This is a genomic window from Dietzia alimentaria 72 (assembly GCF_000226215.1).
In the GTDB taxonomy this organism is placed as follows: Bacteria; Actinomycetota; Actinomycetes; order Mycobacteriales; family Mycobacteriaceae; genus Dietzia; species Dietzia alimentaria.
Genome location: NZ_AGFF01000002.1, coordinates 1 through 45,440, shown reverse-complemented (window position 1 = coordinate 45,440; position 45,440 = coordinate 1). Strand labels below are relative to the sequence as shown.

Sequence of the window (45,440 nt, the reverse complement as noted above, 5' to 3'; positions counted from 1 at the left end):
GGGGCTGCGGCGAGCGGCGGCCGGGGCTGCGGCGAGCGGCGGCCGGGGCTGCGGCGAGCGGGGGCGTGCAGCTGCTGTGGCGGGGGCTCCGCGCGGAAGTTCAGCGGCCGTCGCGCCACGCCACGAGCGACCTGACCAGGTCGAGCGGGTAGTCGGGGCCATTCACGCCCACGGTGAACAGGCTGACACCCTCCGCGTGGAGGGCATCAGCCTTGCGCCGGGCGTCGTCGGCGGACTCGGCGCCACCGAGTTCGGTCGAGCGCTCGATCTCGTTCGGGTCTCGGCCCACGTCCGCACAGTGCTGCGCGAGCACAGCCGACTTGTGGCGGTAGGTCTCCACATCCATGAACGAGTGCCAGATGTCGGCGTGACGGGCCACATGCCGCAGCGTCTTCTTCTCGCCACCGCCGCCGAGGAGCACGGGTATATCCCGCGTCGGGGCGGGCGTGAGCTTGGCGAATCGTTGCTCGATCCGCTCCAAGGAGTGGCCGAGGTCGTCGAGGCGGGAGCCTTTAGTGCCGAACGGATATCCGTACCCGACGTAGTCCCGCTCGAACCACCCGCCCCCCAGCCCGAGGATCAGCCGCCCGCCCGAGATGTGGTCGACGGTCCGGGCCATGTCGGCCAGCAGGTCGGCGTTTCGATAGGTGTTACAGGTGACGAGCGCGCCGATCTCGACACGCTCGGTCTGCTCGGCCCAGGCGGCCAGCATTGTCCAGCACTCGAAGTGGGCGCCGTCGGGGTCCCCGTAGAGCGGGAAGAAGTGATCCCAGTTGAAGACCACGTCGACGCCCGCGTCTTCTGACCTGCGCACGGCGTCGCGGATCAGCGCGTAGTCGGGGGCGTGCTGCGGTTGGAGCTGGACGGCAATGCGGGCCGGGCGTTCGGAGGTAGAGCTCATGCGCCCCATTGTGGGGCGTCGCGCCGTGGTGCGCATCCACTCGGGCGAGCCCGCCGGCTGACGGGCTCGCGGCCGACGGGTTCGAGGCCGCGGTTACAGCCCGAGCGTCTTGCCGATGATGTCGCGCTGGACCTCATTGGTGCCGCCGTAGATGGTGGAGACCACGGCCTGGCGGACGAGGCGTTCCATCCCGTACTCGGTGGCGTACCCGTACCCGCCCATGGATTGCATGCACTCGAGCGTCACTCGCTTGCTCAATTCCGACGCCTTGAGCTTGGCCATGGATGCCTCGCGCGGGAACAGGGCACCGGGGTCGGACTCGTCGACCTTCTTGGCGACCGCGTAGACGAGCAGGCGGGTGGCCTCGATCTCGGTGGCCAGGTCGGCCATCCGATGGCGGATGACCTGGAAGGTACCGACGGGGCGACCGAACTGTTCGCGTTCCTTGATGAACGCGAGGCAGTCGTCAAACGCGCGCTGGGCTATGCCGAGCTGCATGGCGGCGAGGATGAGTCGCTCGATGTTGAGGCCGGTCATCAGCTGCCCCCAGCCGCCACCGACCTCGCCCACCACGGCGTCGGCGGGGAGCCGGACGTCAGTGAAGTAGAGATCGTTGACCTCTTTGCCACCCATGGTCTCGATCCCGGTGATCTGCAGACCCTCGATGTCGGCGGGCACGTCGAACATGGTGATGCCCTCGTGCTTCTTGCCGGACGAGTCGGTACGCGCGACGAGCAGGATCCGGTCCGCGAAGTGCGCGTTGGAGCACCAGGTCTTCTGGCCGTTGATCACCCAGTTGTCGCCGTCGCGCTCGGCCTTGCACCGCAGGGCGGCGACATCGGAGCCCGCGCCCGGTTCAGACATCGAGATGGACAGGGTGCCTCCGCTGACGACCAGTTCAAGGGCGCGCTTGCGCTGCTCCTCCGTCCCGAACTTCTGGAACGCTGCGGCCGTGATGAGGGTGGGGCCGATGCCACCGATGGGGGCCAGGCCACGCAGCGAGTGCTCGAGCAGCAGGCACAGTTCCACGGCGCCGGCGTCGGAGCCCCCGTACTCCTCGGGGACGGTCAGCCCCAGCCACCCGAGTTCGGCCATCTTGGCGTAGATCTCCGGTGAGTGGGTCCCGCCCTCCGTGGTGAGATCCCGGCGCTTCTCGACGCTGCCGACCTCACGGGCACAGAAGTCATCGATGGATTTGGCGAAGTCACGCTGCTCTTCGGTGAGGATGTCGAACACTTCTGGCCTCGGTTTTCTGTGGGTGGTTGTGCGGGCATCGGCAACTCGGCGTCAGGGGAGTGCACACTGGTCTACTGTGATGCGTATCACGCCACGCTACATCAGATATATGTGATCGGAACCGAGAGGACTCCAGATGACGACCACAGAGCCCGGCAAGACCGGACCGACGTTCGCGAGCCTGGACCCCCGCGACGGCACGGTCCTCGCCGAGTACCCGATCGCCGGTCGCGAGGAGGTCGCGCTGGCCGTGGAGCGCGCCCGTGCTGCGGCCCGCTGGTGGGCAGGTCAGGGCCCGCGGGGGCGCCGCGAGTGGCTGCTGGAGTACAAGCGGGCGATCTCAGCGCGGGCCCCGGAGTTGGCCTCCCTGATATCGGCCGAGACCGGTAAGCCGGACGAGGACGCGACGCTCGAGATCATGCTCGCTGTGAGCCATCTGGAGTGGGCTGCCAAGAACGCAGACCGCGTTCTTCGTCGTCGTCCCGTCTCGGCCGGTCTCCTCATGGGCAACCAGGCGGCCTATGTCGAATACCAGCCCTACGGCGTGGTCGGCGCGATCGGACCGTGGAATTACCCGGTGTTCACCCCGATGGGCACGCTGTCCTACGCCATGGCAGCGGGCAACGCGGTCGTGTTCAAACCCAGCGAGCTCACGCCGGGTGTGGGCGTCTGGCTGGCGGAGGTGTGGGACTCCCTCGGCGCCTCCCAGCCGCTCATCCAGACCATCACCGGGGACGGTTCGACCGGGAACGCCCTGTGCAAGGCGGGCGTCGACAAGCTCGCGTTCACCGGCTCCGCGGCGACGGGCCGTAAGGTCATGGCGGCCTGTGCGGAGACGCTCACCCCCGTCGTCATCGAGGGCGGCGGCAAGGACGCCCTCCTCATCGATAGGGATGCAGATCTCGACGCGGCCGCCGAGCAGGCGGTGTTCGGTGCGATGGGCAACGCGGGTCAGACCTGTGCCGGCGTTGAGAGGATCTACGTCCACCGGGATGTCCACGAGGCGTTCGTCAACAAGTTCACGGCACGGGTTCGAGCCCTGACCCCGGGTAACAGCACCTCCTCCAGCTACGGGCCCATGACGCTGCCGGCGCAGGTCGACATCATCCGCCGACACGTCAAAGACGCGATCGCCCGTGGTGGGAAGGCGGTCCTCGGAGGGGAGGAGTCGGTGGGCGAGCGGGTCGTCGAGCCGGTGGTCCTGGTGGACGTCCCCGAGGATTCCACCGCGATCACCGAGGAGACGTTCGGGCCGACCGTTGTCATCAACCCGGTCGCTGACCTCGAGGAGGCCGTGGAGAGGGCTAATGCCGGCAGTTACGGACTCGGCGGGTCCATCTTCACGGGCAACAAAAAGCGGGGCCTGGCCCTGGCCGGAACCCTCGACGTGGGCATGGTGTCCGTCAACTCGTTCCTCGCTTTTGCGGGCATCCCCGCGTTGCCGTTCGGCGGCTCGGGCGACTCGGGCTTCGGCCGCATCCACGGAGCTGACGGGCTGCGCGAGTTCGCCCGCCCCAAGGCCATCACCGCGCAGAGGTTCCCGTCCCCGCTCAATCTCATGACCATGACCCGCAAGCCGCGCGACATCAAGATCGTCAAGTGGATGCTCGCCAACGTCCAGGGAAAGTTGTGATGTGACATGACCGCCACCGCGTCCAGCGCCACCGCGTTCGGTGACGACGCGCCGGATCCGAGCCGGGAGAGGACGACGACGACGAGGCCTGCGACCGCCGGGCGGCCGCCCGTGCCAGGGGTGTTCGGACTGATCCCGGCGAACATGATCACAGACCCGGCGGAGGAGCACCCTCTCACCGCGCGCGTACCGCTCAGGCCCGGTCGTTGGTACTGGCGCGATCTCATCGCGACTCTGGATCCGGTCCGGGACGCGGCGGAGATCCACCGCATCACCTTCGCGTACGAGTTCCCGTGGGACTACCAACGGGCCTTGGAGCTGGCCCTGTACCGGACCTACTGCATCCCGTCGGTGTCGGCGGTGCTGGAGGAGGCTGGCCAGTTCCGGGATCACCCGCAGAAGCGGTACGACGACACCGGGCTGCTGATGTCGGAGTTGATCGAGCACGGGTACGACTCGCCGCGGGGTAAGGAGGCGCTGCGGGTGATCAACCGCCAGCACGCGCGGTATGAGATCACGAACGACGACATGCTCTATGTTCTGTCGACCTTCATCTACGAGCCGCTCGAGTGGATCGACTCGATCGGCTGGCGTCGGCTGCACCCCAATGAACGACTCGCGGCGTTTCACTTCTACCGGGCGGTCGGCGAGCGTATGCGGATCAAGGACATCCCCGAGAACATCGGGGAGTTCCGGCGTTGGCGTGACGACTACGAGGCCCGCACGATGCGCTACGACCGGAACAACGAGCTGATCGGCACGTACACGCTCGACCTCATGTGTTCCTGGTATCCCGAGGCGGTCCGGCCGGCGGTCCGCAAGGTGGTGCTCTCGCTGGTCGACGACGACATGACGCGGGCATTCGGGTTCCCGTGGCAACCGCCCGCTAGACGGAAGGCTGCCTTCGGGGCGCTGCGGGCACGGTCGAAGCTGGTGCGCTGGCTGCCGGTCCGCCGCCGTGAACTCGGAGCCCGCGCGATAGAGAACCAGACTTATCCCGGTTACCCCACCGGCTACCGGCCCGCGGACCTGGGAGCGTGCCCCATCCAGCCGCGTGACCGGACAAATTCTTGCCCTATTCCGCACGAGGAGGCCCGATGACCGCGACCGGACGCGACGCCCTCAACGTCGAACGCGACGACCTCGGTGTGGTGACGATCAGCATTAATCGACCCGACCGGATGAATGCCCTCGACCACGCCACAGTCACCGCGTTGACCGCCGCCATCGGCGAGCAGAGCACGGATCCTGACACCCGGGTCATCATGCTCACTGGCGAGGGCGGGGCCTTCACCACCGGAGCCGACCTGCAGGCGGCCAGGGAAGGCGGCGACGACGCGCCCAGTCCCGCCGAGACGATGGAAGGCGCTGCGGCGCTGGTCCGCGCGGTGCTCACCACTCCGGTTCCGGTGATCGCGGCCGTGGCCGGGCCTGCGGCCGGGGTGGGGGTCTCGCTGGCGCTCGCCGCGGACCTGGTCCTGATGTCCGAGGACGCCTACCTGCTGTTCGCGTTCACCAACATCGGCCTCATGCCCGACGGCGGGGCCAGCGTGCTGCTACCGGCCGCCGTCGGACGGGCGATCGCCTCCCGCATGCTGTTGCGCGGTGACGCGGTGTCCGCCGCGGAGGCGCGCGACGTGGGCCTCACGATGGAGGTCTACCCGACCGCGGAACTCCAGGCCACTGCGGCCAAGCTCGCCCGACGTCTGGCGCGGGGGCCGCGACGCGCCCTGGAACTCACCAAGCGGGCCATCACCGGGTCGACGTTGGCCGAGCTGGACGCCGCACTGGCCCGGGAGCACGAGGGCCAGTGCGAGCTGCTCGTGTCCGCCGACTTCGCCGAGGGCGTGTCCTCGATTCTCGAGAAGCGCCGCCCGAACTTCTCCTGAAACCACCCTCGCTCGCACGACTGCTGACGTACCCCCCACGAAAGGCGGAGACCATGACCACTGCCACCGATCCCATCGCCCAGCTCCACGCGGCGCGCCGCAATACCTGGAACACGTGGGTCGCCACCCACGCCGAGATGAAGCCCGACTCAGAGGCGCTGCGCTTCCTGGGCCAGACCACCACATGGCGGCAACTGCACGATCGCAGCAACCGCTTCGCTGACGCCTTGGCGCGCCGAGGGGTCGGTAAGGGCGACCGGGTCATGCTCATCACGCTCAACAATCCCGAGTTCATCGAGGCCGTGCTGGGGATCAACGAGCTGGGCGCTATCGCGGTCCCGGTGAACTTCCGCCTCACCCCGGCCGAGCTCGCCTACCTCGTCAGCGACTGCACCCCGAAGGCCGTCGTCACGGACGCGATGCTCGCCCCACTGGTGGGGGCCATCCGAGCTCAGGGCGAGGAGCCGGGGGAGCACTTCGTCATCGGAGGCGAGTCCGGGACGGAAGGTCAGACCGCCTACTCCGATGCGATCGCTGAGGAGGGCGCGCCCCACGAGCCGATCGACGTTCCCGAGGACACCACCGCGCTCATCGTCTACACCTCCGGAACGACTGGCCGGCCCAAGGGTGCGATGCTCTCCTACGAGAACCTCACCGCTCAATCCCTCACCTGCATCCGGATATTCCGGATGTTCGACGAGGAGGGGCGCTCGCTGTTGGCCGCACCGATGTTCCACATCGCGGCACTCGGCTCGATCGCGCCGGGTCTCCAGCTCGGCGGGGCGACGGTGGTCCATCCCTTGCAGGCCTTTGACCCGGCCGCGGTACTGGACACCCTCCAGGAGGAGAAAATCACCAGCGTCTTCCTTGTGCCGGTGCAATGGCAGGCGGTCTGCGCTGAGCAGCAGGCGCGGCCCCGCGACCTGGTCCTGCGCAACATCTCGTGGGGCGCGGCCCCGTCCACGGATACGATTCTGCGCGCCATGTCGGAGACGTTCCCCGATGCGCTGAACTGCGCGGTGTTCGGACAGACGGAGATGAGCCCGATCACCTGCGCCCTCGACGGCGATGACGCGCTCCGCAAACTCGGCTCCGTAGGGAAGGTCATCCCGACGCTCCAGGCACGGGTGCTCGACGCCTTCGGCGAGCCCGTCGGCCCAGGTGAGGTCGGCGAGATCGTCTACCGGGGCCCCACCACCATGTCCGGGTACTGGAACAAGCCCAAGGAGACCGCCGAGGCATTCGAGGGCGGCTGGTTCCATTCGGGCGACCTGGTCCGTATGGACGAGGAGGGGTTCGTCTACGTCGTGGACCGTAAGAAGGACATGATCATCTCCGGAGGCGAGAACATCTATCGCGCTGAGGTGGAGAACGTCATCGCGGGCCATCCCGGTATCCGCGAGGTGGCCGTCATTGGCCGCAAGGACGACAAGTGGGGCGAAATTCCGGTCGCCGTGGTCGCGCAGAACGAGCAGCAGGGCGCCGACCTCACCCTCGAAGAGCTCAACGACTGGCTGCGGGACAAGCTCGCAGGCTTCAAGCAGCCCAAGCACCTGGTCCACGTGGACGAGCTGCCCCGCAACGCCAGCGGCAAGGTGGTCAAGGGTGCGTTGCGCTCCGAGCACGGCACGGTGGGGGTGTAGTCCGGGCGGGCTACCCGGGCACGCTAACCGGGCGGGCCCCGGAGATGTCCGGGAGCGGACGCGGAGTTGGTGTTCAGGCCTCCGCCGTGAGGTTCTGCTCTCGGTCGTCATCCCAGACACCGGCTCGCTCGAGGTGCTCGATGAGCAGTGTGGCCCCGTCCGCGAACTCGGCGTCCACCACCGTGTGGGCGGCCGCGAGGTCACCCTTTCGCAGCGCATCGAGCATCCGGCGGTGGTCCTCGAGGGCACCCGCCCGCCACTTGGGATCCTCGGCGTACAGCCGGTAGGGGACGTAGCGGGCGGCGTTGGACAGGAATCGCGAGATCTTGTCCGAGCGGGAAGTCCGGTTGATAAATCGATGGATGGCGTACTCGGCGCGCACCACCTCGTCGGTATCGCCGGCTGCGGAAGCGGACTCGAAGTCGTCGATGAGACGGGCGTGGGTCTCGAGCGAGTCAGCGTCGTATCGCGTGATGGCCCGGTTGACGATCCGCTTGGCCAACGTTGCCTGCAACCAGAAGATGTCCTCGATGTCCTGCCGACTCATCGGGGAGACCAGGTAGCCGCGTCGGGGGACCAGGTCGACCAGCCCCTCCCCGCGGAGGGTGAGCAACGCTTCGCGGACAGGGGTCACGCTCACCCCGAGGGCGAGGGCAGTCTCGTCGAGTCGGATGAAGTCTCCGGGCCGGATCTCGCCGCTCATGATCCGGATCCGTACGTGGTCTGCGACCTCTTCCGAGAGCTGGGGGCGCTGCGCGAGGCGCATGGGGGGCACGTCCGCCACCTCGTTCCAGGAGAAGGAGCGTCCACCGGGGCGTCGACGACGCTCAACCAAAATACGATATATCCGTAGCGGCTCACACTACCCCGGTCGGAATGTGCCTCGGTCGGAATGCGGTCGCTGCCCCACGGGATTCACGTGAAACATCTCGGCATCGCGCCAGCGTATCCGGCGCCGGGTGCGCTGCCGGATTGTCCGCTGGCCCCGGCCCCGGCCCCGGCCCCGCCCAGCCCAGCCCGCCCGGCCCGCAGCCCGCCTGCGTCCCGCATGCACTCCGACCGAGTCTTGGCCGGGCTGAATGAGCGCTGCGCCAGCGCATCGCCTGCTGGATACGCTGCGGGTGTGACCCGCGCTGGCTGTGTGGTCCAGACTCGCAGCGTAAGCCGCTGAAACGTGTGCACACCGGGCGCGTAAGCCGAAGCGCCAGCGTATCCGGCGCCGGGTGCGCTGCCGGAGTGCCCGCAGGCCCCCGGCACCGCCCAGCCCGCCCTCGGCAGCTGCCGGGTGTGCTGCCGGATTGCCCGCTCGGCCGCGCGTCTGCGGCCGAGCCTGCGTACAGGGCCGCGACCCGCCCAGCTCCCGGCCCCGGCGCCGCCCGCGAGCAGCCGTCAGCCCGCCACCCGACCGCGCCGACCCAATCACGCCGACCCGACCGCGCCGACCTAATCGTGCCGAGGCTCTGCGCGCAGACTCCCGGCAGGCGAGACTGGATACATGACCTCATCGGAAAACCGTCCCGCCGTCCACACCGAGCGCCGGGGCCACGTCCTGCTCGTGACAATCGACCGGCCCGAAGCCCGCAATGCCGTCAACGGCGAGGTCAGCACGCTGCTCGGCAACGCCCTGCACGAGGCGGACACCGATCCCGAGATCCGGGTCGTGGTGATCACCGGCGCAGGCGAGAAGTCGTTCTGCGCGGGGGCCGACCTCAAGGCAATCTCCAAGGGCGAGGACATCTTCCCGGCGGAGAACCGGCAGTGGGGATTCGCGGGGATGATGCAGCACTACGTGTCGGTGCCCGTGATCGCCGCGGTCAACGGCACGGCCCTGGGCGGGGGTTGCGAGATCGCCCTGGCCTGCGATCTCGTGGTGGCCGCCGACCACGCGATGATCGGGCTGCCGGAGGTCAAGCGCGGGCTCATCGCTGCCGCCGGTGGTGCATTCCGGCTGCCGGAGCAGTTGCCCCACCGGGTGGCCATGGAGATGATCCTCACCGGCGAGCCGATCTCGGCCGAGCGGGCGCTTGAACTCCACCTGATCAATCGGGTCGTCCCCGCTGATCGACTGCTCGACACCGCGCTCGAACTAGCCGACAGCATCGCGTCCAACGCGCCACTGTCTGTTCAGGGCAGCAAGCGCGTGGCACTCGGGATCACCGACGGCGAGCGTCCGTCGGAGGTCGACAAGTGGAAGCTGAGCGACACGGAGATGATTAACGTGATGACCTCAGAGGACGCTGCGGAGGGGCCGCGGGCCTTCGCTGAGAAGCGCGCCCCGGTGTGGAAGGCACGCTGAATCGGACCCCGATTAGAGCTGACCCCGGCCCCGCCTGACGGCTGACACGGGTCCCGCCTGGCAGCTGAGGCGGGCCCCGGCCGCGAGCGGCACCGCCCCCACCGGATGCGAACCGGCGTGCCGGGTCCTAGCGTGATCGCCCATGCGCGACACACAACGATGGATCAGGGTTGAAGAGGAACTCCACCTCGTCGATCTGCGGACCCGACGACCGGTTCGCCGCGCACCAGAGGTGCTCACGACACTGGACGCTACCGCCGACACTGCAGCGCCAGGGATCGACGCGGCGACGGCACACCATGGGGCGCTGGTGGTCTCCGGCGCGGGGTCGCACACCGGTCTCGAGGATCTCGCAGGCGCACTCCGGCGTAACCGTGCAGCTCTGGGTGGGGCTGCACAGGAGCACGGCGTCGGGATCGTGGCGGCGGGCTCCCTCGCCTCCCCGGGGGTGGAGTTCGATCTGGCCCCGGGAGAGGCCCACCCGGCGCCGGGCCACGAGTCCCAGACCCGGGCGGCCGCCCGCTTCTCCGTGGTGGTGGAGGTCGCCGACGCGGACGAGGCGCAGTACGTCGCTCGTCGTGCGGTGGCGGTGGCGCCGATCCTGCTGGCGATGAGCGCGAGCTCGCCCTACTGGGCCGACGGAACCGACTCCGGGTACGCCTCCACCCGAACCTTCGAAACCCGGTGGTCGCCGGCGCACGTCACGGCCTTCGCCTCGGACACCGTCGAGGGCATGCTCGCCGCGGCGGACGAACTCGTGGGCACCGGCGTGGTCGCGGGACGCGAGGCGATCGGGGTCGACATCCGGCCGTCCCGGGACGGAGACGGGGTGGAGTTCCGGGCATGCGATTCCTGCAGCACCGTGGACACCCTCGTCGTCGTCGCCGCTCTGTTCCGCGCGACCGTCGACGCCCTCCTGGACGATCGCGCCCGCGGGGCCCAGGCGTGGGAGGACCCGTCCCCGGCGGTTCTGGACGCGGCGTTCTGGCGCGCGGCGCGATCCGGGCTTGAGGGAGATCTCGTGGACGTGGTCACCGGACGACCGCGGCCGGCCACCGAGGTGCTGGTGGATCTCGTGACCGACCTCGAGGCGCGCATTGAGGCGACCGGCGAAGCCGACCTGGTCCGGGACCTCCTCGACGGCGTCCGCGCCACCGGTACCTCTGCCGCCAGGCAACGATCGGCGCACCGTCGTCGCGGCCGCCGGAAAGACGTGGTGGCGGTCCTGCTCGCGGAGACCTCCGGTCGGCTGCGACCGCGCGCGATTTCAGACGACAAGGGCATGCGGTCGATGCTCGCCGCGTATTCGCCGCTGGGCGAGGCCGTGACCGAGGACGTGCATGACGAGGCGATCACCGCGGATGGTGCTCCCCGGCCCGAGTACGTGGACGTGCTCAAAGCGGTCGCCGACCTCGGGCCCAAGGAGCTCTGCCAGCGGAAGGACGGCGTCGACGAGCGGCTGCGGGGCCTGGGGATCACCCTCAAGGTCTACGGCTACGACACGCCGCAGGTCTACCCGCTGGATCCCGTGCCGCGCATCGTGCCCGCGGACCAGTGGGAGCGGATCTCGGCGGGCCTTGAGCAGCGCGCCCGTGCGCTGGAGATGTTCCTCCAGGACATCTACGGGGCCGGGGAGATCACGCGCGCGGGCGTCGTGCCGATCGAGGCCCTGCAGCGTGCGCCCGGGTTCCGGCCCACCGGTCGCGCGGTACCGGAGGGGATGCTGCACGCGCCGGTGTGTGGCGCGGATCTGGTCTCGACGGGGCCGGGCGAGTGGATCGTCCTCGAGGACAACCTGCGGATGCCGGGCGGGCTGGCCATGTCGGTGGCGCTGCGGGACCGCACCGCTGAGGGCTACCCGGAATTCGGTACCCGGTCGAAGGTGCACGACCCTCGCGCCGGTCTGGAGATGCTGGGCACGACGTTGCGCGCGGCTGCGCCGGCCGGCGTCGACGACCCCGAGATCACGGTGGTGGTGGCCGAGGACGAGCTGGAGGCGTTCGACCTCATCGCCGCCGCTGAGGCGGTGGGCGCCGCGGTGGTCACCCCGGACGCGCTGGTCACCGAGGGCGGGCGACTGTTCCGCGACGACGACGACGAGGGCCGCCATCCGATCAACGTACTTTACGTCCGTATGGACGAGGAGATACTGCTGTCGTCGGAGGGCTCGGACGGTGCACGCCTGCGGCAGGGGCTGCTCGACGCTATGGCGGCGGGGGCGGTCTCGGTGGTGAACGCGCCCGGCAACGGAGCTGCAGACGACAAGGCCATCTACGCGCGGGTCCCGCAGATCATTGACTTCTATCTCGGTGAAAAGCCCCTGATCGGACAGGTCGACACGTACGTGTGCGCGGATCCGGACCAGCGCAGGCTGGTGCTGGACCGCCTCGGTGAACTGGTGGCCAAGCCGATCGACGGGTACGGGGGATCCGGCATCACGGTCGGCCCAGAATGCTCCCCGCGTGAACTCGACGTACGTAGAGACGAGATCAAGCGCAACGGCGAACGGTTTGTCGCACAGGAAGTGCAGTCACTGTCCACGCTGCCGACCTTCGACGGACGAGAGTTGCAGCGACGCCACGTGGACATGCGGGCGTTCATCATGCTCAACCGGGGCGAGACCGGGGAGATCATTGCCCAGGCCCCGCCGGTCGCCATGACACGCGTCGCCCCGGCGGGCACGATGGTGGTCAACGCCTCCAGCGGAGGGGGAGGAAAGGACACCTGGATCCACCGTGCCTGACACCACCGCACCTGACTTCACCGAGACCACAGAGGAAACCGAGTCCCGCGACGTCGCGGGGCCGCCGGATGACGCCGTCGGCCCCGGCCGCGTCCGCCACACGAGTTCGCCCTGCCTGTCCCCGGACGGTTCGATGCTGGCCTGCGTGGTCACCGAACGGGCCGGGTACCCGCGCGCGGTGCAGCGTCCGCTCGGCCCGGGTGGGCTCGACGGCGCGGGACCCGAGCGCGACGTCGTGCTGCCGATCGAGGGCCCTGTCCGAAGAGTTTCCTATTCGCCCAACGGCACATGGTTGGCCTGTGAGGTGGCGCCGGATGGTGGCGAACGTGATCGGATATTTTTGGTAACCACCGATCCCGAAGACCGCAGTGCCCGGGCGGTGGAGACCTGGGGCGACGCCACCGTGAGGATTGTCGGCTGGGACGGCGAGTTGCTCGCGGTCACGGCTTTCGATGCCGAAGGCGTGGCCGAGGGCAGGCTCGTCGACCCGGAGACGGGTGAGGCCACCGTGGTCGATCGCCGCATGGGAGGCGCGCTGGTCCATGTCAGTGACGGAGCCGCCCTGTTCCGGGTTGGCGCCCGCGGCAACCGTGAACTGCTGCGCATCGTTCCCGACGGTCGGTGGTGGCCACTCCTGCCCGTCGACACGGGGGCCACGACCGACGCCGGGGTGATCCTCGATGCCGGCGGGCCCGAGCGGCCGATGCGCATGGTGGTGCGCAGCGACCATTCCGCTGACCGGACCGGGCTGCTCGCGGTCGAGTCCGGAGAGGACGGCACCTACTCGTGGCCCCTGGCCTTCCGGCCGAACGCGGACCTGGACACGATCGAGGTCAGCCTCGATCGTTCAACCGCTGTCCTGCTGTGGAACGTGCGCGGAGGGCTCTCGGAGCTGGAGGTCCTGGACCTGCGGGCCGACCGCCCACGGGTGATCGCCAGACCCCCACTATCGGACGTGGTGGCCTCGGCACCCACAGTCACGGCCGACGGCAGTCTGCTGGCCGTGACGGTCGAGAGCCTCGACGAGCCTCCTCGGGTGGTCCTGTACGACGTGGTCTCCGGTCGCTGGTCAGGCCCCGGCCCCCACGAGCCGGACCCAGTGCCCGAGCTGGTCCGGTTTACTGCCCGCGATGGTCTGGAGATGAGCGGATGGTTGTACCGCTCTGATCCGGCCGGTGAGCCCGCTCCCACCGTCGTGCACCTGCACGGCGGTCCGGAGGGACAGTCGCGGCCCGGTTACAACGACGTCGCCCTGCGTTTGCTGGATGCCGGGGTGACCGTCTTCGCACCTAACGTCCGGGGTTCCACCGGGTTCGGGCGATTCTTCAGTCACGCCGACGACCGGTACGGACGGTTCGCCGGGATCGACGACGTCGAGGACGCGCTGCTGCATCTCGTGGACGAGGGAATCGCCGACCCGGATCGGGCGGTGGTCTCGGGCCGCTCGTACGGCGGGTACCTCGTCAACGCCACGCTGGTGCGCCATGCGGGCCGGTGGAGCGGCGGAATCGCGGCGTGCGGGATGAGCGACCTGCGGACCTTCTACCGCGACACCGAGCCGTGGATTGCCGCGGCCGCCTACCCGAAGTACGGCGACCCGCTGCAAGAGCAGGAGCTGCTCAGGGAGGCCTCGCCGCTCCGCCGTTTCCGGCGGGTGGATGTGCCGATGTTGTTCGTCCACGGGGCTCACGACACGAACGTTCCGGTCAGCGAGACCGAACAGGCCGCCCAGGCGCTGCGCGAACGGGACGTACCGGTGGACGTGCTCCTGTTCGAGGACGAGGGTCATGAGTTCGTGAAATTGGCCAACCGTCAGCTGCTGGGTGATCGGGTGGTCCAGTTCTGTCAGGAGGTGTTCGATGCTCGGGCGAGGGAAGGCCGATAGCACGACCAAGAAGAGGGATCCGGACGAGTTCGACGAGCGGTTGTCCCGGTGGCGGCGCCACATCCACGCGAATCCGGAACTGTCGTTCGAAGAGACCGAGACCACGGCATTCATTGCCGAGGAGCTCAAGAAACTGGGGCTCAAGCCTCAGAGGTTCAACCTGGGCACCGGGCTGTGGTGTGACGTACCGGCCGCCGATGACGCCCCCGCGAAGGACGTCGTCGCCCTGCGCGCCGACATCGATGCCCTACCGATGTCGGAGGAGTCCGGCGAGTCGTTCTCCTCGGAGGTCGAGGGCGTCAGCCACTCCTGCGGGCACGATGGGCACACAGCGATGCTCCTCGGGGCTGCCGAACTCCTGGTGGCCGACCCGCCGCCGCGTCCGATCCGCCTGATCTTCCAACCCGCGGAGGAGACCATGCCCGGCGGGGCCAAGACCTGCGTCGAGGAGGGCGTGGTCAAGGGTGTCGACCGAATTCTGGCGCTGCATTGCGATCCCCACCGCGAGGTCGGAGAGGTCGGCGTGACCGCCGGACCGATCACCTCGTCCAACGCCAAGATCGGCGTCCACGTGTATTCGGACGGCGGGCACACCGCCCGTCCGCACGAGACGCAGGACACGGTCCACGCCCTCGCGCAGATCGTCCTCGGTCTGGGAAGCGCGATCGACCGCCGCACCGATCCCCGCTCAGGAACCGTCCTGACCTGGGGCTCCGTGAACGCCGGCGGCTCCGCGCCCAATGTCATCCCGGATGCCGGCGAATTGTGGGGGACGCTGCGCAGCGCCGACCGCGAGGTCTGGGCCACGGTCGAGCCGGTCGTACGTGAGTCAATCGAGCACCTGGCAGCGCTGTACAAGATTCGCGCCGAGGTTGACTATGTCCAGGGCGTGCCGCCCGTGGTCAACGACGCCGAATGCGCGGAGCTTGCCGCGCAGGCCGTGGAATCCGTGCTCGGGCCCGAGGGCGTGGGCACTGCGGATCAGTCCAGCGGTGGCGAGGACTTTGCCTGGTACACCGAGGAGATCCCCGGCGTCTACCTGCGGTTGGGCGTGTGGGACGGCGAATCCGAGGAGACGGATCTGCACCATCCGGCGTTCGTGCTCGACGAGCGCGCGCTGGCCCACGGTGCCCGAATCTTTGACGCGTTCGCCCGCCTCCACCGCGCGGAGTGACCCCCGACGCCCGGAGCGACCCGCGAGTTCCGCTGCCGACCGTGCACCCCGGGCTGTGCGACCTTCGCTGCGCTGTGCGCTGTGCGCCCGGGCGTCGCGGCGAGCATTCTCGCAGCGCGACCCCGGCCGCTTACGCTGCCCCCTCGACCTACGCTGCGTGTCTGGCCCGTTTTCGCAGCGTAACCCGGGGTGGTGCGTACATTCACGCAGCGTGGGTCACAGTCGCAGCGAGACCGGCGGCAGTTGCGCTGCGCTGCTGCCCGTGCCGCCAGTAATCGCCCACCCCGAACCTCGTCAGCGCACGGTGATGGCGGCGTCGCCGGCGGGCACCAGCTCTCCGATCACGGTCCCTCCGGGGATCTCCCCGGCCACGAGCAGTCCGCCCGAGGTCTGGGCGTCGGCGAGCAGGAGCAGTTCGTCCTCACTCACTCCGCTGTCGAGGTGCGGTCGCACCCAGTCGAGGTTGCGCCGCGTCCCGCCGCTGACAAAACCGTCGGCGAGCGCCTGACGGGCACCCGCGAGATAGGGGACCGCGGCCGAGTCGATGACGGCGGAGACCCCGCTGGCCCGGGCCATCTTGTACAGGTGGCCGAGTAGGCCGAACCCGGTGACATCGGTCGCGCACTCGACCCCGGCCGCCAGAGCCTCACGGGAGGCCACGTCGTTGAGGCGGGTCATGGTCTCGATCGCTTCCCGGCTCATCTCTCCTGTGTTCTTGTGCCGGCTGTTCAGCACACCGATGCCCAGTGGCTTGGTGAGCGAGAGCGGCACCCCGGCACGCCCGGCGTCATTGCGCAGTAGTCGATCCGGGTCCGCGATGCCGGTGATCGCCATGCCGAACTTGGGCTCCGGGTCGTCGACACTGTGACCGCCCGCCACGTGGCAACCTGCGGCGCCGGCCACCTCCTGTGCGCCCCGCAGCACCTCACCGGCCATCTCATATGGAAGCACGTCCATCGGCCAGCACAGGAGGTTGATCGCGACGATCGGGGTGCCGCCCATCGCGTAGACGTCCGAGAGTGCGTTGGCCGCGGCGATGCGACCCCAGTCGTAAGGGTCGTCGACGACGGGCGTGAAGAAGTCGGCCGTGCTGATGACCGCCTGCCCGCCGGCGATGCGGACCGCGGCCGCGTCGTCGCCGTCGTCGAGTCCCACGAGCAGTTCCGCGGCAGGCTCGCGCACGGTGGCGCCGACGAGAGCCGAGACGACGCTTTCGAGCGCGCCCGGCGGGATCTTGCAGGCACATCCTCCGCCGTGGGCATACGAGGTGAGCCGGGCGATGGGGGAGGCGGGATCGGTGGCCATGACCCGACCTTAATGACGTGGGCTGGATCGGTGGGCGCGGTCGGGGATGACCGCCTAGTCTCGTGGGGGCAGGGAGGCGTCCGGGCACCTGGTGGTCCCCGCGGTCTTCAAAACCGACGTGGCCGAGTATCTCGGTCAGGCGGGTTCGATTCCCGTCCGCCTCCGCCACACACGACTCCAGCACACACGACTCCAGCACACACGACTCCAGCACACACGCTCCAGCACACACAACGAGGGGAACCGACGATCGCCGAGCAGCCGCGCGAGGGGACGCCGTCGACCGATCCGCGCCGACTCATCCCGTCGACCGATGTCCTGCTCCGCGATCCCCGGCTCGCCGACGCGGTTGCGGGCTTGGGACACGCGCTGGTCAAGGCCGAGATCCGCCGCGCGCAGGACTCGGCTCGAGCAGGGGCGCTGCCGGCCGGCGAGATTGTCGACGCCGTCGTGGATGCACTGCCCACCGCGCCCGTCACGCTGACCCGGGTCCTCAACGCCAGCGGCGTTCTCCTGCACACCAACCTGGGGCGGGCACCGCTGTCGGACGCTGCGATCCGGGCGCTCGCCGAGGCCGCGGGGACCAACGACGTGGAGTTGGATCTGACCACCGGGCGACGGGGAAAGCGGGGCCGCGGCGCGCTCGACGCACTGCGGGCGGCGGTCCCGACGGCGGGCGACGTCCACGTGGTCAACAACGGCGCGGCCGCCCTCGCCCTGGCAGCGACCGCACTCGGCGGACCAGGCCGGACGATCGTCATCGCACGCGGCGAGATGGTCGAGATCGGCGACGGCTTCCGCCTGCCCGAGCTGCTCGAATCCACCGGAACCCGGCTACGCGAGGTCGGCACCACCAACCGCGTCAACGCGGGCGACTACGCCCGAGCGATCGACGACACCACGGCGTTCGTCCTCAAGGTCCACCCGTCCAACTTCGTGGTAACCGGGTTCACCTCGACCGTCCAGCCCGCCGAGCTGCGGGACATCGGCGTGCCGCTGGTGGTGGACATCGGGTCGGGCCTGCTCGGGCCCCACCCCGCGCTGCCGGACGAGCCGGACATCACCACCACACTCGCCGCGGGCGCCGACCTCGTCACCGCGAGCGGGGACAAGCTGCTGGGAGGTCCGCAGGCCGGGGTGCTGGCCGGCGACGCCGACCTCGTACACCGGCTGCGTCGACACCCGCTGGCCCGCGCGCTGCGGGTCGACAAGCTCACCCTGGCTGCTCTCGAGGCGACTCTGCGTGGCCCGCGTCCGCCCGTCGTCGCGGGTCTCGAGGCCGACCCCGCCGCGCTGTGGGATCGTGCCGAGCAGATCGCCGGACATTTGCGAGAGGCTGGCCTCGACGCAGAGGCCGTGCGGTCGGTCGCCGCGGTCGGTGGCGGGGGAGCTCCCGGCGTCGAGCTGGCGAGCGCCGCGGTGTCCCTGCCCGAGCGCTACGCGGAGGTGCTGCGCGCGTCACGCCCCGCCGTCCTGGGGCGCGTGACCGACGGCCGGTGCCTGCTGGATCTGCGCGCACTACCCAGTGGTGACGACGACGAGCTCGGTCGGCTGGTGCTCCGGGCGGCGGCACTCGCCTGATGTTCGTCGTCGCCACCGCCGGCCACGTCGACCACGGCAAGTCGACCCTCGTACGCGCGCTGACCGGCGAGGAGCCCGACCGGTGGGACGAGGAACGACGGCGCGGGCTGACCATCGATCTGGGGTACGCCTCGACCACCCTCGACGGCGGCCGCACGGTCGCCTTTGTCGACGTCCCCGGTCACCGGAGGTTCGTCGCCAACATGCTGGCCGGAATCGGGCCCGTGCCCGCGGTGATGTTCGTCGTGGCCGCGGATGACGGATGGATGCCGCAATCCGCCGAGCACCTCGACGCCCTCACCGCGCTGCGGGTCCGGCACGGAATTCTTGTCATCACCCGCAGCGATCTGCTGGATCCGCAGCTCGCGCTCGCCGAGGCGCGGGAGGCCATGGCCGGGACACCGCTCGCGGACGTGCCCGCGGTGTGCGTCTCGGCTGTCACGGGAGAGGGCATGGATGCCCTACGCGCCGAGCTCGCCCGGCTGGGCACGCTGCTGCCAGAGCCCGACCTGGGCGCTGATGTGCGGCTCTGGGTGGACCGGTCGTTCACCATCGGCGGCGCCGGCACAGTCGTCACCGGCACGTTGTCCGCGGGGACGATGCGTACGGGCGATGCGCTGGAGCTGGGTCCCGGCGGGCTGCAGGTCACCGTGCGGGGCCTGCAGTCTCTCGGACGGCCGCGGGACGAGGTGTCCGCGGTGGCACGGATCGCCGTCAATCTGCGAGGAGTGCCGGCAGGCGATATCCCGCGCGGCAGCACCCTGCTCACCCCTCGTCGGTGGCGTGCGGTCAGCACCGTCGATGTTCGGGTCGACGGGGTGGCGCAGGAGCTGCTGGAGCAGGTCATGGTGCACGTCGGATCCGTCGCGACCGCCGCGCACGTGCGGCCGTTCGATGCGGGTCACGCGCGACTCGCGCTGGCGGACCCACTGCCGCTGCGCGCGGGGGACCGGCTCATCCTGCGCGAACCGGGCGCAGACCGGATTCCGTCCGGCGCTGTTGTACTGGACCCGGCCCCGCCGCCGCTACGACGCCGCGGCGCGGCCCGTCGCAGATCCGATGAGCTGGCAGCGATCCCGGAGACGCCGGACCTGGTGTCCGAGTTGCGGCGCCGAGGCGTGGTCCACGTCGACGACCTGCGCGCGTGGGGCGTGCCCGTCCCGCCCACCACCGAGGCGCATCGCGGCTGGGTGATCGACCCGGACCATGTCGCCGGCCTCGCGACAACACTGGTCGGGGCCGTCCGCGAGCACGACCGCGACGACCCCCTCGAGCCCGGCCTGACCACGGAGGCCGCTCGCCGGGCACTCGAAATCCCGGACGCCGCCCTGATCACCGCAGTCCTCGACCACCCGGCGGCGGCGTCGCTCCGAGCCGAGGGCGGCAGGGTCGTCGACGGAGACGGCCCGGGCTTGCCCACGGCGGTCCGCGCGGCGGCGGAGGCACTGGCCGAGCGGTTCCGGCTCACGCCGTTCGACGCGCCGACCGCCGACGAGCTGGCAAAACTCGAGCTCGGGCCGAGAGAGCTCGCCGCGTGCGAACGGGCCGGGCTGCTCACCGGCGTCGGTGCCGGAGTGTGGCTGGGCGCGGACGCGGTGAACGACGCAGCCCGGCGGCTGCGTCAGTTACCGCAGCCCTTCACCCCGAGCAGCGCTCGCACCCACCTGGACACCTCGAGGCGCGTCGTGATGCCCCTGCTCGAGCTGCTCGCCGCGAGCGGGCTCACTCGCCGGGAGGGCGACGACGGCCACGTCGTCAGCTGACCCTGCCCTCGCGCACCTGGTCCGCGTAGTCCTCGCCGCCCCCGCGGGCGTCACGCCGCTCGCGCTGCGGGATCACGACGTACTTCGGGTCCTCGGTCGACGCCATCCCGGCGTGGAACACCGCCCACCGGGTGCACGCCGACCCCGCCGCGAGCGCGACACCCGCCACGGCGGACATCACACGATTGCGACGGCCGAGCACCGCACCCACCGCGCCGGCGGCTGTGAGGACCTGAGCGGCCCGGTGATACGCCCCGGCCCGGCCCTCGTGCAGCGGCTCCACCGCGATCCCCATCGAACGCTGCATAACCTGGTCGGCTGCGAGCTCGAGAGCAGCACCGCCCACGGCGAACCGCCGGGCGGGGCCCGTTTCATGGAGGGGGGCGAACACCAGGCCCAGCCCGCCTGACGCGGCCGCGGCGCTGCCGACAAAGACGAACGGCAGCTCCCGGCGGGCGGCGCTCCAGCTGGGAGCAGCGGTGTCGGTGAGCAGCACTGCCGTGTAGGACGCGACGGCCGGTGCCACGAGCGCGGCGACGATCCCGGCCGGCCGCGACGCGCGGATGATGAGGTCGGTGGGCAGGCGCCGCGCCAGCCGGTCGGGCAGCAGCGGGACGATCTCCTGCCCCAGCGCCAGGCCCGCGAACGGGCCGTAGGCCGACAGGATCCAGGTGCCCACGCTCATCGGCGACGTGAGCTTGAGGACCCGCAGCATGTGGTGGAAACGTTCCGGGCGTCCGAGGTCTCGGACGAGGTAATACAGGCTGCCGGTGATCCCGCCGAGCGCGATGATGCGGGCCGAGCGGCGCTGGCGCGGCAGGCCCGCGAGGTCAGCACCGGCCGCGAGTAGCGACGAGCCGCCGGCGAGACCGCCGAGGAAGAGATAGGCGGCGATGTCGTACTTCCACGGCGGGGCCTTGACGATGGGCTTGCCGTAGTACGACTGGAACTCCGCGTCCGGCACCATGAGCTGCTCGCGGCCCCTGCGCCTGCGGCGCCCGCCCGGACGCGGCGAACGACCCGCCGCGGTCACCTCTCCGAGCGGATCTTCGCCCCGGGTGGCCATCAGGACCCGCCCCCCGCGGCGAAGGCGGCCACCGCACCGCCGAGCAGGGCCACCCCGGCCAGGGCGGCCTGGCGCCACATCGCGCCCACGTGGCGCGTCGAGACGACCGGGTCCGGCGGCAGTCCGTACACCTCCGGGTCGTCCAGCAGTAGGAAGAACGCCCCTGTGCCGCCGACGCCGTTGCGAGAGTCGTGCCCGTAGAGCTGCGCGTTCGGCTCGCCGGCCTCGACCAGCTGGTCCAGGCGTCCGGCCGCGCGCTCGCGGAGCTCGTCGAGGTCACCGAACTGAATCGAATCGGTGGGGCACGCCTTGGCGCAGGCGGGCGTCTGGCCCTCTGTCAACCTGTCGTAGCAGAGCGTGCACTTCTGCGCGATCCCCACGGCAGGGTCGCCCGCAGGGCCCGAGCGGCGCTCGATCACGCCGTACGGGCACGCGCTCACGCAGTAGCCGCAGCCGTTGCATATATCGCTCTGCACCACCACGGTGCCGAACTCGGTGTGCATCAGTGCTCCGGTCGGGCAGACGTCCACGCACGCTGCGTGTGTGCAGTGCTTGCAGACGTCCGACTCCATAAGCCACCGGAAGTCGGTGCCCTCGGGGGCCTCCGGCGTCATGCCGGGCAGGGTCGCGGTCGGCAGACCCAGGTCGACGGGAACGGAGCCACCGGTGCCGGCGTCCTGGGACGGGCTCCCCGCCGCCGGGCGGGCCGGCACCTCCTGTTCGATGAACGCGACGTGGCGCCAGGTGGACGCACCGAGCGACCCGGTGTTGTCGTACGAATTACCGGTGAGCTCGAGGCCGTCGGAGGGGATGAGGTTCCACTCCTTACAGGCGACCTCGCAGGCCTTGCACCCGATGCACACGGAGGTATCGGTGAAGAAGCCCTTGCGGGGCGGCGGGTCCTGGTACCCGTTGTCGCGGGCCGGGCCGGACTCGCCGAAGAAGGACCGGCCGAGGTCGGACAGGAAGGCGGACATGATTCAGCTCTCCGTTTCCGGGGTGGTCCCGATTCCCGCGCGGCTGCGGTATCCCTCGACGAACTCACGGAGCGCAGGCCCGCGCGGGCGCCGTCCTGAAACGATGTCACAGCTGGTGACCTTGGTCGCCGGGATCGACACGTTGGGATCGAGATTCTGGGCCAGCAGGTCGTTGGCCGCGTCACCGATGCTCACGCCGTTGCTGCCCCAGTGGTACGGGAGGCCGATCTGGTGCAGGGTGGTGCCGTCGATGACGAGTGGGCGCATCCTGCGGGTGACCAGCACCCGCGCTTCGACCGCCGACCGCGAGGTGACGATGGTGGCCCAGCCGCCGTGCTCCAGCGCGCGCTCGGCCGCCAGCTCCGGGCTGACCTCGCAGAAGAACTCCGGCTGCAGTTCGGACAGGTACGGCAGGGTTCGGCTCATCGCCCCGGCGGTGTGATGCTCGGTCAGGCGGTAGGTGGTGAAGACGAACGGGAACACCTCGCTCCCGGGCTCACCGTGCGCCGGGTTCTCGGGGTTGTACTTGTTTCGCCGTGGGGTCATCGTCGGGTTGGAGGTTTTTCCGGGGTAGACGGCGTTGCGAACCGGCGATTCGGGTGGCTCGTAATGCGCGGGCAGCGGCCCGTCCGCCAGCCCGCGGGGAGCGTAGAGCCAGCCGCGTCCGTCATCCTGCATGATGAACGGATCGGCGCCGCCGATCGCGGCTTCGGCGACCGCGCCCTCCGGGGGCACGTAGTCGGGGGATTTGCCCACCTCGAAGTCCGGTACGTCGTCTCCGATCCAGCGACCAGCGCCGCCATCGGCCTCCGCATCCCAGTGCAGTAGCGCCTTGCGTTCACTCCACGGCCGCCCTTGCGGATCGGCGGAGGCACGGTTGTAGAGGATTCGCCTGTTGGCGGGCCAAACCCAGCCCCACTCCAACGCCAAGTCGTTCTGATCGTGCCGCGATTTGCGCCGAGCCGCCTGATTGACGCCGTCCGCGTACACGCCGCAGTAGATCCAACAGCCGCAGCGGGTGGAGCCGTCGTCGGCGAGCTGGGTGTACGTCGACAGGGGTGCCCCGTCCGGGCCCGTGCCGTTGATCTCGGCCAGGACAGCCTCGGCGTCGGGCTCGTCCGTCCCCTCCTCCATCGGGTAGTCCCAGGTCAGGTCCTGGACCGGCCGGTCCCTGGGGTCCGTGGAATCGGCGAGTCGTTCCTTGATGATGCGGCCCAGGTGGAAGTAGAACCACAGTTCGCTGCGTGCGTCCCCGGGCGGCTCCACGGCCTGGTGGCGCCACTGGAGCATCCGCTGCGTGTTGGTGAACGAGCCCTTCTTCTCGACGTGGTTGGCCGCGGGGAAGAAGAACACCTCGGTGCCGATCTCCTCCGTGCGCATCTCGCCGGTCTCGATCTCCTGCCCGGATTTCCAGAAGTCGGCGCTCTCGATCATCACCAGGTCGCGGACGACCAACCAGTCCAGATTCGCCAGGCCGGCCCGCTGCATGCGGCCGTTCGCCGTCCCCACCGCCGGGTTCTCGCCCACCAGGAAGTATCCGCCGCCGCCCTCGTCGATCTGGCGTTGCACGGTGGCGGTCGAGTCATGTTTGCCGGTGAGGCGGGGCAGGTGGCCGAAGCAATAGTCGTTCTCCGCCGTCGCGGCGTCTCCCCACCAGGCTTTGAGCAGGCTCACGGTGTAGGACCGCATATTTCCCCAGAAGCCCTTGGCCTCGTCGTCCGTGCCTATATAACTGTCGAGATCGTGGTGCCGACTCGCGTTAGGGGTGGGGAGGTACCCGGGCAGGAGGTCGTACAGGGTGGGGATGTCGGTGGATCCCTGGATGCTCGCGTGACCGCGCAGGGCCATGATGCCCCCGCCCGGGCGGCCGATGTTGCCCAGCAGGAGCTGGAGGATCGATGCGGTGCGGATGTACTGCACGCCGACGGTGTGCTGGGTCCAGCCCACCGCGTAACAGAATGCTGACGTGCGCTCGCGACCCGAGTTCTCCGTCAGCGCGCGCGCCACCCGAAGGAAATCCTCGGCGGGGACGCCGCAGACCTGCTCGACCATCTCCGGCGTGTAGCGGCTGTAGTGCCTGCGGAGGATCTGGAACACCGACCGCGGGTGCTGCAGGGTCTCGTCCCGCGGCGGGTGGGCAGTTGTGGACGAGGCCCGGGCCCCTCCGGATCCGGCGACTTCGGAGGGGTTCTCTTCGATCCCCTCGGCGTGACCGCCACTCTCGTGCGGCCGTTGTTCCGAGGAACCCTCGTATTGCCATGATTCGAGGGTGTACTCGCGGCCCTCTTCGTCGTAGCCGGAGAACACTCCCGCCAGGTCTTCGGTGTCGAGGAACTCCTCGTCGATGAGGGTGGCCGCGTTGGTGTAGGCCACCACGTAGTCGTGGAACCAGGCGTCGTGGGTGAGGACGTAGTTGATGAGGCCGCCGAGGAAAGCGATATCGGCTCCGGCGCGGATCGGCACATGCTGGTCAGCCAACGCGCTGGTACGCGTGAACCTGGGATCGACGTGGATGATCGTGGCGCCGCGACGCTTGGCCTCCATCACCCACTGGAACCCGACCGGATGTGCCTCGGCCATGTTCGAGCCTTGAATGACTATGCAGTCGGAATTCGCGAGATCTTGCTGGTAGTTCGTGGCACCACCACGCCCGAATGAGGTTCCCAGACCGGGAACGGTGGAGGAGTGTCAAATGCGGGCCTGGTTCTCCACCTCGATCGCGCCGAGCGCCGTGTACAGCTTCTTCATGAGGTAATTTTCCTCGTTGTCCAGCGTCGCCCCACCGAGGCTGGCGAGGCCCCGGGTGCGCCGGACCGGGTCGCCGTTCGAGTCCGTGTCCTCCCAGAATTCCTCCCGTGCTGCCAGCACACGATCGGCGATCATCTCCATTGCCGTGGCGAGGTCGAGTTCCTCCCAGTCGGCCGCGTACGGCTTTCTGTGCAGGACCGTCGTGATGCGGTCCGGATTGGTCACCAGCTGTTTGCTCGCCGAGCCTTTGGGGCACAGGCGGCCGCGCGAGATGGGGCTGTTGTCGTCGCCCTCGATCTGGATGACCCTGCCGTCGGAGACGTAGACGTCCTGGGCGCACCCGACCGCGCAGAACGGACAGACGCTCTTGACCACCTTGTCGGCCGTGGTGGTGCGGGGGGTGATCTCCAGCGATCGTCGAGAGCGGGTCGCGGTACCTCGACCGAACGGGTCGTCCCCGGTGAACTGCCGCCACACGGGCCAGTTCAGCGGCGATCCGCGGCGGCCCAGGCCGATCCGTGATCGCGCGTGATCGGGCTGGGAGCGTTCCTCCGACATCGCCACCTCCGGTGCTCGGCTGCGAACCCCTTTCAACGGGACCCATATAACGCCAGAGAAGTCACACCCGCAACCGTTTCCGCCAACCTGCCCTCACGCTTCCGCGGGGGCTCGTCAGGAACCGATTCCGTCGCGCGTCCCCCGCGCGGCAGCTCCGCGACCGCATGATGGTGGAGTGGACGAGCAGAGATCGGAAAACGATGAATCGTGGGCGACCGTCGGGCTCATGGCCGACCCCGGAGTGCCGCGCGACGTCGCGGTGGCGATCGCAGACGACCTGTCAGCTGATCTGACCCGCGAACTCGGGGGCCGCTGGCGGGTCGAGGTAGACCAAGAGACACTGCCCCTGGGTCCGGACGGCGACATCCGACTCACACAGCACGCCCCCCGGTTGCTGCATCAGCACAATTGGGACTTCGTGCTCTATCTGACGGACCTGGCCACCCACCCCGACGGACACCCGCTGCTGTATGACGTCAGCGGCTCGACCGCCGCGGCACTGGTGTGTGTGCCGGTCCTCGGCGTCTTTCGGGTGCGCGCGAAGGTGCGGAAACTGGCCCTGCACCTGGTGCAATCGGGCGTCGGCAGCACCGGGATGGGGGCGCCCGGCACAGAGGGGTTGTCCCCCGCGCAGCGACCTGGATTCGTGAATAAGGGACGCCTGCTCGGTGGCATGGTGCTCAACAACAGGCCGCGCCGGCTCATGACGGCCCTGTCCGGTGTGGTGGCGGCCGGGGCGGGAACAGGCGCGTTCGGCATTTTCTACGGCAGTATCGCCTCGCTCGCGGCGGCATTGCATCCCCTCCGACTGTTGCTGATCAGCGTGCTGGGCGTGATGACGCTCGTGGTGTGGCTGATCGTCCGCAACGGTCTGTGGACCCGCTCGGATGACGCACTCACCCCGGGTAATCGGCGGTTGGACAACGCGGCGACGGTTCTGACGGTCAGCGTGGGGGTCGGAATGATGTATATCGGCCTCGTGGCGGCGATGCTCCTGCTCGCCCTGGTCGTGATGGACGCCGGTTATCTCACGACCCAACTCGACCGGCCGGTCACCGCCCTCGACTACGTCCACCTGGCCTGGCTCTCCAGCAGCCTCGGTGCATTCGCGGGCGCGCTCGGGCTGAACTTCGACGACGAGGACGCCGTCCGTGAAGCCACGTACAGCCTGCGATGGCACGAGCGGCGCAAGATGTTCGAGAGCTACCAGGACGGGGAGGGCGACCGCGCGGAGCAGGAGGAACAGGAGCGGATCGAGCGTGAATACGAAGAGGATGACGACGACGAGGCCGACGGTGACCGGGGCGACGGCGACGGAGGCGACGGCGATCAGGGCGACTACCGCGCGGCTCGCGAGGTGGAGGACGACCGGCCGAAGGGGTAGACAAGGGTTATGACCGCCGCACCGACCGCCTCCGCCCCGACCGTCGGATCCGCAGTGACCGCGCCGCGGTTGCCCGCAGCCCGTGGCCCGCTGTCGGACGCGGTTGTCCGGGCGCTGTCGACAGGACGCACAGACGGGTTGCCGACGGTTCCGGCGGACACCGATCCCCTGGGTGGAGATCTTCACCTCGCGCTGTACACGCTGTACGAGCTGCATTACCGGGGCTTTGACGCCGTGGACGCCGAGCTCGAGTGGGACCCAGACCTGCTGCGGATGAGGCGGGACCTCGAGACGGTATTCCTCGGTTACCTGCGCTCGGCGGTGGAGCCGGGCCACGACCCCGTGGCCGAGATGGATGCGCTGTCGGTGGAGGCGACATCCGGCACCGGCCCGTCCTGGTTCTTCAAGGACGAGGGCTCGTGGGAGCAGATCCGCGAATACTTCGCCCACAGGTCGCTCTATCACCTCAAGGAGGGCGACCCCCACGCGTTCGCCATTCCGCGGCTGCAGGGCCAGGCCAAGGCATCGTTCGTGGCCGTGGAGTTCGACGAGTTCGGCGGCGGCCGCGGCGAGCGCGTCCACCAGCAACTGTGGGTGGACCTCATGAGCGCAGCCGAGTTGGACCCGACCTACCTGGGGTACATCGACCAGGTGTCCGCCGAGACCCTGTCGACGGTCAACCTCATGTCCATGTTCGGCCTGCACCGGTCGCTACGTGGCGCCGCGATCGGCCACTTCGCGGCAATCGAGATCACGTCGTCGCCAGGGTCGGCCCGGCTGGTGACCGGATTGCGGAGGATGGGCGCCCCCGAAGCGTGTATCCACTTCTACGCCGAGCACGTGGAGGCCGACGCCGTCCACGAGCAGGTCATGCGCCACGACGTGGTAGGTGACCTGCTGCGGCGCGAACCTGAGCTGGCCGCTGACGTGGTGTTCGGTATGCGCACCCTCGATCACCTGGACGAGTTGGCGGCGCAGAAGATGATGGATGCCTGGCGCCGCGGGCAGTCCTCGCTGCTGGCCTGAAGTGCCACCCGGCGTCCGCGACATCAGCTATCCGGGATCTGCCGGGTCACCGAGTTTTCGGTCGCTCCTTGCGGCGATGGCTGGTGTCGCACATCGGGTAGGCCTTACTGCGACGGCACAGGCACACCGCCACCATGAACCGGTCTGAACAGACGCGGACGCCATCGGGGGTCGTCAGGTCGACGGGGCCCTCGACGAGCAGCGGCCCGCCGGGCACCACGCGGACTACTCGCGCCTCGCTCGCGACCAGCTCGCCGAGCTCACCGAGATCGTGACCGTCCGAAGCGCCTGCGGCGCCTGCGGCGCCTGCAGCGCCTGCACCGCCCGCGTCGTCGCCTCCACCCACGCACTCATGCGCGGTCAACCCGGATCACCACCAGGTCCTCCTCCCGCCGGCCGGGCTCGAGCAGCCCGGCGGCTTCGAGGCGCTCAGCGTAGGCGGTCATGACGGGTCCGAACTCCACGGTGCGGCCGGCCACGACCCGCGCGGCGAACCCGGCCCGTCCGAGCTGACGCAACGTCTGGGCGGGCGAGGAGAACTCCGAGTGCACGATCAGCATTGTCCCGTCGGGCGCCAGCAGGTCCGGGGCCAGGTCGCAGAGTTCGTCCAGCACCACGCGGCCATCGGCCCCGGCGTCCCAGGCGCGATTGAGTCCGGTGCCCTCGATCGGCGCCTCAGAAGGGACGTACGGAGGGTTGGAGACCACCACGTCAAAGGGTCCTGCGTGGCGGGCTTCTTCGAGAGTGCCCAGCCGCACATCCACGGTCACGCCGGCGCGCTGCGCGTTGCGGGTCGCGCAGGCCACGGCGGCGGGTGAGATGTCGTAGGCCACGACCTCGCGCGCACCTTTGAGTGCAGCTTCGACTGCGAGGATCCCGCTACCCGTACAGATGTCGAGGACACGCTTGCCAGCAACGATGTCGCAACTTTCGAGCGCCTCGCAGAGTAGGAAAGAATCCTCCTGCGGTGCGTAGACACCGTCGTGGACCTCGATGTGGGCGAATCGCGTTTGCGTCATCGGACCTCCGGGCGAGGGGCGGGTGGCGGGTGGACTACTTCCAGTAGAGACCACCGGGAACGTCGCCGCCACCGGTGAGTGAGCAGGTCAGCACGGTTCCCCCGGGCCCGGCCACGGCGAGGCCCTCCTGGCTGCACGGGCCGCCGGGGAAGGCCTGTCCGATCGCACCGCCTGCCGCACCGTCGCCCGCGCCGCCGTCGCCGCCGCCGGGAGCGGAGGGCATCCACAGTGGCCCGGCGTCGCCCGGACTCTGGGTGCAGAAGAGTGCGGACCCGTCTTCCGCCTGTGCGACCTCGCCCAGCATGTGGCAGGGGCCACGGGTGCCCACCACGTTCGCGGGAAGTTGCGGCGTTGGCTGGGGCGCCACTGGTGCGGGAGCGGCGGGTGCGGGAGCGGCGGGTGCGGGTGGGTCGGAGACCTGTTCGGCAACCTCGGGCGTGGTGGGGGACGGGACCGATGACGACGACGACGAGGTGGCCGACTTCGTGGCCGGCGCGGGTGCGGGTTCGGTCTCCGGGTCCGCGGAACAGGCCCCGAGCACGACCCCGGCCGCCATCGCCATGGCGATGACGGCCGGGACACGGCGACGTCCGGTGGTGGAGTGCGGGCGGTGCGTCGCTGTGTTCTGCATAGGTCCTGTTTCTCCTGCTCGGGGCCACGTGGCCCCGGTTTTCTCGGGTCAGGCCCCGATGATGAAGGCCTCGAGCTCGGCGCGGGCCTTGTCGTCCGGCATCTGCACCGGCGGCGACTTCATCAGGTACGCCGAGGCGGGCATGATCGGTCCTCCGATGCCGCGGTCCTTGGCGATCTTGGCAGCGCGGACGGCGTCGATGATGATGCCGGCCGAGTTGGGCGAGTCCCACACCTCGAGCTTGTACTCCAGGTTGATCGGGGCGTCGCCGAACGCGCGTCCCTCGAGACGAACGTACGCCCACTTGCGATCGTCGAGCCATTCAACGTGGTCGGACGGGCCGATGTGGACGTTGCGGTCGTTGATCTTGTTCTTGAGCGAGCCCTCGAGGTTGGAGGTGACGGCCTGGGTCTTGGAGACCTTCTTGGACTCGAGGCGCTCACGCTCGAGCATGTTCTTGAAGTCCATGTTGCCGCCGACGTTCAGCTGGTACGTGCGGTCCAGGGCCACGCCGCGGTCCTCGAACAGCTTGGCCATGACGCGGTGGGTGATGGTGGCACCGACCTGGCTCTTGATGTCGTCACCGACGATCGGCACGCCGGCCGCGCGGAACTTCTCGGCCCACTCGGGATCGGAGGCGATGAACACGGGCAGTGCGTTGACAAAGGCCACGCCGGCGTCGATGCAGCACTGGGCGTAGAACTTGTCAGCCTCTTCGGAGCCCACGGGCAGGTAGCTGACCAGCACGTCGACCTCGGCGTCCTTGAGTGCCTGCACCATGTCGACGGGCTCGGCGGAGGACTCCTCGATGGTCTCGCGGTAGTACTTACCGAGGCCGTCGAGGGTCGGGCCGCGCTGGACGGTCACGCCGGTCGGCGGGACGTCGCAGAGCTTCATGGTGTTGTTCTCGGATGCCAGGATGGCCTCCCCCAGATCCACGCCGACCTTCTTGCCATCCACGTCGAACGCGGCCACAAACTCGACGTCGTTGACGTGGTAGTCGCCAAACTTGACGTGCATGAGGCCGGGGACGGTCGAGTCGACCTTCGCGTCCTTGTAGTACTCGACGCCCTGCACGAGCGAGGAAGCACAGTTGCCGACGCCTACGATCGCGACGCGCACCTTCTGGTCGGTCATTGGGGTTCTCCTTGAGGTGGGTTCTCTGTCTGTATGAGTTCGTTGATCCAGCGCAGTTCGCGCTCACTGGTCTCGAGTCCGAGCAGCGTGAGCTGCCGGGCGTAGCGCAGTTCGGTGGGACCGGTGCGCGTGGCGGCGTCGCGCTGGCCCTCGCGGCGCTCCTCGAGCACGCGGCGTCGGCCCTCGAGCAGTCGCACGCGGGCGGCGCCGGGAGTGCGGTCGAAGAAGGCCAGGTGGACGCCGAAGCCGTCGTCCGCGAACGAGGAGGTGCCGGGTTCGTCGAGCAGGGCCGCCAGCATCTCCTTCCCCTGCGCGGTGATGCGGTACGTCTTGCGGCCGCGCCGCGCGGTGGCCGGCGGCTTGGTCACGGTGGAGGCGGAGGCGTTCTCGACGATGTCGCCCTGCGCCCTCAGTCGGCGCAGCGTGGGGTACAGGGATCCGAAGGACACGGTCCGGACGGTGCCGAGCATCTCGGACAGTCGCTTACGCAACTCGTATCCGTGCATCGGACGCTCGTCGAGCAGTCCCAGGATCGCCAGTTCCAGCACTACGCCTCCTTCCCCGTGCCTCGTACCTACGCCTTTTTCACGACGGTCACCGATCGTACACCCGCTGATGTATCGGGCCGATATAGCCATGGGGGCATCGCTCCGACGGGTCGCGGAGGATTCCGGGCCCAGTGCGGGCCGCTCTGCCTCCCCGCGGGTCCGTCGGGGTCGTAGGCTGGTCGTGTGGACCAGGCCGATCACCGCTCCGTTCGACCCGGCGCCCCGCCGGGGCCGGGAGATTCCACCGGCCGCGCGGCGCTGCAGCGCCGACGGGTGGTGGACTTCGCGTTGCGCAGACGCGGCGTGCTGTCGGACCTGCGCGATGGCGCGCTGTCACTGCGTGAGGTGTGCGACGCCGACGTCTATCTGCTCCGTGCGGCGGGCTTCCATGGGGCCGTGACCGAGACGGTTTGCCCGGTGTGCCGAAAGGAGCACCTCACCGAGGTCTCGTGGGTCTTCGGAGACGATCTGGGCACGGCGTCCGGGTCCGCCCGCGGGCTGGACGAGATCGCGCAACTCGCGCTGACACACGATGCGTTCACCGTCCACGTGGTGGAGGTATGTCGCAGTTGTTCGTGGAACCACCTCGTGGAGTCCTACGATGTGGGACTTCCAGATGGTGACGGCAAGCGGGTCCGGCGGGCGGTCCGGGAGCTCCGCAGGCAGGGCTGAAGCCCTCGCTGCAGGGGGTCCGGCACCGGGTATGGGCGGGATCCGGAGTCGCCTCCGGCGCGCCCCGCGGTCCTCGTGAGTTCAGAGTCGGGACCATTTTCGTACACAATGGTCGCCAGAGCACCGTTGCCGGGGGTCGCCCGGGCCGGTCGGATCTGCTCGCAGGAGGGTAGAAGATGTCGCAGAGTGACAGGACGCGTCGGACCGCCGACGAGGGCGGTGGAGACTCCTCGGAGCGGACTGGTTGGGCGCGTCGCCACCCCGTCTGGACGACGGTGATCCTCCTCGCCGTCGTCGTCATCGTCATCCCCCTCATCATCGTGGGCGTGACCTACAGCCGCACTGAGATCCCCAGTCCCGGAAGCGTGCAGACCAACCAGATCTCCGAGATCTACCAGAGCGATGGCACCACGATGATCGGCCGGATCGTCCCGCCGGAGGGCAACCGCACCCTCGTCGAGATCGACGCGATCCCGGTGCACGTCCGCAACGCCGTGATCGCCGCGGAGGACCGTAGTTTCTACACCAACGAGGGCTACGACCCCACGGGCATCGGGCGAGCGGTGATCGGTCAGGTCACCGGCGAGGACAGCGCGGGCGGCGGCTCCACCATCACCCAGCAGTACGTCAAGAACACGATGGTTGGCGATGCTCCCACCTACGAGCGCAAGGCCAAAGAGCTCATCATCGCCGCCAAGATGACCCAGGAATGGTCCAAGGATCAGATTCTTGGCGCCTACCTCAACACCATCTACTTCGGCCGTGGCGCATACGGCATCGGCGCGGCCGCGACCGCGTACTTCAACAAGCCGGTCGAGGCTCTCACCGTCGAGGAGGGAGCGCTGCTCGCCGGCGTCATCCAGTCGCCGTCAGCGTTGGATCCGCTCAATAGTCCTGAGGCTTCTGAGGCGCGCTGGAACTACGTCATGGACGGAATGCGCGAGATGGGGGCCATCGACGCCCAGCAGCGCGGCAACGCCTCGTTCCCGCAGGTGGTCGAGGATCCGCAGGCGGTCGAGCAGAACGTGGGCGATCCCACCAACGGACCCATCCGTAGGCAGGTGCTGGCCGAGTTGGCCATGTCCGGGCTCGACGAGCAGATGCTCAACACCCGCGGGCTCAAGATCACCACGACGATCAACCCGCAGACGCAGGAGTCCGTGGTCGACGCCGCTCGCACCTACATGGAGGGCGAGAGCTCGGACAACCGCGCGGCCGTCGTCTCGGTCAATCCCCGTACCGGCGGCGTGATCGGCTACTACGGCGGCGAGGAGGCCGAGGGCTGGGATTACGCCAACGCGCCGCTCCAGACCGGTTCGACGTTCAAGATTTTCGGCGTGGCCGCGGCCCTGGACCAGGGGATCGGCCTGGGTACCCAGGTCTCGTCCGCCCCGGTGACCACGGGTGACATCACGGTCACCAACGTCGGCGGTCAGAGCTGCGGTACCTGCTCGATCGCCCAGGCGCTGAAGATGTCGCTCAACACCTCGTTCATCCGGATTCAGCGGATGCTCGACAACGGTGCCAACGACGTCCGCGACATGGCGCACCGGGTCGGCATTCCCAAGGAGATCCCGGGCCTGCCCTGGGAAACGTTGACCGAGCAGGGCGAGGATCCCTACGACGGTCTCATTCTGGGCCAGTACCCGATCCGCGTTCGTGACATGGCCACCGGACTCGCGACCTTCGCCGCAGAAGGCGTTCACCGCCCGACCCACTTCATAGAGAAGGTCGAGACCGCCGACGGCGAGGTCCTGCTGGACAACTCGTCGATCGAGGGCGAGGAGGTCGTCGACGCCGACGTGGCGAACAACCTGACGTCCGCCATGCAGCCCATCGCCGCCTACTCCAACGGTCACACGCTGGCCGGCGGACGACCGTCCGCGTCCAAGTCGGGCACCACCCAGCTCGGGGAAACCGGCTATAACAAGGACGCCTGGTTCGTGGGGTACACCCCGTCCAACGCGACCGCGGTGTGGGTCGGTACCGACGACAACAAACCGCTGTTCACCGCGGCCGGCGGCACGATGTACGGCGCCACCACCCCGGCCGACATCTGGAAAGCGGCCATGGACGGGGCCCTCTCCGGCACCGAGTGGGAGAGCTTCCCCGAGCCCGGTTACATCGGCGGTCAGGCCGGTGTCACGCAGTGGGAGGGCTCGGGCACCAGCGGTGGACAGTCGCAGTACACCGAGGAGACGTACTACCCGCAGCCCACCCAGGCACCCAGCCAGGCCGAGCCCGCCCCCACCCCCCAGGCACCCGGCCCGCTGACCCTCCAGGTCCCCGGACTGCCGGAGATCGTCATCCCCGGCATGGGCGGACCGGCCCAGCCCCCCGCGCCCGAGCCGGCCCCGGTCCCAGGTGGCGGAGCTGCCGGTGGTGGAACCGGTGAAGGTGCAGGCACCGGTGGTGGCGACGGTGACGGTGGGGGCTGACCGCTGACCCGGTGAACTAGGGTGTGACCGTGCTGAGCAACGGTCGACTCTCCCCGCTGCCGCTCGACGACGATCTGCGTTCGCTCGAGCCGCAGGAGCGGGTCCGCCCCGCCGACGGAGCAGGTGCCGACGCCCTCGAGGCGTGGGGCGGCCCCGTCGGCAGGCATGCGGCCGTGGGGCGTCAGCGGTTCTGGACGCCGCTGCGAGTGATCATGATGTTCGCTGTGATCTTTCTGGCCTTCGGCTTTTTCTCCAAGGCCGGATGCCTGGAGACCACCCATCCCACTGACGGGTCGCAGCCGGGGCTCAACTGGGACGGTCGGCAGTACTACAAGGCCTGCTATGCCGACCCGCTACCGCTCTACTCCGCCGAGGGGCTGGACACCGGCGCCCTGCCGTACAAGTACATGTGGGTGACCGACAGCGGCGAGGTCCGGTACATGGAGTACCCGGTTTTGTCAGGGATGTTCCAGTACGTGACCGCGCAGACGGCGCAGGCGTGGCATTCGGTCTTCCCCGGTGGGCCCATCGAGGTGGTGAAGTACTTCGTCCTGGGCAGCGTGCTGCTGGCGTTCATGTGGATGATCGCCGTGTGGGCGACCTACCTGTCCGCCGGCCGAAGGCCGTGGGACACGCTGATGATGGCCGCCAGCCCGCTCGTCATCTTCCAGGCGTTCACCAACTACGACCTCATGGCGATCGCGTTGGCCGCCGTCGCGCTGCTGCTGTGGTCGCGCAGCAGGCCCGTGTGGGCCGGCGTGGTCCTGGGACTGGGCGTGGCGGCCAAGCTCTATCCGTTGTTCCTTTTCGGGGCCCTACTCGTGGTGGCCATCCGACGTCGACGGTTCGCGGACCTGGCCAAGGCCGTCGGCGCGGCCGTGGTGGCCTGGCTGGCGGTCAACCTGCCCGTCATGATCCCGTTCCCGCAGGGCTGGCGAGAATTCTTCCGTCTGAACTCGGACCGACCCGCGAACCCCGAGAGCATCTACTCGGCAATCCAGGCCCTGACCGTGTGGGAGGGCTTCGACGCGGGCCGTGCGGCCGGCGAGGCGCCGGCCACCCTGAACCTGGTGTCGCTGGTGCTGTTCGCGCTCGGGTGCGTGGCGGTGCTCGTCATCGGGCTCACGGCTCGCACCACGCCCCGGATCGCACAACTGGCGTTTCTCATCGTGGCGCTGTTCCTGCTCACCAACAAGGTGTGGAGCCCGCAATACTCGCTGTGGCTGGTGTCGCTGGCCGTGTTGGCGGTACCCAGGGTCTGGCTGCTCCTGACGTGGATGGCGTTCGATGCACTGCTGTGGGTCGCCCACATGTCGTACTTCCACGGAGCGGCCAACAAGGGGATCGGGCCGGAGCTCTTCCACCCGCTGGTGTTGATCCGCGATCTGCTCGTCGTGGCGGTCTGTGCGGTGGTGGTGTACGAGATCTACCGGCCCCACCGCGATCTCGTCCGGATGGCGCACCAGGGGATGCCCGAGGGGCCCGATCCGTTGGCCGGAACGCTGGCGGATCCGACCGAACCGCTGGTCACGCCGCCGAGGCCACGGAAGGCTGCCGTCACTACAAATCACGGTGACGGTCTCGACAAGGAGGACCCAGTCCGATGACCACCAACGCCATGATCTGGATGTTCGCGTGCATCTTCGTAGGTTTCGTCTGCATGCTGACCGCAGCCGGGGGCTACCGCGCGGGGTGGCGGCAGCCGGTGTGGATCGGCTGGCTGGTGGTGGCGTTCCTGTTCCTCACCGTGATCCCGGTGTCGCAGGCGCTGACGATCGGACTGCAGCCCGGCTGATGTGACGGGCCGCCTCGGATCGCAGCTCAGTCACAGAGCTCGAACGGCTCGGTGTCGGGGAAGTGGCGCTCCCATTCGTCGCCGGTGAGCTGGATTCCGCCGGCACAGGCCTCGCTCACCACGCGGTCGGGGTCGAGCTGCCACATCCACATGGCCCCCTCCACGCCCACGGCGAGCAGTCCGCCGGTCGGAGACGCGCTGCGCCCCTGGTAAAGCAACGGGTCGGTGGTCGAGCCGACCACGGCGAAGGGCTTCGGATCCTGCGGATCGGCCACGTCCACCACGGTGATCTGGCCGGTGCTGGAGGTGAGCATGACGAGGCGATCGTCAGCGGAGAACGCGGTCCAGTAGATCTCACCGGGCGGGGCGGGCAGCGAGGAGAGCTCCCGGGGTGATGATGCGTCGGAGACATCCCACAGGCGGACGGTCTCGTCTCCGCCGGAGGTGGCCAGCAGCGGCGCCCCGTGCGCGTACCCGGCGGAGGGGGACGCCCCGATCCCGGTGACGAGGCGGTGCGCGATCGACGGGCGGTTGGGGTCGGTGGTGTTGAAGATCATCGTCTCGGGGCCGAGGGTCGGCACCACGAGTTGCCCGGAGTCGGAGGAGAACTCGGCCACCACGCACGGGTCGGGCAGGGGAACTGTCACGCGCAGTTCCGGCTCGGCTGGGTCGGTCACGTCAACGAGGCCCAGGCTGGGGCTGGTGTCAGAGCACACGGCGAGGGTCCGCCCGTCGGGGCTGAGCGGGTTGGCCACCACCACTCCGCCGGTGACGGGCAGACTCGCGACCGGTTCGGTGGCGGCCTCGAAGGGGGCGGTGAAGATCTGGATGCCGCCGTCGGAGAGCCCGGAGTACACCGTCCGTCCGTCGGGGGACATGGCCACCGAGCCGGAGAAACGGGTGCCCTCGGCGGGGACCACGCGGCCGGTCTCCCGCGGGGCGGGGCCGGTGGTGTCGACGACGGTGTAGTGCAGTTCCGACGCGGTGACGCCGAGCACGCCGGTGGCCCGGTCGGCCGAGGACGCCGTCTGGAATATGGAGTTGGACTCGGCGGCGGCGCCCAGGCGATCGAGGGGCCAGAAGCGCACTATCCCGTCGACGGAGTAGGAGACGAGGTGCGAGTCGCCTGCAAAAGCGACACCGGTGGCCACCTGTGAGGCGGGGAATTCGGTGAGCATCGCCCCGCTGCGGTCGTATACGCGGAGTCGTTCGTCGGAGCCGGCGGCGGCGAGTCTGCCCTGGCCGTCGTAGGTCACGTCGTTGACGTAGGCGTTGAACCCCTCCAGTTTGGGGAGGGCGCGGGCGCCGTCGAGACTGTTGCCGTTGATCTGCCAGCGGTGGATGGACCGACCTGTGGTGCCGGCGGCGATCGTCGTGCCGTCCTCGTTGACCGCCAGGGACAGCGGTAGGGATACCTCCCCGGTGTCGAGCGCGGGCCCACGGCGGCCGGCGCCCTCCGCGTTGGCGTCGAGCAGGGACTTGACCCCCGAGGTGCGATTGGCGAGCAGCAGGGTTCGTGCATCGGGGAGCCACGCCAGCGATTCGATGGGTTTGGCCTCGGCGCCACCGGGATCGGGGATCGCGATTCGGGGCCGCTGATCGGTGACGAACGGCGTACCGTCCCGCGGCGCCAGGGGCCAGCGCAGGACGCGGCCGTCGCCGGTGCCCGCAGCGAGAGTGGATCCGTCGGGGGAGAACGCCACGGAGTGGAACGGTCCGTCGTCCCCCGCGAGGGTCGCCAGAAGGGTGGGCTCAGCCGCCTCGCGCACGTCTATCAGGTAGACGCCGCCCTGGCCGGAGACGGCGAGGACGGTGCCGTCCGGTGACATGCTGACGCCGTACAGTTCGGGCCGGTCACCCTCTCCGAGAGTGAGGGACGCCATCGGCCCCGCCTGATCGTCGCGGAACAGCCGGAGGACCCCGTCGGAGCTGACGGACGCAAACTCGTCGGCGGCGGGCAGGCCCACAACCCGTCCGGTTCCGGGCGCGGCAGGGAATCGCAGCGGGACTCCGGCCCGGCTGGTGTTGAGCAGCGCGGACCGCGCTTCGGTGGTGGGATGGATTCGGTACGCGGCCAGCGCCAGTGCGCGACCGAGTGCGGGGTCGCGGGTGACCGCGACGGTCGAGGACACCGATCCGGAGCGGGACAGTGCCACGTCGCGGGTCTCGCGGGCGTCCGAGGTGGCGTGGAGAGCGAATGCGGTCGAGACCAGGGCCAACACGGTCACCATCGCCAACGACGCGGCGAGCGAGGTCAGCGCGCGGATCCGACTGCGGTCCCGCCGGGCAAGCGACTGGTGGTGAGCTTCCGCGGCTTCGAGGAACTGAAGTTCCGACTGTGCCAGGTGGGAGTTCGCGCCCTCGTCGTCGTCGTCCCTCCACCGGATGTACTCGGAGGTCGCGGACGCGGTCGGGAGTGCGGCGTCGCCACGGTCGTGGGCCTCCCAGTCGGCCGCGCCGGCGCGGATGCGGGCGAGCACGAGGAGGCCCTCGCGGTCGGCCTCGATCCAGTCGACCAGGCGTGGCCAGGAGGAGAAGAGGATCTCGTGGGTGGGGGTCATGGAGTCGTCGTCGACGGTCAGGAGGCCGGCGTTGACGAAGGGGGTGGCGACGACGACGAGGTCTTCCGTCAGCTCGGCGAGCGGGGCGTGGCGACGGACGATCCGCGCGGACCGGACATCGGCCAACCGCAGGAAGAGGGTCCTGCACGACGCACGCTGTGCCGCGTCGAGTTGCTGATAGACGGATTCGGCGGAGGCGCGCAGGGCGCCTTCGACGCCGCCGGACGCGTAGTAATCGTCCACGGTGATGCGACGACGGCGGCTGCGTTCCCAGCAGACGAGCAACACGTGGGACAGCAGGGGGAGCAGGGATCGTTCAGTCGATCCGCTCGCGGTCGTGCTCGCGGGGGCCACACTGTCGAGCAGCAGGTTCACCAGTGACGGCTCGACCGTGTAACCCAGTGCGCGGGCGGGCTCCAGGATGATCTCGGTGAGCTCGTCCCGGCTCGGGGGGCCGAGCACCACGGGATCATCGAGTGCGTCTCGGAGGACGGGCTGTCCCAGGGCGGCCTGGAAGAAGTCGGCGCGCAGCGCCACGACCGTGATCAGACCCGCGGCGGCACGGTCGGCCAGTGACGTCAGGACGGCGGCACGATGCGGGCCGGTGACGTCGCCTGTCCAGAGTTCCTCGAGCTGGTCCACCACCAGATAGCCCGGTGAGGCGAGGAGTTCCGGCGTGAGCGTGGCCGGCCGCACTATGGAGACGGTCGAACCGTCGGCCACCCAGCGTGGCGCCGTGCCGGCCGCGAGCAGCGACGACTTGCCCGACCCGGAGGCCCCCACCACCACGAGCGGGCGGTCACGGGGCTCGGCGACCCGGCGCAGGATCTGTTCCACCGCGACAGAACGGCCGTGGAACAGGGGCGCGTCGGCGCGGACGTACGGGCGCAGGCCGACGTACGGGCTGCCGGTGTCGTCGGGCTGGGGCACGGGGGGCTGCGGTGTCGGAAGGTCGGACCCGGCGGGACCGCGACGGGCGGGACGGCGGGGCCCCGGCCGACTCCGGACCCGCTCGACCGCCGAGCGCCACTCGTCGAGTGACTCCCCGCCTCCGAGTAACTCGAGCAGGGCGACGAGAGTCGCTTCGCTGGCGCGGGTGGGGACGTGTTGGCCGGAGAACCATCCCGAGGCGGTGCCCAACGAGAGCGAGGGGATCAGCCGGACGACGTCGCGGACGGACAGTCCGGCGGCCACCCGGAGCGCCGTGAGGGCGGCGCCGAGCTCCTCTCGAGTACGAACCTGAGAAGCGACTGATTGTCCATCTGCGCCATCAGAAGGCGCGCCCGTGATGTTCACAGTCAATATCGTACGATCCCGAATGCGGCGTACGGGAGTTATTCGTGCTGTAGATGCTGGTGTTTCAGGTAAACGTGTGACGTTCCCGTACGGAGTTGTACGGACAACTCCGGGTGGCGGGACCGTCCGGGACGTCGGGTGCAGGATGAGTTCACTTTCATCTCACGGAGGACTCCATGACCGCCACGATCCCGCTCCGGACACGCTCGACCCGGCCCGACCTCAGCGACAGGGAGGTCGAGGTGTTGATCGCCTGGCTTGCCTCGGACAGCAAGCGCGAGGTCACTGAGCGACTGTTCTTGGCGGACTCCACGGTCAGTACATACATCCAGCGGGTGCGTTCCAAGTACGACGCGGTGGGCCGGCCGGCTCGCACGAAGGTGCGGCTATTGCTGCGCGCGGTGGAGGATGGGTACCTCACGCTCGCCGACCTGTAGCTAGCGGGACCTGCTCGCTCCGGTCGGACGGAATTATGTCCTCCGAGGTCACGCGCGGTAGTCTTCTGGGGTTGCCGACGCAACGACCCTCCTGCCACGGAGACACCGTGGCCGAAATCTGTAGTCCACAGGAGGTGATGAGGTCCCATGCGTCAATACGAAGTAATGGTCATCCTCGATCCGAGTCTCGACGAGCGCACCGTGGCGCCGTCGCTGGACACGTTCCTTAACGTGATCCGGCAAGAGGGCGGATCGGTCGACAAGGTCGATGTCTGGGGCAAGCGTCGCTTTGCCTACGAGATCAACAAGCAGGCCGAGGGCATCTACGCCGTCGTCCAGATCAAGTCCGACCCGGACGCGGTCAAGGAACTGGATCGTCAGCTCGGGCTGAATGAGAGCGTCATCCGCACCAAGGTGCTCCGAGCCGACAAGTGACCCGGAGTGTCCGACCGCCCCGCTAATCTAGGAGCGGTAGGTCGGCCTTCGATCACCATCCACCTCAGGCTTCAACACGGAGGAGAAGCGCATGGCACAGGGTGACACACCCATCACCGTGGTCGGGAACATCGTCGCGGACCCCGAGCTACGGTTCACACCGTCGGGTGCCGCGGTGGCGAACTTCCGGATCGCCTCGACGCCGCGTCGTTTCAACTCCCAGACCAATCAGTGGGAGGACGGCGAAGGCCTGTTCCTCACCTGCAACGTCTGGCGCCAGGCGGCCGAGAACGTGGCCGAGTCCCTGCAAAAGGGCATGCGGGTCATCGTGAACGGGCGGCTGCGTCAGCGCTCGTACGAGACCCGTGAGGGCGAGAAGCGCACTGTGTACGAGGTTGAGGTTGATGACGTCGGTCCGTCGCTCAAGTACGCCACCGCAAAGGTGACCAGAACCAACCGCGAGAGTGGCGGCGGGGGCGGTTTCCAGGGCGGCGGCCAGCAGGGCGGCGGTGGATTCCAGGGCGGCGGTCAGCCGCAGGGTCAGCCGCAGGGCGGATTCGGCGGCGGCCAGGGTCGCGGTCAGCAGAACGACGACCCGTGGGGCAGCGCCCCGCAGGCCGGCGGTTCCGGTGGATTCGGCGGCATGGACGATGAGCCACCGTTCTGATCGGGTTGATTTCCCGGGGCGGAACACGCCTCACCCCATAAGCATGAGACATGACCTCGCGACTGTCCGGCCCAAGTCGGCTCCGTCGGAGGAAAGAAAGGTAGACGGATCATGAAGCTGATCCTCACCGCCGACGTCGACAAGCTCGGAACTCCGGGCGACATCGTCGAGGTCAAGGGCGGATACGGACGTAACTTCCTGCTCCCGCGCGGGATGGCCATCGTGGCCACCCCGGGCGCCGAGCGCCAGATCGAGTCCATCAAGCGGGCGCGCGATGCCCGTGAGGTGCGCGACTCGGACCACGCCAACGAGCTCAAGCAGAAGCTCGAGTCGCTCGCCGACGTCAAGGTCGCGGTCAAGACCTCGGACACCGGCAAGCTCTTCGGCTCGGTCACCGCGGGCGACGTCGCCTCCGCCATCAAGAACGCCGGCGGACCGACGCTCGACAAGCGCGCCGTGGCGATGCCCAAGGAGCACATCAAGGCGACCGGCTCCCACAGCGTCGTCGTGGACCTGGGGCATGACACCACCGCGCGCGTCGCGGTGGAGGTTGTCTCCGCCTGATTCACCGTGTAGGGCCCCGGTCGTCACCACGACGGCCGGGGCCCTCGCCTTTGTGGACGACCTGTGGATAACTTCGTGGGATACCTAGGGACACGTGGGTTCTCGGATCTCGGCCGTTCATCTTTCGTTACCCATTGTGTCCCGGAACGTGACGTGCTATGCATCGTTCTCCACTGGCGTCGTCACCAGCAAAGATGAGGATGACCTGGGGTTTTACCGAGGACGTCCTGGAGATTCCACTAGTTGTCCACAGTGATACACCTATCGGCCCTGCGTAACGGCCCGGCAATCCCCAACCATCCACAGTTGTCCACAGGCACCCACTCGCGATTGTGGATAAGCCTGTGGATAACTCGGTGGGATGCACGCCGGGCGTGTCGGTGCGGTGCCCTACAGTGGAGTGGTCGCTCGGGCGTGGGCGAGCAAGATGCGTGCGAGTTGAAAGCGGAGAGGAGCGGTCATGACGCAGGGAGGGTTTGACGGTCCCGGCGATTTCGCGCCTCCGCCGGAAGAAGGTGGCGGCGGCGGTGAGTTCGGCCGTACTCCGCCCCAGGATCTCGTGGCAGAGCAGTCCGTGTTGGGCGGAATGCTGCTGAGCAAGGACGCGATCGCCGACGTGGTGGAGGAGATCCAGCCCGGCGACTTCTACAAGCCGGCCCACCAGGCGATCTATGACGTTGTGCTGGACCTCTACGCCCGCGGTGAGCCCGCGGACGCCGTCACCGTGTCCGCGGAGCTGGATCGCCGTGGCGACCTCCGCCGCGCGGGCGGTGCGCCTTACCTCCACACCCTGATCTCCACTGTCCCCACTGCCGCCAACGCCGGCTACTACGCCGCGATCGTTGCCGAGAAGGCGGTTTTGCGTCGACTCGTGGACGCCGGTACCCGCATCGTGCAGTTCGGTTACTCCGGTTCCGAAGGCGCGGATGTGGCAGAGGTGGTGGACCGAGCACAAGCCGAGATCTTCGAGGTGACCGAGCGCCGCACCACCGAGGACTACGTGATCATCGAGGAGCTCCTGCAGCCCACGATGGACGAGATCGACGCCATCCACACCGCCGGTGGTCTTTCGCAGGGTGTGCCCACCGGGTTTGCCGACCTCGACGCCGTCACAAACGGTTTGCACGGCGGCCAGATGATCATCATCGCCGCGCGTCCCGGCGTGGGTAAGGCGCTGGCCCTCGACACCGTCCTGCCCACCCCGGGAGGCACGACCACGATGCGCGACGTCGCCGTGGGCGATCACGTCCTGGGCGCGGACGGGCAACCCACCGAGGTCGTGGCCGTGACCGAGGTATGGCAGGATCGTCCCTGCTTTACCGTGCGGTTCGACGACGGCACCGAGCTTGTCGCCGATGCCGAGCACGAGTGGCGCATCGAGATGGGTGGCACCCAGCAGGTGGTGACCACCAAGTCGCTCGACACCCTGATGCTGGTCTGCGACTTCGGGATAGTCGTGCCCGAGCACGCCGACTCCGGTCGCGCGCCGCGGCTCATCACCGATGTGCGCAGTGCGGCGAGTGTTCCGGTCAGGTGCATCGAGGTGGCCGCCGCCGATCACCTGTACCTGGCCGGCCCCACCGCCATCCCGACCCACAACTCCACTATCGGGCTGGACATCATGCGCTCCTGCTCCATCAAGCACGGACTGGCGTCAGTCTTGTTCTCACTGGAGATGAGCCGGACCGAGATCGTGATGCGTCTGATGAGCGCCGAGGCTCGGGTGAAGCTCTCCGATATGAAGTCGGGAAAGATGAGCGACGAGGACTGGACCCGGATGGCCCGCCGGATGGGCGAGATCTCCGAGGCGCCGCTGTTCATCGATGACTCGCCCAACATGACCATGATGGAGATCCGTGCGAAGGCGCGGCGGCTCAAGCAGAAGCACGACCTTCGTCTGATCGTGGTGGACTACCTGCAGTTGATGTCCTCGGGCAAGAAGGTCGAGTCCCGTCAGCAGGAGGTCTCCGAGTTCTCACGTCAGCTCAAGCTGCTGGCGAAGGAGATCGATGTGCCATTGATCGCGATCTCGCAGCTGAACCGTGGTCCCGAGCAGCGAACGGACAAGCGACCGCAGGTGTCCGACCTGCGTGAGTCCGGCTCACTGGAGCAGGACGCCGACATCGTCATGCTGCTGCACCGCCCCGACGCCTCGGAGCGTGATGACCCGCGCGCCGGCGAGGCCGACCTAATCCTGGGCAAGCACCGTGGCGGTCCCACCTCGACCATCACCGTGGCGCACCAGCTGCATTACTCGCGGTTCGTGGACATGGCGCGGGGGCTGTAGCTGCCGCGCAAGACGAAACTTGGGATTTTGGGCCGAAATCTTGGGATTCTGGGATTTTGGGCCGGTTATGATGGGATCAGTTGGGACTACTGAGAATCGCCTGAAAGTGCAGGATTCCTCCCTCTGTTGCGGTACGCGTTTGGTCCCGGCACTTAGCCGAACAGGGCATCGTGTACCCACCGGTGCAGGGGCGCACCCGTGGCACAGCACCTAATTGCCGACCAGCGGGGCGGTTGGCCTCTAGACCCCCCATCCGCTTCTGGTGCACTGGTGCTTCAGTGCTTCTCCTGTGCCTGCTCGTTCCGTATCCACTGAAATTTGCTATGGGTGTGAACACCCAAGCTCCGCAGAAGCGGCATAGTGAGGTCCCTCGCGACGGCATTCGGATCGGTAGCGATTTCCGCAAACGCCGCTTCGGTCTCTCTCGCGTAGGTGTCAGCGGTGTATCCGGAGCCATTGGAGAACCCGAAGCTATCCGCGAGAATCCATGCCGACCCCCCCTTCAACCCGCGGACCAACAACGCAAACCGCCAGGACCCGTGGTACTGCGTTAATTTCGCTGTCGCAGCAGTCACCGCCACTAAAATTGCAGTCTTGGCTACGATCAACTCTTCGAAAATCAGCTTCGCCGCCGGTGGTTCCGGTTGAACGGGCCGCGTGTGCATGAACGTTGCACGTTCACTTATCAGTGTCAGCCGGCCCGTCTCGTGGAATACGAGCTCGGCAGCGCGGCCGTCTCCATTGAACTCCCTGGTGGCGTTGTGCATCCCATCGGTAACAGCGACCCCCTCGGCCCGCCGTTGAAACCCGGTCGCACGAATGTACGGAGGGTAGTCGGAACCCTTCACTGTCTGATCAGCTTGCTGGAGAATCGCTGCCACCTGGTTTTCCCAGTTGGGATCGTCAGTGAGCTCGACAAGGAGGTCGTCCCGTAATCCAATGGGGTCGGCGATCAAGGCAATCAGTGAGGCCGTCGGGTCGATCTCATCCAGGAGTCCCTTCGCCTCCAGTTGGAGATCCGACCGGTCGCTTAGCAGGCGTCTGTGGTGTCGCATCACGTCGTCGTGGGACAGCGTCACATTGGTCTTGTCTCCTCGCCCGTAGTACCGGCCGTCGACCATGTGTGGTGCCCGCGGTGACGGATT

35 protein-coding genes and 1 tRNA gene are annotated in these 45,440 nt (G+C 68.7%); 22 read left to right on the top strand and 14 right to left on the bottom strand.

Annotated features, from left to right (window positions below):
• Positions 1–100: 100 nt before the first annotated feature.
• Together ON04_RS00255 and ON04_RS00250 are read right to left on the bottom strand one after the other, a co-directional pair.
• Positions 101–901 (bottom strand): LLM class F420-dependent oxidoreductase, encoded by an 801-nt coding sequence (locus tag ON04_RS00255; RefSeq protein WP_010539556.1) that lies wholly within the window; start codon positions 899–901, stop codon positions 101–103.
• A gap of 93 nt (positions 902–994) precedes the next feature.
• Complete coding sequence (locus ON04_RS00250) at positions 995–2,137, bottom strand: acyl-CoA dehydrogenase family protein (RefSeq protein ID WP_010539555.1); 1,143 nt, start codon at positions 2,135–2,137, stop codon at positions 995–997.
• A gap of 136 nt (positions 2,138–2,273) precedes the next feature.
• Here ON04_RS00250 and ON04_RS00245 point away from each other — a divergent pair, with 136 nt between their 5' ends.
• The 4 genes from ON04_RS00245 to fadD5 are packed head-to-tail and all read left to right on the top strand — an operon-like array spanning position 2,274 to position 7,302.
• Entirely contained in the window at positions 2,274–3,770 is a 1,497-nt protein-coding gene (locus ON04_RS00245) for an aldehyde dehydrogenase family protein (protein WP_010539554.1), read from the top strand.
• Positions 3,771–3,776: 6 nt separating this feature from the next.
• The gene (locus ON04_RS00240; protein ID WP_010539553.1) at positions 3,777–4,871 is read left to right on the top strand and encodes an oxygenase MpaB family protein; all 1,095 of its coding nucleotides are present in this window, start codon (positions 3,777–3,779) and stop codon (positions 4,869–4,871) included.
• A complete protein-coding gene (locus tag ON04_RS00235; RefSeq protein WP_010539552.1) occupies positions 4,868–5,659 on the top strand; it encodes an enoyl-CoA hydratase-related protein in 792 nt (263 codons plus the stop codon). Before ON04_RS00240 ends, ON04_RS00235 begins: the two co-directional genes overlap by 4 nt.
• A gap of 53 nt (positions 5,660–5,712) precedes the next feature.
• Positions 5,713–7,302, top strand: a complete 1,590-nt coding sequence (gene fadD5, locus ON04_RS00230; RefSeq protein ID WP_010539551.1) for a fatty-acid--CoA ligase FadD5 — start codon at positions 5,713–5,715, stop codon at positions 7,300–7,302.
• A gap of 73 nt (positions 7,303–7,375) precedes the next feature.
• Here the strand turns inward: fadD5 and ON04_RS00225 are convergent, their stop codons facing one another.
• Positions 7,376–8,086, bottom strand: a complete 711-nt coding sequence (locus ON04_RS00225) for a GntR family transcriptional regulator (protein ID WP_010539550.1) — start codon at positions 8,084–8,086, stop codon at positions 7,376–7,378.
• 711 nt (positions 8,087–8,797) lie between these two features.
• Between ON04_RS00225 and ON04_RS00220 the strand changes: the two genes are divergently transcribed.
• The 4 genes from ON04_RS00220 to ON04_RS00205 all read left to right on the top strand — a co-directional run bounded on the left by ON04_RS00220 (position 8,798) and on the right by ON04_RS00205 (position 15,400).
• Positions 8,798–9,598 (top strand): crotonase/enoyl-CoA hydratase family protein, encoded by an 801-nt coding sequence (locus ON04_RS00220; RefSeq protein WP_010539549.1) that lies wholly within the window; start codon positions 8,798–8,800, stop codon positions 9,596–9,598.
• Positions 9,599–9,740: 142 nt separating this feature from the next.
• Positions 9,741–12,341, top strand: coding sequence for a carboxylate--amine ligase/circularly permuted type 2 ATP-grasp protein (locus ON04_RS00215; protein ID WP_010539548.1), 2,601 nt, complete (start codon positions 9,741–9,743; stop codon positions 12,339–12,341).
• Positions 12,334–14,226, top strand: a complete 1,893-nt coding sequence (locus ON04_RS00210; protein ID WP_010539547.1) for an alpha/beta hydrolase family protein — start codon at positions 12,334–12,336, stop codon at positions 14,224–14,226. The genes ON04_RS00215 and ON04_RS00210 overlap by 8 nt, the downstream gene beginning before the upstream one ends.
• Positions 14,201–15,400, top strand: a complete 1,200-nt coding sequence (locus ON04_RS00205) for an amidohydrolase (protein ID WP_010539546.1) — start codon at positions 14,201–14,203, stop codon at positions 15,398–15,400. Before ON04_RS00210 ends, ON04_RS00205 begins: the two co-directional genes overlap by 26 nt.
• 294 nt (positions 15,401–15,694) lie before the next feature.
• Here the strand turns inward: ON04_RS00205 and selD are convergent, their stop codons facing one another.
• Complete coding sequence (gene selD / locus ON04_RS00200) at positions 15,695–16,705, bottom strand: selenide, water dikinase SelD (RefSeq protein WP_010539545.1); 1,011 nt, start codon at positions 16,703–16,705, stop codon at positions 15,695–15,697.
• Positions 16,706–16,777: 72 nt separating this feature from the next.
• On the opposite strand from selD, the gene ON04_RS00195 reads away from it, so the two are divergent.
• From ON04_RS00195 to selB, 3 genes are all read left to right on the top strand, one after another.
• Positions 16,778–16,873: transfer RNA gene (locus tag ON04_RS00195), tRNA-Sec, on the top strand.
• 132 nt (positions 16,874–17,005) lie between these two features.
• Entirely contained in the window at positions 17,006–18,286 is a 1,281-nt protein-coding gene (gene selA / locus ON04_RS00190) for an L-seryl-tRNA(Sec) selenium transferase (protein ID WP_029457372.1), read from the top strand.
• A complete protein-coding gene (selB, locus tag ON04_RS00185) occupies positions 18,286–20,049 on the top strand; it encodes a selenocysteine-specific translation elongation factor (protein WP_010539543.1) in 1,764 nt (587 codons plus the stop codon). Before selA ends, selB begins: the two co-directional genes overlap by 1 nt.
• On the opposite strand, the gene nrfD is transcribed toward selB, so the two are convergent.
• From nrfD to fdh, 3 genes are read right to left on the bottom strand one after another with little or no spacing between them, the layout of a single operon-like run.
• Complete coding sequence (nrfD, locus tag ON04_RS00180; RefSeq protein ID WP_010539542.1) at positions 20,042–21,115, bottom strand: NrfD/PsrC family molybdoenzyme membrane anchor subunit; 1,074 nt, start codon at positions 21,113–21,115, stop codon at positions 20,042–20,044. The genes selB and nrfD overlap by 8 nt on opposite strands.
• Entirely contained in the window at positions 21,115–22,092 is a 978-nt protein-coding gene (locus ON04_RS00175) for a 4Fe-4S dicluster domain-containing protein (RefSeq protein ID WP_010539541.1), read from the bottom strand. The genes nrfD and ON04_RS00175 overlap by 1 nt, the downstream gene beginning before the upstream one ends.
• A 3-nt stretch (positions 22,093–22,095) precedes the next feature.
• Positions 22,096–25,350 carry a formate dehydrogenase gene (gene fdh / locus ON04_RS00170; protein ID WP_420795307.1) on the bottom strand — a complete coding sequence of 1,085 codons (3,255 nt, stop codon included), beginning with the start codon at positions 25,348–25,350 and terminating at the stop codon, positions 22,096–22,098.
• 223 nt (positions 25,351–25,573) lie between these two features.
• Here fdh and ON04_RS00160 point away from each other — a divergent pair, with 223 nt between their 5' ends.
• Positions 25,574–26,782, top strand: coding sequence for a hypothetical protein (locus tag ON04_RS00160; RefSeq protein WP_010539538.1), 1,209 nt, complete (start codon positions 25,574–25,576; stop codon positions 26,780–26,782).
• Between the two features lie 9 nt (positions 26,783–26,791).
• Positions 26,792–27,808 carry an iron-containing redox enzyme family protein gene (locus ON04_RS00155; RefSeq protein ID WP_010539537.1) on the top strand — a complete coding sequence of 339 codons (1,017 nt, stop codon included), beginning with the start codon at positions 26,792–26,794 and terminating at the stop codon, positions 27,806–27,808.
• A gap of 46 nt (positions 27,809–27,854) precedes the next feature.
• On the opposite strand, the gene ON04_RS16885 is transcribed toward ON04_RS00155, so the two are convergent.
• Genes ON04_RS16885 through ON04_RS00130 form a run of 5 tightly spaced genes read right to left on the bottom strand, consistent with a single transcriptional unit; the run spans position 27,855 to position 31,143 of the window.
• Positions 27,855–28,172: a CDGSH iron-sulfur domain-containing protein gene (locus tag ON04_RS16885; protein WP_010539536.1), complete on the bottom strand. Its 318-nt coding sequence runs from the start codon at positions 28,170–28,172 to the stop codon at positions 27,855–27,857.
• Positions 28,159–28,827: a HemK2/MTQ2 family protein methyltransferase gene (locus tag ON04_RS00145; protein ID WP_010539535.1), complete on the bottom strand. Its 669-nt coding sequence runs from the start codon at positions 28,825–28,827 to the stop codon at positions 28,159–28,161. Before ON04_RS00145 ends, ON04_RS16885 begins: the two co-directional genes overlap by 14 nt.
• Positions 28,828–28,861: 34 nt before the next feature.
• Complete coding sequence (locus tag ON04_RS00140) at positions 28,862–29,458, bottom strand: hypothetical protein (RefSeq protein ID WP_010539534.1); 597 nt, start codon at positions 29,456–29,458, stop codon at positions 28,862–28,864.
• A 48-nt stretch (positions 29,459–29,506) separates the two neighbouring features.
• Positions 29,507–30,595, bottom strand: coding sequence for an inositol-3-phosphate synthase (locus ON04_RS00135; protein WP_010539533.1), 1,089 nt, complete (start codon positions 30,593–30,595; stop codon positions 29,507–29,509).
• Complete coding sequence (locus ON04_RS00130; RefSeq protein ID WP_010539532.1) at positions 30,592–31,143, bottom strand: PadR family transcriptional regulator; 552 nt, start codon at positions 31,141–31,143, stop codon at positions 30,592–30,594. Before ON04_RS00130 ends, ON04_RS00135 begins: the two co-directional genes overlap by 4 nt.
• Before the next feature lie 273 nt (positions 31,144–31,416).
• Between ON04_RS00130 and ON04_RS00125 the strand changes: the two genes are divergently transcribed.
• The 4 genes from ON04_RS00125 (at position 31,417) to ON04_RS00110 (ending at position 36,048) form a co-directional block, all read left to right on the top strand.
• The gene (locus tag ON04_RS00125; RefSeq protein WP_029457366.1) at positions 31,417–31,815 is read left to right on the top strand and encodes a DUF5318 family protein; all 399 of its coding nucleotides are present in this window, start codon (positions 31,417–31,419) and stop codon (positions 31,813–31,815) included.
• A gap of 176 nt (positions 31,816–31,991) precedes the next feature.
• Positions 31,992–34,253, top strand: coding sequence for a transglycosylase domain-containing protein (locus ON04_RS00120; RefSeq protein WP_010539530.1), 2,262 nt, complete (start codon positions 31,992–31,994; stop codon positions 34,251–34,253).
• Between the two features lie 23 nt (positions 34,254–34,276).
• A complete protein-coding gene (locus ON04_RS00115; protein WP_010539529.1) occupies positions 34,277–35,860 on the top strand; it encodes a glycosyltransferase family 87 protein in 1,584 nt (527 codons plus the stop codon).
• The gene (locus ON04_RS00110) at positions 35,857–36,048 is read left to right on the top strand and encodes a hypothetical protein (RefSeq protein WP_010539528.1); all 192 of its coding nucleotides are present in this window, start codon (positions 35,857–35,859) and stop codon (positions 36,046–36,048) included. Before ON04_RS00115 ends, ON04_RS00110 begins: the two co-directional genes overlap by 4 nt.
• 26 nt (positions 36,049–36,074) lie before the next feature.
• Here ON04_RS00110 and ON04_RS00105 read toward each other — a convergent pair whose 3' ends face one another.
• Positions 36,075–39,905 carry an nSTAND1 domain-containing NTPase gene (locus tag ON04_RS00105; RefSeq protein ID WP_141564564.1) on the bottom strand — a complete coding sequence of 1,277 codons (3,831 nt, stop codon included), beginning with the start codon at positions 39,903–39,905 and terminating at the stop codon, positions 36,075–36,077.
• 176 nt (positions 39,906–40,081) lie between these two features.
• Between ON04_RS00105 and ON04_RS00100 the strand changes: the two genes are divergently transcribed.
• The 5 genes from ON04_RS00100 (at position 40,082) to dnaB (ending at position 44,295) form a co-directional block, all read left to right on the top strand.
• Complete coding sequence (locus tag ON04_RS00100) at positions 40,082–40,342, top strand: LuxR C-terminal-related transcriptional regulator (RefSeq protein WP_010539526.1); 261 nt, start codon at positions 40,082–40,084, stop codon at positions 40,340–40,342.
• A gap of 147 nt (positions 40,343–40,489) precedes the next feature.
• Positions 40,490–40,777 (top strand): 30S ribosomal protein S6, encoded by a 288-nt coding sequence (rpsF, locus tag ON04_RS00095; protein WP_010539525.1) that lies wholly within the window; start codon positions 40,490–40,492, stop codon positions 40,775–40,777.
• Positions 40,778–40,868: 91 nt separating this feature from the next.
• Positions 40,869–41,444 (top strand): single-stranded DNA-binding protein, encoded by a 576-nt coding sequence (locus tag ON04_RS00090; protein WP_010539524.1) that lies wholly within the window; start codon positions 40,869–40,871, stop codon positions 41,442–41,444.
• A gap of 111 nt (positions 41,445–41,555) precedes the next feature.
• Complete coding sequence (gene rplI / locus ON04_RS00085) at positions 41,556–42,008, top strand: 50S ribosomal protein L9 (protein WP_010539523.1); 453 nt, start codon at positions 41,556–41,558, stop codon at positions 42,006–42,008.
• 460 nt (positions 42,009–42,468) lie between these two features.
• Positions 42,469–44,295: a replicative DNA helicase gene (gene dnaB / locus ON04_RS00080; RefSeq protein WP_010539522.1), complete on the top strand. Its 1,827-nt coding sequence runs from the start codon at positions 42,469–42,471 to the stop codon at positions 44,293–44,295.
• Positions 44,296–44,570: 275 nt separating this feature from the next.
• Here the strand turns inward: dnaB and ON04_RS00075 are convergent.
• The coding region (locus tag ON04_RS00075) for a hypothetical protein (RefSeq protein WP_033443903.1) at positions 44,571–45,440 on the bottom strand (870 nt) is incomplete at its 5' end.

Coding starts and splice junctions, on each gene's coding strand:
- ON04_RS00255 (WP_010539556.1), bottom strand. CDS start 901: ATGAGCTCTACCTCCGAACGCCCGGCCCGCATTGCCGTCCAGCTCCAA.
- ON04_RS00245 (WP_010539554.1), top strand. CDS start 2,274: ATGACGACCACAGAGCCCGGCAAGACCGGACCGACGTTCGCGAGCCTG.
- ON04_RS00240 (WP_010539553.1), top strand. CDS start 3,777: ATGACCGCCACCGCGTCCAGCGCCACCGCGTTCGGTGACGACGCGCCG.
- ON04_RS00235 (WP_010539552.1), top strand. CDS start 4,868: ATGACCGCGACCGGACGCGACGCCCTCAACGTCGAACGCGACGACCTC.
- fadD5 (WP_010539551.1), top strand. CDS start 5,713: ATGACCACTGCCACCGATCCCATCGCCCAGCTCCACGCGGCGCGCCGC.
- ON04_RS00220 (WP_010539549.1), top strand. CDS start 8,798: ATGACCTCATCGGAAAACCGTCCCGCCGTCCACACCGAGCGCCGGGGC.
- ON04_RS00215 (WP_010539548.1), top strand. CDS start 9,741: ATGCGCGACACACAACGATGGATCAGGGTTGAAGAGGAACTCCACCTC.
- ON04_RS00205 (WP_010539546.1), top strand. CDS start 14,201: ATGCTCGGGCGAGGGAAGGCCGATAGCACGACCAAGAAGAGGGATCCG.
- selD (WP_010539545.1), bottom strand. CDS start 16,705: ATGGCCACCGATCCCGCCTCCCCCATCGCCCGGCTCACCTCGTATGCC.
- selB (WP_010539543.1), top strand. CDS start 18,286: ATGTTCGTCGTCGCCACCGCCGGCCACGTCGACCACGGCAAGTCGACC.
- nrfD (WP_010539542.1), bottom strand. CDS start 21,115: ATGGCCACCCGGGGCGAAGATCCGCTCGGAGAGGTGACCGCGGCGGGT.
- ON04_RS00175 (WP_010539541.1), bottom strand. CDS start 22,092: ATGTCCGCCTTCCTGTCCGACCTCGGCCGGTCCTTCTTCGGCGAGTCC.
- ON04_RS00155 (WP_010539537.1), top strand. CDS start 26,792: ATGACCGCCGCACCGACCGCCTCCGCCCCGACCGTCGGATCCGCAGTG.
- ON04_RS00145 (WP_010539535.1), bottom strand. CDS start 28,827: ATGACGCAAACGCGATTCGCCCACATCGAGGTCCACGACGGTGTCTAC.
- ON04_RS00140 (WP_010539534.1), bottom strand. CDS start 29,458: ATGCAGAACACAGCGACGCACCGCCCGCACTCCACCACCGGACGTCGC.
- ON04_RS00135 (WP_010539533.1), bottom strand. CDS start 30,595: ATGACCGACCAGAAGGTGCGCGTCGCGATCGTAGGCGTCGGCAACTGT.
- ON04_RS00120 (WP_010539530.1), top strand. CDS start 31,992: ATGTCGCAGAGTGACAGGACGCGTCGGACCGCCGACGAGGGCGGTGGA.
- ON04_RS00110 (WP_010539528.1), top strand. CDS start 35,857: ATGACCACCAACGCCATGATCTGGATGTTCGCGTGCATCTTCGTAGGT.
- ON04_RS00100 (WP_010539526.1), top strand. CDS start 40,082: ATGACCGCCACGATCCCGCTCCGGACACGCTCGACCCGGCCCGACCTC.
- rpsF (WP_010539525.1), top strand. CDS start 40,490: ATGCGTCAATACGAAGTAATGGTCATCCTCGATCCGAGTCTCGACGAG.
- ON04_RS00090 (WP_010539524.1), top strand. CDS start 40,869: ATGGCACAGGGTGACACACCCATCACCGTGGTCGGGAACATCGTCGCG.
- rplI (WP_010539523.1), top strand. CDS start 41,556: ATGAAGCTGATCCTCACCGCCGACGTCGACAAGCTCGGAACTCCGGGC.
- dnaB (WP_010539522.1), top strand. CDS start 42,469: ATGACGCAGGGAGGGTTTGACGGTCCCGGCGATTTCGCGCCTCCGCCG.